Annotated in this window: 56 protein-coding genes and 1 tRNA gene (2 of these 57 only partly in view); 25 read left to right on the plus strand and 32 right to left on the minus strand. The window is 65.5% G+C overall.

Going from position 1 to position 55313, the window contains the following annotated elements:
- The 3 genes in view from CSQ99_RS15260 to CSQ99_RS15270 are tightly spaced (at most 45 nt apart) and all read left to right on the plus strand, a layout consistent with a single transcriptional unit that may run on beyond the window.
- Positions 1-132 carry the 3' portion of a PhnD/SsuA/transferrin family substrate-binding protein gene (locus CSQ99_RS15260; RefSeq protein ID WP_099039885.1) on the plus strand. The gene continues 933 nt to the left of window position 1, outside the view, so the window shows 132 of its 1065 coding nt (coding positions 934-1065); its start codon lies off the left edge, out of view; the stop codon is at positions 130-132.
- A gap of 43 nt (positions 133-175) precedes the next feature.
- Positions 176-1102 (plus strand): TauD/TfdA dioxygenase family protein, encoded by a 927-nt coding sequence (locus CSQ99_RS15265; RefSeq protein ID WP_099039886.1) that lies wholly within the window; start codon positions 176-178, stop codon positions 1100-1102.
- Between the two features lie 45 nt (positions 1103-1147).
- A complete protein-coding gene (locus CSQ99_RS15270) occupies positions 1148-2212 on the plus strand; it encodes an alpha/beta hydrolase fold domain-containing protein (RefSeq protein ID WP_099039887.1) in 1065 nt (354 codons plus the stop codon).
- Here CSQ99_RS15270 and CSQ99_RS15275 read toward each other — a convergent pair.
- Both CSQ99_RS15275 and CSQ99_RS15280 read right to left on the minus strand, forming a co-directional pair.
- The gene (locus tag CSQ99_RS15275) at positions 2209-2439 is read right to left on the minus strand and encodes a hypothetical protein (RefSeq protein WP_099039888.1); all 231 of its coding nucleotides are present in this window, start codon (positions 2437-2439) and stop codon (positions 2209-2211) included. The two genes, CSQ99_RS15270 and CSQ99_RS15275, sit on opposite strands and share 4 nt — an antisense overlap.
- 136 nt (positions 2440-2575) lie before the next feature.
- Positions 2576-3019, minus strand: coding sequence for a GAF domain-containing protein (locus tag CSQ99_RS15280; protein WP_099039889.1), 444 nt, complete (start codon positions 3017-3019; stop codon positions 2576-2578).
- 21 nt (positions 3020-3040) lie between these two features.
- Here CSQ99_RS15280 and CSQ99_RS15285 point away from each other — a divergent pair, with 21 nt between their 5' ends.
- Entirely contained in the window at positions 3041-3310 is a 270-nt protein-coding gene (locus tag CSQ99_RS15285; RefSeq protein WP_099039890.1) for a hypothetical protein, read from the plus strand.
- Here the strand turns inward: CSQ99_RS15285 and menJ are convergent.
- Positions 3307-4527, minus strand: coding sequence for a menaquinone reductase (gene menJ, locus CSQ99_RS15290; RefSeq protein WP_099039891.1), 1221 nt, complete (start codon positions 4525-4527; stop codon positions 3307-3309). The genes CSQ99_RS15285 and menJ overlap by 4 nt on opposite strands.
- Before the next feature lie 21 nt (positions 4528-4548).
- Between menJ and grcC1 the strand changes: the two genes are divergently transcribed.
- The 3 genes from grcC1 (at position 4549) to CSQ99_RS15305 (ending at position 7151) form a co-directional block, all read left to right on the plus strand.
- Positions 4549-5556 carry a nonaprenyl/(2E,6E)-farnesyl/geranylgeranyl diphosphat synthase gene (gene grcC1, locus CSQ99_RS15295; protein ID WP_176561037.1) on the plus strand — a complete coding sequence of 336 codons (1008 nt, stop codon included), beginning with the start codon at positions 4549-4551 and terminating at the stop codon, positions 5554-5556.
- A gap of 41 nt (positions 5557-5597) precedes the next feature.
- Complete coding sequence (gene htpX / locus CSQ99_RS15300; protein ID WP_099039893.1) at positions 5598-6476, plus strand: zinc metalloprotease HtpX; 879 nt, start codon at positions 5598-5600, stop codon at positions 6474-6476.
- A 150-nt stretch (positions 6477-6626) separates the two neighbouring features.
- Complete coding sequence (locus CSQ99_RS15305; protein WP_176561041.1) at positions 6627-7151, plus strand: hypothetical protein; 525 nt, start codon at positions 6627-6629, stop codon at positions 7149-7151.
- A gap of 10 nt (positions 7152-7161) precedes the next feature.
- Here the strand turns inward: CSQ99_RS15305 and CSQ99_RS15310 are convergent, their stop codons facing one another.
- Positions 7162-8187: an NAD(P)H-dependent glycerol-3-phosphate dehydrogenase gene (locus CSQ99_RS15310; protein WP_099039945.1), complete on the minus strand. Its 1026-nt coding sequence runs from the start codon at positions 8185-8187 to the stop codon at positions 7162-7164.
- Between the two features lie 175 nt (positions 8188-8362).
- Here CSQ99_RS15310 and CSQ99_RS15315 point away from each other — a divergent pair, with 175 nt between their 5' ends.
- The gene (locus tag CSQ99_RS15315; protein ID WP_099039895.1) at positions 8363-9166 is read left to right on the plus strand and encodes a transglutaminase-like domain-containing protein; all 804 of its coding nucleotides are present in this window, start codon (positions 8363-8365) and stop codon (positions 9164-9166) included.
- 1 nt (position 9167) lies between these two features.
- On the opposite strand, the gene CSQ99_RS15320 is transcribed toward CSQ99_RS15315, so the two are convergent.
- Positions 9168-9659 carry a YajQ family cyclic di-GMP-binding protein gene (locus CSQ99_RS15320; protein WP_099039896.1) on the minus strand — a complete coding sequence of 164 codons (492 nt, stop codon included), beginning with the start codon at positions 9657-9659 and terminating at the stop codon, positions 9168-9170.
- Between the two features lie 103 nt (positions 9660-9762).
- Between CSQ99_RS15320 and CSQ99_RS15325 the strand changes: the two genes are divergently transcribed.
- Positions 9763-9845: transfer RNA gene (locus CSQ99_RS15325), tRNA-Tyr, on the plus strand.
- Positions 9846-9989: 144 nt separating this feature from the next.
- Here CSQ99_RS15325 and CSQ99_RS15330 read toward each other — a convergent pair.
- Both CSQ99_RS15330 and CSQ99_RS15335 read right to left on the minus strand, forming a co-directional pair.
- The gene (locus tag CSQ99_RS15330; protein ID WP_099039897.1) at positions 9990-10775 is read right to left on the minus strand and encodes a bestrophin-like domain; all 786 of its coding nucleotides are present in this window, start codon (positions 10773-10775) and stop codon (positions 9990-9992) included.
- 149 nt (positions 10776-10924) lie between these two features.
- On the minus strand, positions 10925-11284 hold the full coding sequence (locus CSQ99_RS15335) for an Rv2640c family ArsR-like transcriptional regulator (RefSeq protein WP_099039898.1): 360 nt from the start codon (positions 11282-11284) through the stop codon (positions 10925-10927).
- Positions 11285-11386: 102 nt separating this feature from the next.
- Here CSQ99_RS15335 and CSQ99_RS15340 point away from each other — a divergent pair, with 102 nt between their 5' ends.
- A complete protein-coding gene (locus tag CSQ99_RS15340) occupies positions 11387-11857 on the plus strand; it encodes an ArsI/CadI family heavy metal resistance metalloenzyme (protein ID WP_099039899.1) in 471 nt (156 codons plus the stop codon).
- A 124-nt stretch (positions 11858-11981) separates the two neighbouring features.
- Here the strand turns inward: CSQ99_RS15340 and CSQ99_RS15345 are convergent, their stop codons facing one another.
- Entirely contained in the window at positions 11982-12416 is a 435-nt protein-coding gene (locus CSQ99_RS15345; RefSeq protein ID WP_099039900.1) for a hypothetical protein, read from the minus strand.
- Positions 12417-12768: 352 nt separating this feature from the next.
- Between CSQ99_RS15345 and CSQ99_RS15350 the strand changes: the two genes are divergently transcribed.
- A complete protein-coding gene (locus CSQ99_RS15350) occupies positions 12769-13911 on the plus strand; it encodes a serine hydrolase domain-containing protein (protein ID WP_425437827.1) in 1143 nt (380 codons plus the stop codon).
- 49 nt (positions 13912-13960) lie between these two features.
- Here the strand turns inward: CSQ99_RS15350 and CSQ99_RS15355 are convergent, their stop codons facing one another.
- From CSQ99_RS15355 to CSQ99_RS15385, 7 genes are all read right to left on the minus strand, one after another.
- Positions 13961-14884: a DUF4436 domain-containing protein gene (locus CSQ99_RS15355; protein ID WP_099039902.1), complete on the minus strand. Its 924-nt coding sequence runs from the start codon at positions 14882-14884 to the stop codon at positions 13961-13963.
- 165 nt (positions 14885-15049) lie between these two features.
- Positions 15050-15928, minus strand: coding sequence for a DUF4344 domain-containing metallopeptidase (locus CSQ99_RS15360; RefSeq protein ID WP_099039903.1), 879 nt, complete (start codon positions 15926-15928; stop codon positions 15050-15052).
- Positions 15929-16025: 97 nt separating this feature from the next.
- Positions 16026-17273 (minus strand): hypothetical protein, encoded by a 1248-nt coding sequence (locus tag CSQ99_RS15365; protein ID WP_099039904.1) that lies wholly within the window; start codon positions 17271-17273, stop codon positions 16026-16028.
- Positions 17274-17333: 60 nt separating this feature from the next.
- Complete coding sequence (locus CSQ99_RS15370) at positions 17334-17816, minus strand: hypothetical protein (protein WP_099039905.1); 483 nt, start codon at positions 17814-17816, stop codon at positions 17334-17336.
- A 46-nt stretch (positions 17817-17862) separates the two neighbouring features.
- Positions 17863-18249: a DUF2237 family protein gene (locus CSQ99_RS15375; RefSeq protein ID WP_099039906.1), complete on the minus strand. Its 387-nt coding sequence runs from the start codon at positions 18247-18249 to the stop codon at positions 17863-17865.
- A 105-nt stretch (positions 18250-18354) separates the two neighbouring features.
- Positions 18355-19215: a type IV toxin-antitoxin system AbiEi family antitoxin domain-containing protein gene (locus CSQ99_RS15380; protein WP_099039907.1), complete on the minus strand. Its 861-nt coding sequence runs from the start codon at positions 19213-19215 to the stop codon at positions 18355-18357.
- A 97-nt stretch (positions 19216-19312) separates the two neighbouring features.
- The gene (locus tag CSQ99_RS15385) at positions 19313-21685 is read right to left on the minus strand and encodes a lysylphosphatidylglycerol synthase transmembrane domain-containing protein (RefSeq protein ID WP_099039908.1); all 2373 of its coding nucleotides are present in this window, start codon (positions 21683-21685) and stop codon (positions 19313-19315) included.
- A 151-nt stretch (positions 21686-21836) separates the two neighbouring features.
- Here CSQ99_RS15385 and CSQ99_RS15390 point away from each other — a divergent pair, with 151 nt between their 5' ends.
- From CSQ99_RS15390 to CSQ99_RS15400, 3 genes are all read left to right on the plus strand, one after another.
- Positions 21837-23192, plus strand: a complete 1356-nt coding sequence (locus tag CSQ99_RS15390; RefSeq protein ID WP_099039909.1) for a cytochrome P450 — start codon at positions 21837-21839, stop codon at positions 23190-23192.
- 294 nt (positions 23193-23486) lie between these two features.
- Positions 23487-25289, plus strand: a complete 1803-nt coding sequence (gene stpK7 / locus CSQ99_RS15395) for a serine/threonine protein kinase StpK7 (protein WP_099039946.1) — start codon at positions 23487-23489, stop codon at positions 25287-25289.
- Positions 25290-25479: 190 nt separating this feature from the next.
- A complete protein-coding gene (locus tag CSQ99_RS15400; protein WP_245908923.1) occupies positions 25480-26364 on the plus strand; it encodes a serine hydrolase in 885 nt (294 codons plus the stop codon).
- Here the strand turns inward: CSQ99_RS15400 and CSQ99_RS15405 are convergent.
- Positions 26361-27929 carry a serine/threonine-protein kinase gene (locus CSQ99_RS15405; protein ID WP_245908926.1) on the minus strand — a complete coding sequence of 523 codons (1569 nt, stop codon included), beginning with the start codon at positions 27927-27929 and terminating at the stop codon, positions 26361-26363. The genes CSQ99_RS15400 and CSQ99_RS15405 overlap by 4 nt on opposite strands.
- A 201-nt stretch (positions 27930-28130) precedes the next feature.
- On the opposite strand from CSQ99_RS15405, the gene CSQ99_RS15410 reads away from it, so the two are divergent.
- Together CSQ99_RS15410 and CSQ99_RS31370 are read left to right on the plus strand one after the other, a co-directional pair.
- Positions 28131-29546, plus strand: a complete 1416-nt coding sequence (locus CSQ99_RS15410; protein ID WP_099039911.1) for a neutral zinc metallopeptidase — start codon at positions 28131-28133, stop codon at positions 29544-29546.
- Positions 29543-30166, plus strand: coding sequence for a DUF4333 domain-containing protein (locus CSQ99_RS31370; RefSeq protein WP_245908924.1), 624 nt, complete (start codon positions 29543-29545; stop codon positions 30164-30166). The genes CSQ99_RS15410 and CSQ99_RS31370 overlap by 4 nt, the downstream gene beginning before the upstream one ends.
- 3 nt (positions 30167-30169) lie before the next feature.
- Here the strand turns inward: CSQ99_RS31370 and CSQ99_RS15425 are convergent, their stop codons facing one another.
- Both CSQ99_RS15425 and CSQ99_RS15430 read right to left on the minus strand, forming a co-directional pair.
- Entirely contained in the window at positions 30170-30862 is a 693-nt protein-coding gene (locus CSQ99_RS15425) for a peptidoglycan recognition protein family protein (protein WP_099039948.1), read from the minus strand.
- Between the two features lie 80 nt (positions 30863-30942).
- Positions 30943-32298 carry a glycoside hydrolase family 183 protein gene (locus CSQ99_RS15430; protein ID WP_099039914.1) on the minus strand — a complete coding sequence of 452 codons (1356 nt, stop codon included), beginning with the start codon at positions 32296-32298 and terminating at the stop codon, positions 30943-30945.
- A 334-nt stretch (positions 32299-32632) separates the two neighbouring features.
- On the opposite strand from CSQ99_RS15430, the gene CSQ99_RS15435 reads away from it, so the two are divergent.
- From CSQ99_RS15435 to CSQ99_RS15445, 3 genes are all read left to right on the plus strand, one after another.
- Positions 32633-32836, plus strand: a complete 204-nt coding sequence (locus tag CSQ99_RS15435; RefSeq protein ID WP_006244426.1) for a cold-shock protein — start codon at positions 32633-32635, stop codon at positions 32834-32836.
- Positions 32837-33242: 406 nt separating this feature from the next.
- Positions 33243-33725, plus strand: coding sequence for a DUF5994 family protein (locus tag CSQ99_RS15440; protein WP_099039915.1), 483 nt, complete (start codon positions 33243-33245; stop codon positions 33723-33725).
- Between the two features lie 95 nt (positions 33726-33820).
- On the plus strand, positions 33821-35071 hold the full coding sequence (locus CSQ99_RS15445) for a KasA/KasB family beta-ketoacyl-ACP synthase (RefSeq protein ID WP_099039916.1): 1251 nt from the start codon (positions 33821-33823) through the stop codon (positions 35069-35071).
- 7 nt (positions 35072-35078) lie between these two features.
- On the opposite strand, the gene CSQ99_RS15450 is transcribed toward CSQ99_RS15445, so the two are convergent.
- The gene (locus tag CSQ99_RS15450; RefSeq protein ID WP_099039917.1) at positions 35079-35963 is read right to left on the minus strand and encodes a cyclopropane mycolic acid synthase family methyltransferase; all 885 of its coding nucleotides are present in this window, start codon (positions 35961-35963) and stop codon (positions 35079-35081) included.
- 43 nt (positions 35964-36006) lie between these two features.
- A complete protein-coding gene (locus tag CSQ99_RS15455; RefSeq protein WP_099039949.1) occupies positions 36007-36945 on the minus strand; it encodes a cyclopropane mycolic acid synthase family methyltransferase in 939 nt (312 codons plus the stop codon).
- A gap of 351 nt (positions 36946-37296) precedes the next feature.
- Here CSQ99_RS15455 and CSQ99_RS15460 point away from each other — a divergent pair, with 351 nt between their 5' ends.
- The gene (locus CSQ99_RS15460) at positions 37297-38868 is read left to right on the plus strand and encodes a serine/threonine-protein kinase (protein ID WP_099039918.1); all 1572 of its coding nucleotides are present in this window, start codon (positions 37297-37299) and stop codon (positions 38866-38868) included.
- An 83-nt stretch (positions 38869-38951) separates the two neighbouring features.
- Positions 38952-39410, plus strand: coding sequence for a cyclic nucleotide-binding domain-containing protein (locus CSQ99_RS15465; protein WP_099039950.1), 459 nt, complete (start codon positions 38952-38954; stop codon positions 39408-39410).
- Positions 39411-39493: 83 nt separating this feature from the next.
- Here the strand turns inward: CSQ99_RS15465 and CSQ99_RS15470 are convergent, their stop codons facing one another.
- The 9 genes from CSQ99_RS15470 to CSQ99_RS15510 are packed head-to-tail and all read right to left on the minus strand — an operon-like array spanning position 39494 to position 48915.
- Complete coding sequence (locus CSQ99_RS15470) at positions 39494-40462, minus strand: 2-hydroxyacid dehydrogenase (RefSeq protein WP_099039919.1); 969 nt, start codon at positions 40460-40462, stop codon at positions 39494-39496.
- Positions 40459-41793: an enolase C-terminal domain-like protein gene (locus CSQ99_RS15475; RefSeq protein WP_099039920.1), complete on the minus strand. Its 1335-nt coding sequence runs from the start codon at positions 41791-41793 to the stop codon at positions 40459-40461. The genes CSQ99_RS15470 and CSQ99_RS15475 overlap by 4 nt, the downstream gene beginning before the upstream one ends.
- Complete coding sequence (locus tag CSQ99_RS15480) at positions 41790-42635, minus strand: IclR family transcriptional regulator (RefSeq protein WP_099039921.1); 846 nt, start codon at positions 42633-42635, stop codon at positions 41790-41792. The genes CSQ99_RS15475 and CSQ99_RS15480 overlap by 4 nt, the downstream gene beginning before the upstream one ends.
- A gap of 1 nt (position 42636) precedes the next feature.
- A complete protein-coding gene (locus CSQ99_RS15485; protein WP_099039922.1) occupies positions 42637-43365 on the minus strand; it encodes a sulfite exporter TauE/SafE family protein in 729 nt (242 codons plus the stop codon).
- Positions 43362-44357, minus strand: coding sequence for an ABC transporter ATP-binding protein (locus tag CSQ99_RS15490; protein WP_099039923.1), 996 nt, complete (start codon positions 44355-44357; stop codon positions 43362-43364). The genes CSQ99_RS15485 and CSQ99_RS15490 overlap by 4 nt, the downstream gene beginning before the upstream one ends.
- Entirely contained in the window at positions 44350-45372 is a 1023-nt protein-coding gene (locus tag CSQ99_RS15495) for an ABC transporter ATP-binding protein (protein WP_099039924.1), read from the minus strand. Before CSQ99_RS15495 ends, CSQ99_RS15490 begins: the two co-directional genes overlap by 8 nt.
- Before the next feature lie 11 nt (positions 45373-45383).
- Positions 45384-46373 carry an ABC transporter permease gene (locus CSQ99_RS15500; protein WP_099039925.1) on the minus strand — a complete coding sequence of 330 codons (990 nt, stop codon included), beginning with the start codon at positions 46371-46373 and terminating at the stop codon, positions 45384-45386.
- 22 nt (positions 46374-46395) lie between these two features.
- Positions 46396-47325, minus strand: coding sequence for an ABC transporter permease (locus CSQ99_RS15505; protein WP_099039926.1), 930 nt, complete (start codon positions 47323-47325; stop codon positions 46396-46398).
- 18 nt (positions 47326-47343) lie between these two features.
- Positions 47344-48915 carry an ABC transporter substrate-binding protein gene (locus CSQ99_RS15510; protein WP_176561039.1) on the minus strand — a complete coding sequence of 524 codons (1572 nt, stop codon included), beginning with the start codon at positions 48913-48915 and terminating at the stop codon, positions 47344-47346.
- A gap of 316 nt (positions 48916-49231) precedes the next feature.
- On the opposite strand from CSQ99_RS15510, the gene CSQ99_RS15515 reads away from it, so the two are divergent.
- On the plus strand, positions 49232-50191 hold the full coding sequence (locus CSQ99_RS15515) for a 2-hydroxyacid dehydrogenase (RefSeq protein ID WP_099039927.1): 960 nt from the start codon (positions 49232-49234) through the stop codon (positions 50189-50191).
- Between the two features lie 108 nt (positions 50192-50299).
- Positions 50300-51664 carry a serine/threonine-protein kinase gene (locus tag CSQ99_RS15520; RefSeq protein WP_099039928.1) on the plus strand — a complete coding sequence of 455 codons (1365 nt, stop codon included), beginning with the start codon at positions 50300-50302 and terminating at the stop codon, positions 51662-51664.
- Here the strand turns inward: CSQ99_RS15520 and CSQ99_RS15525 are convergent.
- Positions 51661-51990 carry a hemophore-related protein gene (locus tag CSQ99_RS15525; protein ID WP_099039929.1) on the minus strand — a complete coding sequence of 110 codons (330 nt, stop codon included), beginning with the start codon at positions 51988-51990 and terminating at the stop codon, positions 51661-51663. The two genes, CSQ99_RS15520 and CSQ99_RS15525, sit on opposite strands and share 4 nt — an antisense overlap.
- 122 nt (positions 51991-52112) lie before the next feature.
- On the minus strand, positions 52113-52736 hold the full coding sequence (locus CSQ99_RS15530) for a TetR/AcrR family transcriptional regulator (protein ID WP_099039930.1): 624 nt from the start codon (positions 52734-52736) through the stop codon (positions 52113-52115).
- 57 nt (positions 52737-52793) lie between these two features.
- On the opposite strand from CSQ99_RS15530, the gene CSQ99_RS15535 reads away from it, so the two are divergent.
- Positions 52794-53729, plus strand: a complete 936-nt coding sequence (locus tag CSQ99_RS15535; RefSeq protein WP_245908925.1) for a hypothetical protein — start codon at positions 52794-52796, stop codon at positions 53727-53729.
- A 128-nt stretch (positions 53730-53857) separates the two neighbouring features.
- Entirely contained in the window at positions 53858-55093 is a 1236-nt protein-coding gene (locus tag CSQ99_RS15540) for a serine hydrolase domain-containing protein (RefSeq protein WP_099039931.1), read from the plus strand.
- Positions 55094-55096: 3 nt separating this feature from the next.
- Here the strand turns inward: CSQ99_RS15540 and CSQ99_RS15545 are convergent, their stop codons facing one another.
- Positions 55097-55313, minus strand: the end of a protein-coding gene (locus CSQ99_RS15545) for a LysR substrate-binding domain-containing protein (protein ID WP_099039932.1). 710 nt of this gene lie beyond the right edge of the window; only the last 217 of its 927 coding nucleotides appear in the window; its start codon lies off the right edge, out of view — the gene reads right to left on this strand; its stop codon occupies positions 55097-55099.

Raw genomic sequence — 55313 nt, forward strand, 5'->3', positions numbered from 1 at the left:
GACGGGCTGTTCGACTCCGGGGTTACCAAGACGCACGTCGACCTGGCGCCCTATATCGACGGTCGCTACAACGCGATCGTCGCCGCGCAGAACGCGCTTGACGGCGTAGAGCTCAAACCGATCGACTACTAGAACGCAGTCCTAGAAACCGTTGTAAGAGAAAGGAATCACGACGATGACACTGGCGACCACAGCACTGGACGTCCGTCCGCAATCCGGTTGGACCGGAGCCGAGATCAGCGGGGTAGACCTCACCGAGCCATTGCACGACGACCACGTCGCAGAGATCCGCGCCGCGCTGCTGAAGTGGAAGGTGGTGTTCTTCCGCGACCAGTTCATCTCGCACGACGACCATCTGAGGTTCGCCCGTGCCTTCGGAGCACCGACGCCCGCGCATCCGTTGTTCGATGCGATTCCCGATCCGGAATACCCCACGATCTACCCGATCTTTCGCGATCGGTTCAAGGCTCGTTTTCGCGGTATCGGAGGCAATAGCTTCGACAAGCCGAATTGGCACGCCGACGTCACCGCGGCGGTGAACCCGCCCGCCGCATCGATCCTGCGCGCCGAGGTCATTCCGCCTTATGGGGGAGACACCCAGTGGTCCAACACCGTCGCCGCCTACGAGGGGCTGTCGGAGCCGCTGCGCGGGCTCGCCGATGGGCTGCGCGCGGTGCACCGCTTCTCACCGCCGGACGGCGCGACCGCCACCGAGGACTACCAGCGCCGCGTCAACAGCCGCCCACTGCTGACCGAACACCCCGTGGTGCGGGTGCATCCCGAGACGGGGGAGAAGGCGCTCTACGTCAATCCGGGATTCACCAGCCATATCGTCGACGTGTCGCCGCACGAAAGCCGCCGCCTCCTCGGCCTGTTCTACGACGAGCTGGCCCGCCCCGAGTACACCGTCCGCTTCAAGTGGGCACCCGGCAGCATTGCGTTCTGGGACAACCGCTCCACGGTGCACCTGGCGCCGTCGGACCTGACGACCGATCACGACCGACGGCTCTACCGGGTGACTCTGGTCGGCGACGTGCCGGTCGGCTCCGACGGGCGCGCGTCGGTGGCGCTGGACGGAGACCCGTTCAACGCGGCGAGCTGACCGGAATCGGGGCCGCGACGCGCGACCGAGTTGTACGGTCGCGCCATGGCCGCCTACGGACGTCACGCCGACCCAGAATCCACTCTCGCCACCGACCCGCGCGCTGACCCGCGAATGGTCAAGGCGCTCGCCGAGTTCGGGCTGGACGGCAGAATGCCGCCGGTTCCGCTGGCCGTCGATGCCCCGTTGGAGGAGCGGCTGGCCTTCGCCACGATGAGCGAAGAGGGCATGGGCGCCATCTTCGACGTGTTCGCACAAGCGGCGCCCGCAGCCACCGGGGTCACCACGACGACGACCACCATCACCGGCGACGACGGCAACGACATCACGCTGTTCATCACCCGCCCCGACGACGCCGACGGATCGGTTCCCGGTGTCGTCCATCTGCACGGCGGTGGCATGGCGATCGGCAGTGCCGGCGACACCGGATACATGAGGCTGCGTGAACACCTCGCTGCGACAGGCGTTGTCGTCGTCGGTGTGGAGTTCCGCAACTCCGGCGGCAAGCTTGGCCCGCACGCGTTCCCGGCGGGTCTGAACGACTGCGCGGCCGCTGTCCGATGGGCCGCAGCCAACAGCACCGAACTCGGTATCACGCACCTGATCGTGGCCGGTGAATCCGGCGGCGGGAACCTCACGCTCACCGTCGCGCACAAGGCGAAGCGGGAAGGCTGGCTGGACGAGATCGCGGGCCTCTACGCCCAATGCCCGTACATCTCGAATCGTTGGCTCGAAGAGTGCGAGGACTTACCGTCGCTCACCGAGAACGACGAGTACTTCGTCACATGCCATCAGTTGGCGCTGCTCGGTTCGCTCTACGACCCCACCAACAGCCATGCCGATGACGCGACCTGTTGGGCGGCGGTGGCCACCGACGACGAGTTGGCGGGCATGCCGCCGCACGTCATCTCGGTCAACGAACTGGACCCGCTGCGCGACGAAGGCTTGCAGTACTACCGCCGCCTGCTGCAAGCCGGGGTGCCTGCGGTGGGCCGAATGGTCGCGGGCACCTGCCACGGCGGCGACCTGCTACTGCCGCATGTGATGCCGGAGGTGTTCGACGCCAGTATCCGCGACGTCAGTGGGTTCGCGAAGTCGCTCGGGAGCTAGCCGACGACCACGGGGTTGTTGCCGATGCCGGGCACGATCACTTCACCCATGCCCTGCTGCGACGGGGACCGCGTCTGCGGCTGCTGATGGAACGGCTGGCACACACCGACGTACGTGACTTCTTCACACGGGCCGGAAGGTGCTGCGCCCGCAATGCCGGCCGTGCCCAACGCGGCGGCCGCAACGGCCATCGCCGCGAGTGCTGATCGAACTGTCAGCCTGTGCATCGTGGATTCCTTCCGCCGATGCTCATGGGAACGCCGTTGCAGTCCAGAGTAATCCCGCAAAGTGTTTCGGGATAGGTCGTCTAGCAGGGCTTACAGTTAGTCTGGCTGTGCAAATCCCCGGCGCTGGCAACGGTTTTCACGAGCCACCGGCAGGCGCTGGGCGCCGCCTGCGCCAAATCGCCGCCGTCTGCGCGCCGACGTCTGGGCCGTGCGTCTGCTGGAAATTGCGGCCGCCCCTTGCGAATGTGGCGAGCACCGCGGCGGGCACTTCGGGTTCGAGCACCGGATCGGTGATCCATCGACACGGCCGGACGTGGACGAGGTCGACGGCGGCACCCGCGTCGTCGTAGAAGAGCGGGCCGTCGATGCGGCCGAGCCAGTAGAGGCCGTCGGTGTCGCGGGTCCACACGAACGACCCGTCGGCTACGTCGCCGAACCGGGTGATCCGACGCGCAAGCCGCTCGTCGGCGCCGGCCTCACCGAAGCCGACCAGTCCCGCGGCGAGCGCGCGATCAATCGTCGGTTGAAGGTCGACGTCGTCACGGCGGGACCGCATCGGAGCGCGGTAGACATCGGGCACCCGCGATATTCTGCACGCGAGATGGAAACGTTCAAGCGGTATCTGATGTTTCAGGCCATGATGTTCGTCTTCGGAATCGTCGGCCCGATCTTCCTGATCATGTTCTTCGCTTCCCAGCCCGACCCCGCTCTCCGCTGGGCGTACTGGTGGGGTCTGATCATCACCGTCGGCGACATCCTGATTGCCTTGTGGCTCACCGCGACAACCGGGGACGGCAAGACACCCAGGGATGTCAATATCGCGCTGGCACTGCAGAAGTTCAAGCAGGGTGGCAGCGCGGACGACGGCTAGCGGAACGGCGGTCGTTCGTCGATCCGACGCGATGCCGCACCCGCTCGCCGCCAGAGCCGCGCAACCCAGTCGGCATCCTCGTCGGTGACGAAGTTGCCCATCACGCGGACCGCGATCGTCATGAGGAACGTCGACCGCATCGCCAGCGGCCCCGTCGCGGGCAGGAACCGCGGGATCGTCAGGAGCAGGCCCAGCCGTCGCGCCACGGAGAAGCCCTGCGCGTAATGCGCCGACAAGACCGCGGGCCACGCCGAGGTGAAGTCGCCGGTGCCCAGCAGCGCGGCCGCCAGCCTGCCGGTCTCCAGGCCGTAGTCGATGCCCTCGCCGTTGAGCGGGTTGACGCACGCTGCGGCGTCCCCGATCAGCATCCAGTTCGGCCCGGCCACCCCGGATACGGCCCCACCCATCGGCAACAACGCCGACAAACCCGCGCGAGGCTCACCGTCGAAGCCCCATTCCTCGCGGCGCAGGTCGGTGTAATACGACATCAGCGGCCGCAGCGCGGCGTCCGCCGGCCGTTTGGCGGTCGCGAGCGCGCCGACGCCGATGTTCACCTCGCCGTTGCCCAGCGGGAAGATCCAGCCGTAGCCCGGCAGGACCTCACGCTCCGGTGAGCGCAGCTCGAGATGCGACGTGATCCACGGCTCGTTCGCGCGCGGCGTGGCGATATACCCGCGGATAGCCACGCCGTAGACCGTCCGCTTGTGCCATTCCCGACCGAGCACCCGCCCGAGAGTCGATCGCGCACCGTCGGCGACGATCAGCTCGCCGCACCCGATCTCGGCGCCGTCGTCCAATATCAACGACGACACCCGGCCCGACGAATCATGGCGAACGTCAACGGCTTTGGCGCCGAGCATCATCTTGGCGCCCTCGTCGACGGCCACCATGCGAATGCGGTCGTCGAGTTCGGTGCGCGGGACCGCGCTTGAGGTGGCGGGGAACGACGGGCCCGGCCACTCGATCTCGACGTCGGCGCCGAAGCCCGACATCCGCAGCCCGCGGTGCCGGACGTGGCCGTCGAGCCACGAACCGAGCCCGAGTAGCTCCATCTCCTGGACCGCGCGGGGAGTCAGCCCGTCGCCGCACGCCTTGTCGCGCGGGAACTGCGCGGAGTCGATCACGAGCACGTCGCGCCCGGCGCGGCACGCCCACGCCGCTGCGGCCGAACCGGCGGGTCCGGCCCCGACGACCACCACGTCGGCTCGTGTGTTCATAGCTCCCAGTATGTTGGCAGGGTGAGGACACCGGCGAGTGTGGTGGCAGGCGTCGACTTCGGAGACGCCGCTTTTGCGCAGGACGTTCGCGAGGCGGTGGCCCGCATCGAGGATTTAATGGCCACTGAACTGGGCAAAGCCGACGTGCTGATGTCCGAGGCCGTTCAGCACCTGTTTCAGGCCGGCGGTAAGCGGTTCCGCCCGCTGTTCACCGTGTTGTCGGCGCGGCTCGGGCCCGAACCCGATGCTTGGCAGGTCGATGTCGCCGGCGCCGTCATCGAGTTGGTCCACCTCGCGACGCTGTACCACGACGACGTGATGGACGAGGCGCAGGTCCGGCGTGGTGCGCCCAGCGCGAACGCACGGTGGAGCAACAACATCGCGATCCTGGCTGGTGACTACCTGTTCGCGACAGCTTCCCGGCTGGTCTCCCGGCTGGGCCCCGAAGCGGTGCGCATCATCGCCGACACGTTCGCCCAGCTGGTCACGGGCCAGATGCGCGAAACTCGCGGCGCGGCGGAGCATGTCGACTCCGTCGAGCACTACCTCAAGGTGGTGTACGAGAAGACCGCGTGCCTGATCGCGGCGTCCGGCCGGTTCGGCGCGACGTTCTCCGGCGCCGACGAGGAGCAGATCGAGCGGCTGAGCCGCCTCGGCGGCATCGTCGGCACAGCGTTCCAGATCTCCGACGACATCATCGACATCGACAGCGATCCAGACGAATCTGGAAAGTTGCCCGGGACGGATCTGCGCGAGGGCGTGCACACGCTGCCGGTGCTGTACGCGCTGCGGGAGACGGGTGCCGACGCCGACCGGCTGCGTCAGCTGCTGGCCGGTCCGGTGGCGGACGACGACGATCTCGCGGAGGCACTCCGCCTGCTGCGCGCCTCGCAGGGCATGGTGCGGGCCAAAGAGACGGTCGCGCAGTATGCCGCGCAGGCCCGTGAGGAGTTGGCGAATCTGCCCGAGGGTCCAGGCCGTCAGGCGTTGGCGACGCTGGCGGATTACACGGCGAATCGCCACGGCTGACGGCGCGGAACTTGCGCAGCCGGGCTAAGCGTTAGAACAGCATGACCTGGCATCCGCACGCGAACACGGCTAAGACGTTCTTGCTGCTCGCGGGCTTTTCGGCGCTCATCGTCTTCATCGGCGCGCTGTTCGGGCGGAACATCATGTTTCTGGCCGTGCTGTTCGCGGTCGGCATGAACGTCTACGTGTACTTCAACAGCGACAAGCTGGCGTTGAAAGCGATGCATGCGCAGCCGGTGAACGAGATGCAGGCGCCGGCGATGTACAAGATCGTGCGCGAACTGGCGACCACGGCCCGCCAGCCCATGCCGCGACTGTACGTGAGCGACACCGCAGCGCCGAATGCGTTCGCAACGGGACGCAACCCGCGCAACGCGGCGGTGTGCTGCACGACGGGGATCCTCGGCATCCTCAACGAGCGGGAACTGCGGGCGGTGCTCGGCCACGAGCTCAGTCACGTGTACAACCGCGACATACTCATCTCATGTGTGGCCGGTGCGATGGCCGCGGTGATCACCGCGCTTGCGAACCTGGCCTTCTTTGCGAGCATGTTCGGTGGTAACCGCGATGGCGGCACCAATCCCTTTGCGATTCTTCTGGTTTCGCTCCTCGGCCCGATCGCCGCGACGGTGATCAAGCTGGCCGTGTCGCGGTCGCGTGAGTATCAGGCCGATCAATCGGGCGCAGAGTTGACCGGTGACCCGCTGGCGTTGGCGAGCGCGCTGCGCAAGATCAGCTCGGGTGTGCAGCAGGCACCGCTGCCGCCGGAGCCGCAGCTGGCCGACCAGGCGCACCTGATGATCGCCAACCCGTTCCGGGCGGGTGAGAAGATCGGCAAGCTCTTCGCGACGCATCCGCCGATGGAAGACCGGATCGCGCGGCTGGAGGCGATGGCCGGCCGCGGGCCGGACCGCTACTGAGCGATTTGTGTGCGTTCCCGTGCGGTCACCGCACGCAAACGCGCACAAACCACGTGGTCGACCGGGTAACACCCGCAGGCCAGCGGCCGATGTGAAGGGCATGCTGCGAGTCACATGCGCGCCACTTAGGGTGTGGACGTGCTGAACCGAATGCTGATCGGCGTCGTTGGATCTGCGGGGGCGGCCCTCATCGGGCTGCCGGGCATCGCCATGGCCCAGCCGCCGGCACCGCCATCTCCTCCGCCACCGCCCGACGTGAACGCGTACGCACCGGCGAACCTGTCCGAGTATCAGGTGATGGACAACGATTGGTACGCCTTCAAGACGCCCGACGGATTGACGTGTGTGTTGCAGCGCAATGGTGGCTACGGCTGCAGTGGTCCGATCCCCGGGGCTCCGCAGGGCGAGAACCTCGTCAGCGGCGGGCCCGGCGTGCCGGCGTTCTCCAGTGCGGCCGGCGATGTCTTTGCGAACCTCAATGCCAAGCCGCTGCCCGCGGGTTCGCGGGTCAGCTATCAGACGGTCAGCTGCGGCAGCGACGGGTCGGTGACGACCTGTTCGGACAGCCGCATACAGTCCGGATTCGTTCTCAGCCCCGCGGGGAGCTTCATCATCAACGGTGGTCGCAATCCGCTGGTGGATCGTCCCGAGGGCACCAACCCGTTCATGAACTGATCGGCTGGGCTCAGAATCCCGACCCGTGCACCTCATGGCCGGGCTTCTCGGCGGCCAGGCCGCGGTATGCCTGTTCGACGGTGGAACCGTGGTTGACGACGGCATCGACCTCGCGGGCAATAGGCATTGAGATGCCGTACTTTTCGGCGAATTCCATGATCACGCTCGCGGCCTTCACGCCCTCGGCGACCTGATTCATCGAGGAGATGATCTCCTCGATCGACTTGCCGGAACCGAGTTGCTCGCCGACGTGGCGGTTGCGACTGCGTTGGCTGGTGCATGTGACGATGAGGTCGCCCATACCGGCCAGGCCCGCGAAAGTGTCGCGGTGACCGCCCATCGCTTCGCCGAGCTTCGACATCTCACGCAAGGCGCGGGCGATCACCATCGCGCGGGTATTTTCGCCGATGCCAAGGGAATAGCCCATCCCGACCGCGATCGCGTACACATTCTTGAGTGCGCCCGCCATCTCCACCCCGACGACGTCATCGGTGGTGTAGGTCCGAAATCGCTTCGTGCGGAACAGATTTCCGAGGTTCGCCGCGAGACTCTGGTCGGGCATCGCGAGCACCGCGGCGGCGGCGTAACCTTCGGCCACCTCTCGCGCGATGTTCGGTCCGGCCAGGATGCCCGCCGGGTGACCGGGCAGCACCTCGTTGACGATCTGGCTCATCCGGGAGTTTGTGCCCTGCTCGAGGCCCTTCACCAGGGACACCACCGGCACCCACGGCCGTAGTTCCTTGGCCAGGTGCTCGAGTACGCCGCGGAACCCATGCGACGGCACACCCATCACGACGACGTCCGCGCACTCGGCGGCCTCGGAGAAGTCGGTAGTGGCCTCCAGCGTCGGCGACAGCTCGACCTCGTTGCCGAGGTACTTGGTGTTGCGGTGCTTCTCGTTGATGTCGTTGGCGGTCTCCTCGGACCGCACCCACTGCAGCGTTGGCCCGCGTCGGGCGCAGATGGACGCCACTGTGGTGCCCCAGGAGCCTCCACCGAGGACGACGACTTTGGGTTCGCGTTGCGAGGGTGCCATGCAGCCCAGCGTATGACTGTGGGCGAGCTGCGCGGACCGGTTTGTAGCGAACGCATGTGGGTAAATGTCGTGCCAGAGGTGAGACGTCGACACTTTCGGCGCCATTACCCCCATCACCGGGCCGGCACTGTCGCACGGCTCGCAAATTCTGATCGAGAGGCGCATCATCAGCACCATGAAGCGAGACGTGAGCGCAGAGCTCGAAGTCGCGATCACCGCGCCCACCGAACTGGAGTTCCAGATCGCCGTCGCGCCGCACCCCAATGCCAAAGTGTCGGAGTCGTTGTCCTTCGTTCTGGATGGAAAACCAGTGCAGCCCTTGGAGATAAGCGGAACGCATGGGAACCGCATCCATAAGTTGCAGGTGCCGGGCGGGGTGCTGAAGGTCGACTACGCGGCCACCGTCACCGGACGCACCGAGCCGGCGCCAGTGACCGAGTACGACCAGTCCATGTACCTCCGCCCGAGTCGGTACGCGGAGTCCGATAAGTTCTTCGGCTTCGCGGCAACGGAATTCGGCAAGTATGTCGATTCGGAGACTCTGCTGGAGAGGGTGTCCTCATGGGTGGGGACGCGGCTGAGCTACGTGCCGGGATCCAGTGACCCGATCGATGGGGCGGCCGATACCTTGCTCGCAGGCACCGGTGTCTGCCGTGACTACGCCCACCTGGTGGTGGCGCTACTGAGGGCCGTCTTCGTACCGGCCCGCCTCGTTTCGGTGTATGCGCCGGGGTTGTACCCGATGGACTTTCACGCCGTGGCCGAGGCGTTCGTCGACGGACAGTGGCGGGTCGTCGACGCGACACTGCTGGCGCCGCGGCAGAGTCTGGTTCGCATCGCCACCGGCCGCGATGCCGCCGACACCGCCTTCTTGGACAACCACAAGGGTGGAATCAACCTCAACTGGATGACGGTGACCGCCGTCGTGGACGGCGACCTGCCCTCGGATCACATCGACGAGTTGGTGTCGATCTGCTAGATCAGCGGTAGTTGACGAACTGCAGCGCAACCTCGAGGTCGGCGCCCTTGAGCAACGCCTGAACCGTCTGCAGATCATCACGCTTCTTCGAAGAGACCCGGATCTCCTCGCCCTGGATCTGGGCCTTGACGCCCTTGGGGCCCTCGTCGCGGATGATCTTGGTGATCTTCTTGGCGTCCTCGCTGCTGATGCCCTGTTTGATCTGGCCGCTGACCTTGTAGGTCTTGCCCGAGGCCTGCGGCTCGCCCGCGTCGAAGGCCTTCATCGAGATATCGCGGCGGATCAGCTTCTCCTTGAAGACGTCGATCGCCGCCTTGACCCGCTCCTCGGTCGAGGACGTGATCACGACGGTCTCCTCGCCCTGCCAGGCGATGGACGTGTCGGTGCCGCGGAAGTCGTAGCGGGTGGACAGCTCCTTGGCTGCCTGGTTCAGTGCGTTGTCGGCCTCTTGACGGTCGACCTTGCTCACGATGTCGAATGATGAATCCGCCATTGGACTCGGTCCTCCTCGATATCTAGTGCGTTTTCGTCTTAGCACCATCCTCGTTGTACCCTGCTATTCGCACCAAACCGGTACCCGGGGGGTGCAGCACCCAGGCAGGTTGCCCGAGCGGCCAATGGGAGCGGACTGTAAATCCGTCGGCTAACGCCTACACAGGTTCGAATCCTGTACCTGCCACCCTGTGGTGTCGCAAGACAGCGCAAGAGCCGCGGACCTGATGCGGGTCCGCGGCTGTTGCGTTTGAGGCCCGGAACGGTCGCGACTTCCTGCCGACCACAGCCTTCGAGTTTCCGTGCGGCCGGCGACGGCGTCACGGGCCGCCTACGACAAGTGCCGGATGACTTGCTTCAGCGGTTCTGAGGACGTCCCGATGTCACCGAGAAATGGATGTGAGAGCTCCAAAACGAGAAACAAGTTCACAGCCACCAGCACACCCAGGATTGCCACCATCGAGTAGTGGGTGGAGGGTTTCTCGACGTCGTAAATGATGGCGCAGGCCAGCAGCAGGCCACTGGTCAGCCAAATGACCGCCCAGAGGGACCAAGGCGGGCCGACATCCGTGCGCGCCTGCAGTACGCGCTGCGTGCGCGCCTGGCTGAGGCTGTCGAGATTACTGAAGGAGGTTGCGAGCAAAGTCTTCTGTGCGTCGGTGCGCGCTTGCACGTGCTCAAAGGCGGAATAGAGCCGCATCAACGCCTCGTCAGCGGCGGGGTGCGAGCCGCCCTTTGCATTTTCGCTCCACTCGACTAGTGCTGCCTGCTCGTATTCGAGCAGGGCCTTCTGAATCTCGTCGCGGGCAGGCTGGTCGAATACCGCGGCATTCATGGCCAGCTGCACGCCCGCCGCTCCCTCGGCCCGCGCTCTTCCGTCCGCATCGCCGATCTGTCCCCACATTGCGGAGACGACGAAGCCAAGGAAGAACGCGAACACGAAGCCGATCACGCCGAAGGCGAACTTGATGACATCGTTGTGCTCTTCACCCTTGAGGCTGGGGAACTTGCGGCGTACGAATGTTTGAACGAGCACTGCTCCGCCTGCGACGACAACGGTGATTCCCAGCAATAGCAACCACGACGGAATGTTGATAACAAGCCATTGACTAATCATTCGGCCCCCTAAGACGACACGCGCCCGGCTACTCGGGCGCGCGGTTGCCTGCTCACGTAGATGGCGGGCGTCTCGACTGTAGGAGTCCCTCGCGATTGTGGCCGTGCGAATGGGAATGACGACCCCGGGGAGAGGAGCGTTGGGCCGTTCTAGGTACAGCAGTTGGGGTCAAGCACGACGCACAACGCACCGACCGCATCGCGGTGCGGCCGATGGTAGACGTTCATCCCTCGGCGGTCGGATTCGACGAGGCCGGCACGCCGAAGCTGACTGAGGTGGTGACTGACGGTTGATTCGCTCAAGCCCAACGCTTTCGACAAGTCGCCGCTGTTCTCTTCGCCGGTAGAAGAACTGAACAGGTAGGACATGATCTTCACGCGCGCAGGATCGCCAAGGGCCTTGAGGCGTAGGGCGACATGCAGCGCGTCTTCGTCACTCATCGGGCCGGCGGCAACAGGTGCACAGCAGACCGGCGCAGACATGTCGATCGTCGGCAGCGTCTTGGGCATCACACCATGGTGCCACGGATCTTGACATATATCAAAAAGGTGGCATGCTCAGGTCAGCGCGCAACTTCGATATATGTCTCACAGGTAGAGAGGATCAAAACCATGTCCCGGATGCAGTTAGCACTAAACGTCGACGATCTCGACGAGGCGGTCAGCTTTTACTCCAAGCTCTTCAACACCGAACCGGCGAAGCTCAAAGAGGGCTACGCCAACTTTGCGGTCACCGAGCCGCCGCTCAAGCTCGTGTTGCTCGAAAACCCCGGCAAGGGAGGCACCATCAATCACCTCGGCGTCGAGGTCGGTTCCAGCGAGCAGGTGCACGCCGAAATTGCCCGGCTGAGCGGCGAAGGACTGTTCACCGACGAAGAAATCGGCACGACGTGCTGCTTCGCCACCCAGGACAAGGTCTGGGTAACGGGCCCGGCTGGCGAGAAGTGGGAGGTCTACACGGTGTTGGCCGACTCGGAGACGTTCGGGTCCAGTCCGCAACATCTGGATCCAAACCAGGACGGCGGGACATGTTGTGGAGGACAGGTCGCCGACCGGGCAGACGCCGACGCGTCCTGCTGCTGATCACCACGCGTTCGAGACCGGCGGGCACCCCTCCTCGCCGGCCTCGGCGTGCGCAGATCCTTTGCGCCGCAGCTATGTTGGCAACGCCCGGCATGCCACGGCCCTACTGGTAGAGAGGGCAGAATCAGGCGACGCGGCGATCCGAGAGGGTGTGGCCAGGCGCGGCGGCGGTCGAGCGGCGGTAGCCACTGAGCAAGTTGAACTTGATCGCGAATGCCTGCGCGGCTCCGCTGGCACCGTACGTATACGGCCGCGAGCGATGGATGTCTTGGCCCGCGTTCTCGATGGTGAGGTGGACCTCGTCGTCAGTCACCTGGCCCGACGAGCTGGTGACGTCGACCTTGGCATGGAGCCCGTTAAGCGGGAGTCGTTGGGCATTGTGGCGGGACCCGACGATGAGTGCAGAGTCGGTCAACCGCAGGTCGTCCCAGGACATCAGGACGCCGTCTGCGTGATCCCGTCGGCGCTGAATGCGCTCGACGACGACCGCGATGGCCATGATTATCAGCAGCGGCGCAACGATCGCCATGATCAATGCCGGACTCAATTTCGGGTCCATCCCATTCCCCCCTCAAGTGGATCTCCCGGTCCAGATGAATTCAACCTTTCGGTGATATCCATCACACCATCCACCAGTGGCGGTGTTCCCCGAATCGGCAAACTTCAATCAGAAATCTGAAAAAAAGTTGGGAGATTCCTGCGAAGGCCGGATCCAGGCGCGGGGGTTCGGACCCAATGTGCCGCAACATGATTAACACGCGTCACATTGCTAACAACTGTCCCGCTGCTCACTTTGCGTGGAATGTGGCAGCGCATTCCACCCCGGGGTGGCCTACAGCGGATCGGCGCGCCCTCCGAACCGTTCTGCTGACACTCAATTCGGAGCCCAGGACTATATCCTCGGCGAAATGGTGACTAGTCGCGGTGCGGCAACGGTCAGAAGGTGGCCGACACTGCTCGCGGTTGTGCTGTTGGTCGGAGCGTGCGCTGACGGGCGCGATGCCGCACAAACACACCCACCACCAAGGCAAGAGACCACGGTGGGAGCCACCGGCGCGGCGGAGGTGGACCCCGATCTCGCCGCCCGCAGCCAAAGCGCGCTCGACGGCGCTATCAAGGCCGACGAGCCTGGATGCTCCGCCGCGGTCGGGTTCGAAGGAGACGTGGTGTGGGCGGGAGCTCGCGGCCTCGCCGATCTCACAACGGGCGCGGAAATCACGACAGACACCACCTTCGACATCGCTTCGGTGTCAAAACAATTCACCGCTGCCGCGATCCTGCTGCTGGCCCAGAACGGAAAACTGTCGCTCGACGACTCGCTGGCCACCTACGTGCCCGGGCTACCCGCGTGGGCCGAAACCGTGACTGTCGCACAGGTGATGAACCAAACCAGCGGCATCCCCGACTACATCGGCCTGCTGGAGGACGAGGGATACGAGTACAGCGATCGGACGACGCAGGAGCAGGCGTTGCAGGCATTGGCGAGTGCGCCGGAGTTGCAATTCGAGCCCGGTGAACGCTTCGACTATTCGAACTCCAACTACTTCTTGCTCGGCGAGATCGTGCAGCGGGTATCCGGACAACCGTTGCCCGCATTCCTGAGCGCCGAGATCTTCAAACCGCTTGATCTGGCGATGGTCATGGATTTCAGGGCGATTCCAGGCAGCGCCTTGCCGTATGAATATGACGAGGACACCCGCGAGTACAGCGTGGCGGTCACCGCCTGGGAACAGGTCGGCGACGGCGGCGTACAAACCACACCCAGTCAACTGGTCCGGTGGGCAGACAACTACCGCACCGGCAAGGTGGGCGGCCAAGATCTTCTCGAGGCACAACTCGCAGGAGCGGCGGACACCGGAGGCGATGGTGACCGCTACGGCGCTGGAATCTTCATCCTGTCCGACGGCAGTCTCGACCACGACGGTTCCTGGGCCGGCTTCGTCACCGCATTCCACGTCAGCGCGGACCGGACCACGGCCGTCGCCGTCAGCTGCAATACCGACACCCAGGACCCGGGGGCCATCGCCGAAGAACTCGAAGGCATCTGGATATAGCACCGAGGCGTACCGACATTCGGTACACCCCGGGACTACCTACTCGGGTCTAGTCGACCTGTTTCCACCACGAGATGACTGCCATCAGCATGGCCGTGACCAAGGCGACGAGAACCCACAACACGAGGCCTACGTCGATCCATGCCCCCGGCGGTGGTGCGCCCGGCAGGATATTTCGGAGTGGGACGACCGCGAACAGCATCGCGGCATACCACGTCAGGAATGGCATCTGGAACGCCTTGCGCCTCGTGATCACTTGCAGCGCAGTGGTGATCGCCAGCGTCGGCAAAGTAATCAGCACAATGCAGATACCGAGGTCGAATGCGAGCGGCCCGAGTGACCGTCGCATCGTCAGCTCGGTCGCGGCTTCCGTGCCGGAGTCATTGGGCCCCGGGGGGACGTCTTCGGCATAGATGTCCCAGCCCTGCAATGCCCCTTCGAGTTCCACGCGGGCGGGCATGAACTCCCGCTCGTCGCCAGTGCCGACGAGCAGGGTGGCACTGATCGGCTCGCTCGTATACGAATCGAACGGCCAGTTGTTCACGTCACCGTCGAGGTCGAGCGTCGTGGTCTTCTCGGCGGGGGACTCGCCCGCCGGAAAGCTCAAGTCGCCCAGCGTGTTCCACGGGAACAGGCGCACCGAGATGTCGGTGTTGAGCACCTCGAGACGTTCATCGATGAGGTCGGTCTGCGGGATGACGAGCACCTTGACATCGGCTTGGTAGTCCACGGTGCGCAACGCCTTCACCGTCACCAGGACCACCGTTTCGGATCCGTCGCCGACGTCGGCGGGACCCAACTCCGTGGACGAGCCGGACAGGTACCAATAGGCGAAGAGCGTCCCGGCGTAGGCCAACAGGACGACCAGGACGACGCCGATGATGGTTCCGACGCGTCGGCCCGATTTCGGCTCGGGGGCGCCGTGACGCGAATTTCCTTGGCGCTCTGGCGCCTGCGGATTCTGGGGTTGCACGGACGGAATGTTATGGGCGGGCGTCGGTTCTGTCAGTGCTTTAGCAATTGCCGTCGACGCGAATGTCAATAATCTTCGCCGTCGCGCCTGTAGACGGACTACCTGCGAGTTATCAAGATCACACCCAGGGGTCGGGCCGACCGGAAACGATGCCGACGCAACGGCTTACTTCCAGTGCGGCTCGAGCAACGTCGACCAGGCTTCGTCGAGCTGCTGCCACTCCGCCGGGCAGCCCGCCGCGCGGTCCTCGGGCAGCTGACCGTTGGCGACCATATCGCCGTTGGCGTCCGGATTCGACCCATAGATCCAGCAATCCATGTTGTACACACGCTGCAGGTTCAGTGAGTGTTCGTCGGCCATGTCTTCCGCGGTGAACTCGGTCTGTACTTCTGCGAGTGCGGCGAAGGCGCGCGCGAAGTCCTTTACGGACTGCACCGACTCCGGATCGACCGTGCCGTCCTCGCCGGGCGTCAGAAGTAAGTAGGCGGCGGCCTGATCGGCGACGTCCTCCTCGCGTCCGGTGACCGGCAGGTCATAGATGCTGATCGCCATGTGGCCGGTCTCGTGATAGAAGGTCGTGTACTCGGAGCCAAGCGCTGACTGGAGGGGATCGGCGTCACCCGCCTTTGTGAAAACGCCCATGGACCAGTCGGTGTCCTCGTAGCACATGGTGATGGCGTTATCGGCTTCGCTCCAATATGCGTTCGGCACACCGCATTGCGCCCCGCGCAGCGTGATGTCGTTGGGCAGCACGAGCGTCTGGTTGATGTCGTCGGCGAGGTCTTCGAGCATGCGATTGTCCTGCTGGATCTGGCGGCCGTTCAACGCTTCTGGGGTATCGGCGTCTTCGTAGGTGACGATCATCGTCCCGCCGGGGCCGTCGGCGGGAGCCTCTGGCGCACCGTTCTCCGCGTCGACTTTGCCCTTCACCGAGCTCTCCGCGGCCGCCGAAGTCTCAGGCGCCTCGGCCTCCTCCGCGGGGGTACTACTGCACCCGACCACGATCAACCCAGCTGCCAACACCGGCAGAATTCGAGTGCGCATGGCATTACCCCTTAGCTGTGACCCCTGAAATTGACACAGTCGCAGATTTTGAGCGCGAAGTAAATGGTGACCAGGCCATTTGGTGCCTGCCGGTGCGCTACTGCGAATCGGGGTAGGTGACCGCGTCGACGACGCCGCCGCCCTTGACGTCACCGCCGAGCAGGACCGTCGAGGTACCCAACGCCGGGTCGTAGCCGAGGAGCGACTCGCCGGTGCCGCACGACAGTGAGGCCTGCAGCTGGAGCTGACCGTCGGCGACGCCGAGCACTCGGACGCTGCGTTGGTCGTCGATGTCCGGTACGGACACCGGCGTGGTCGTTCCGTCGGCCTCGTTGAGCTTGGCGAGGTACACGAACCCGCACCCGCCCGCCGCCTGCACGAAGGTGCCTTCCGGCAGCCGCCAGGCGTTGAGGTCGGCGAGGTCTTGTCCCTGCGTGCCATCGTTCTTGAAAGTCAGCGGGGTCGGCGACCCACCGTCGAGGGGCACGAGCCACAGCCGCGAGTAGCTGAAATCCGTTCCGTTGCAACGCGCCAGCGCGACATCGGTGTCCCACCACCGCAGCGGAGAGCAGCTGGCGGCATCTGGAACCGGCAGCCCCGCGCCCGGCGTTCCGTCGTTGCCCATCAACGAAAGACCGGCGTCGGTGCCCAGCACCAGTCGAGTGCCGTCGGGCGTGGAGAGAAGCTCAGCGTTGAACTCGCCCCCGAGCTTGTCCACCGGGTACGTCAGCTGCTGCTTGCCGGTGAGGTCTACGCGTGTCAGCGATGCCCCGCTGTCGACGTCGTTGGACTTCAGCAGGAGCACCGCCTTGCCTTCGGGTTTCGAGTAACGGGGGGAGACGGAGAAGCCGTCTTTGACAGGGAACGAGGTCCGCTCGCCGCGGCGCAGATCGACCTCGATCACGGTCAAGTCGTCGCCGCGCCGAGTGAAAAGCGCCCGAGTCCCGTCGCCCGACCAGTCGACCAATGAGGGCAGCGAGCCATTCTCGCCGGGGGCTTCGAACGTCGTGATGGCGTATCGGCCGCCCTCGGGGTTGACGAGGTACAACGTCGTCGCCGCGTTGTAGGGCGTCGGCTCGCCAGGCTCGAACTCGTCGCCGGAATTCGAGGGTGTGGCTTCGTTCCACATCGCGAGCATCCAGCCGGGGCCCACCTCCGACCAGGGCACGTCCTGGATCGGCGCCTCATTGCTGTGAGCCACCATCTCTGCGGAGGGTGTTGCGGACTGGGTCGACGCCGGCGTGGGCGTGCCGCGGTGCGCGGCGGGTTCCGTTGACGACGAGCATCCGACCAGCACGACAGCTGTCGCCGCGAAGACCGCGGCTCGACTCAAGATCTCTGACATGGGCGTTCCTTTCCAGTGTGGAATGGTGCGCCGGACGCCTTGGAAGATTCTTGATGCCCGTCAGCGCGGGGTGAACTTGACCGCGATGATCTTCTCGCGGGCGAACGCCTCGGCGAACTCGTCTACGGTCGGGATCCGGTCGTCGCGGAACTTCAGCCCCATCATCGTCTGCGCCTTCTTGACGCCGTAGTTCTGGGCGCACCGGTGCGCGAGGTCAGCGACGACGGCCGGGTCCGAGATGAGCTCGCCGCGCATCTTCGCCGGCTTCCCGTCGTGGAGCACCTCGGCGTCGGCGCCACCGCTGAAGTTGTGCTTCCACCCCGCGGCCGCAATGGCGTACAGGGCACCGTCGATCTCATGGGCGCTGACCGGAATCGAGAACTGGCGGCCCGACTTTCGTCCCTTGAAGTTCAGCACCATCAGCTGACGGCGCAGCGGCCCCGCCAGCGGAGTGCCCAGCAGGAAGCGCAACATCGGATTGACGGCTTTCAGAAGCTTCTCCGGCGGATGCCCTGCGGCGACCGCGGGTACCTGATCTGTCATAGCGGACACGCTATGCCCGATCGATGACGTGCTGACGGGTATTGCGTTAAAGGTTGCCCAGGTCGTCGGGTACGTCGACGGCGTTCTCGCGCAGCGCTTCGATCGGCACTATTTCGAGGGTGCGCGCGTGGGTGCAGGCCAGCACAACGGGTGCCGCGCAGCCGTCCTGATATGCCCTCTGCCAGTTCACCGCGGTGACGCACCAGCGGTCGCCGGGCTCCAAACCGGGAAAACGGTACTGCGGCATCGGCGTCGACAGATCGTTGCCGATCGAGCGTTGATGCTCGAGGAACTCGGCGGTCACGACCGCGCAGATGGTGTGCCTGCCGATGTCCTGAGGTCCGGTCGAGCAGCAGCCGTCGCGGAAGAAGCCCGTCATCGGGTCGGTGCCACACGGCTCCAGCGGGCCGCCCAACACGTTGAGTTCAGCCATCGGCTCAGTATGGACCTCGTGTTTGCGAATGGTCCGACTGTCGGGAGACGCCGGACGTCTGCCTTCTGTAGTGATTTCGGTGCGCTAACGACCGCTCACCGAACGTCAGCGCACCGAGATCGCATGTCGAATCGTGGCGAGCACGCGCTGCGGATGCTCGGTCAAGTCCAGCCAGGTGAACCTCAAGATCTGCCAACCCGCCAGAGCGATGGCGTTCTGCCGCTTCCGGTCGATCTGAAACGCCTTCGCATCCGAGTGAAACGCCCAGCCGTCCGTCTCCACAGCGACCCGGGCCGCGAGAAATCCGACATCGACCTTGTAGCCCGCAACCGGGTAGTTCGTCCGCCAGCCAGTAATACCCGCTTCACGTAAGAGTTTCACGAGTAGACGCTCGGCGGCGGACCTAGCTCCGTCATCGGCGGCCTGCAGTAAGCGCCGGGCCGCGGGTGAGCCGTGTCGACCCTTGTTACGGAGATGCGCTCGCCACAGCTGTCGCAGATCAACATCACGTTGGAGAGCTCTATCCATCAGTTCGGCACCGCCAGGACGAATGATCGCTGTCTCGAGAATTGTTAGCACTCTGGCTGTTACACGTACCCCGCGAATGACAATTATGTCGGAGGGATCTAGATCGCGCCGGCGCAGTCGGGTTCCATCATGGCAACGTCCGTGCCCGGTACGCGGCATGGTCACGTCAACGACATCCGGAGCGAACAGCGTCAGTTTGTGCAAGCACGCGGCCGCAAGTCCGCTGGCAGTCGCGCGATCCCCGTAGCCCCATACGGCGGCGCGGATACGCGCTCGATCGCCGAACTCACGGTCGTCGACGAAATAAACCCCGCGGCCGCACCTCCGCCACTCGCCGGCCTGCACTCGGCGCTGGACGGACTGCAAGCTGAGTCCGACGCTGCGGGCCTGAGCGAGGGTAATGACTCCGTCTTGGTCACGAAGCATGTCGTTCAGCACAAACGAATGGACGCTTGTAAGCGTCGTTGGGTTCCACGACGTAGTGATTTCGGTGCGCTAACGACCGCTCACCGAACGCCAGCGCACCGAAATCGCATTAGATGCGGGAGTTCTGGGTCATCCACCGCATGACCTGCCAACCGACGAACACCGGCAACCAGGTCGTCAGCACGCGATAGAGCAGCACCGACGGAACGGCGACGGCCGCGGCCATCCCGAAAGCCGCGAGGCCACCGATCAGCGCGGCCTCCACAGCGCCGACGCCGCCGGGTGTCGGCGCCGCCGAAGCGAGGGTGCCACCGATCATCGTCACGACGGTGACGGTGATGAACGACGTGTCGCCGCCGAACGCCTCGATGGCCGCCCACAGTGCGAAGGCATTGCCGAGAGTGGTTGCCGCGCAACCGAGCACGATCACCGCCAGGCGCTGGGGTTCGCGGCCGAGTTCGATGAGGTGGCCGATCACCTCCTGCAGCCGCGGACGCACCGACGTCGCCAGCCATCGTCGCAGCCTGGGCACGAGCAGGAACGTGCCGATCAAACCCAGCAGCAGGCCGGCCACCAGGTACAGAACGTTGACGCTGGGAACGAACCGAGAAAGGTTGGCGGACACGCCTGCTGCGGTGCTGAAGAAGATCAGCAGCAAAATGTGGGTGATCACCTGGACCGACTGTTGCAGCGCGACTGCTGTGGTCGCGCGCATCGGGGTGAGACCGCCCTTTTGCAGATACCTTGCGCTGAGCGCCAAACCGCCCACTCCCGCCGGTGTCGTGGTGGCGGCGAACTTGTTGGCCACCTGCATGACGATCAGGCCCCAGAGCTTGACCACACCGTCGGCCGCGGCCCACAGCGCCGCCGCGGCGCCCAGATACGTCAGCATCGACGCCGCCAACCCGAGAAGCGCGAACCACCAGTTCGCGGTGCGCAATTCGGTGAGGAACGTCGGCACCGAGCTGATGAACGGATACGCGACATAGACCAGCGCGATCAGCAGCACGAGCTGGATCAACTGGCCGCGGGTGAACCGCGTGACGGTCTCGGTGCGGATCTCATCGACCCGCGTCTGGCTCTTCACCTCGTCGCGCGCGGCGGAGATGATCGCCTTCGGTTCCTGCACGGATTGCCGGATGCGTGACGGCACAGCCGCTTTCGTGAGCCGTCGCGAGGCGGACAGCACGGTGTCCTTGCCGAACACGTCGATGGCAGCCCGCACCGCTGACGGTGCGTCGTACAGATGGGTCGTCGTCACCAAGAGCTGCGCGATATCGGACCGCAGCTGCGCCTCCGTTGCGCCGTACTCCGCGCTTTCGAAGCCGCCGAACAACACGCCCTCGTCGACGGTGATCTCGCTGGCGCGCAGATCTCCGTGCGAGATCTGGCAGTCGTGAAGTTCGCGCAACGACTCCCAGACCCGGCTGACGGGAATGGCCGCCGTGCAGTCGCCGATCGGCGTTCCGCGCTCGGGGGTGTGGGCGTACAACGTCCAGCTGCGTTCGAGCGCGGCGACGGCGATCGTGGAGATGTTGGCGATCTTGAGTTGACCGATCGCGATGGCCATCAACGCCCGGTGTTCGACAGCGCGGCGCATGGATGCGTGCAGCGGCGCAGTCTCGCGGTCACGCAACCGCACCTTGCGCCACAGCTGCAGAAGCACGCCGCCGCCGCGTTGATGGGGTCCGTACATCTCCATCACGGCCGTCGTCTGCTGGTGCTCGCACACCGCCTGCAGGATCAGCGGCCCGGCCCCCGATGGCCGCACCACCTTGAGTTCGGACACGACGCATCCGCGACGGGCCATCGCGCGCACTGCCCCCTCCAGGGGCACGTCGAGCCCGGGGGTTCCGACGACGAGCACCACCAAGGCGCCGATGAACCAGCCGACGGCGAGGCCGAACAGGGAGCGCGCGGGAACCACGGCGCTGATGACGAGATGGATCGGCACGAACGCCAGCAGCAGCCCCCACCACCAGCGCCGCCACCGCGCGGGCAGCCAGGGCCCCGAGACGGTGAGCACCGCGGCCAGCATCGCGATCCAGCGCGGGTCGTCGACGAATTGGGAGGGCAGTGTGTCGAGCCGCTCCGAGAGGTCGAAGTGCCACTTCGGCGCCGCGATGCCTGCGTTGGTGATCGACAGCGCCAGACCGGCGATCGCCGCCGCGGCCGCGTACGCACCGAGCAGTTTCCACTGGCGGGCGACGACGAGGCTGACCAGGATGACGAACGGCAATGCCAGGATCGCGACGCCGTAGATCAGATAGACCAGGTTGGCCTGGGTAGGCGTCAGGACCGCGACGATCTCGGACACGGACCGCTCGAGGGCGACCCACTCGTTGCGGGTGATCAGCGAGCTGGTGATGACGACAGCCAGGAACACCGCGGACAGGGCCACTCGGACGATGTCGTTGGTGCGACGGGTCAACGGCTGCAGCAGGCTGCCCGTGACGGTGATATCCCGCCCGTCAACTCGCATGTATCAAGGATCTTTCCGATGCGGCGCGCGGATGCGCGACTCGCCGACACATTAGCCGCCGATCTCTTTTTACGTCGTTCCCATCCCGACCTGACCGGTACCCGCAAACTGAAGGTTGCCCGAGCTGACTCCCGCACGTAGCGTATTAGGCATGAGTCCAACAGCGCGGAATGGCCTGCCGGCCGGGCCCAAGTTGCCCGCGGTGCTGCAGCTGGTCCTGATGATGCGGTGGTGGCCGCAGTTCGTCGCGGCGTGCCGGCGTCGGCACGGCAAGATCTTCACGCTGCGCAACACCATGATGGGCGAGATGGTCTACCTGGCCGATCCGGATGCCATCAAGACGGTGTTCGCCGGTGACCCGCGGATTTTCCATGCGGGCGAAGCCAATTCGATGTTGGGCGGCCTGTTGGGCGACAGCTCGGTCCTGGTGATCGACGACGACGTCCATCGTGAGCGCCGCCGGTTGATGATGGCTCCTTTCCATCGCGACGCCGTCGCGCGCCAGGCCGAGTTGATGGCCGAGATCGCGGCGGAGAACATCGCGAGCTGGCCGGTCGGCGAATCGTTCCCGGTGGCACCGAAGACCTCGGAGATCACGCTGGAGGTGATACTGCGGACGGTGATCGGGGCCAGCGACCCGGCACGTCTGGCGGCGTTGCGTGACGTGATGCCGCGGCTGTTGAGAGTCGGCGCGTGGGAGTCGCTGGCCATCGCGAAGCCGAGCCTGCAGAGCCGTCTGCCGTGGCGTCGGCTCGCGCGCAACATGGAGGAATCCGACCGGCTGTTGTACGCCGAGATCGCCGAACGCCGCGCCGATCCGGACATCGCCGAGCGCACCGACGCTCTGGCGATGCTGGTCCAGGCGGGCGGCATGAGCGACAAGGAATTGCGCGATCAGCTGATTACCTTGCTGGTCGCCGGCCACGACACCACCGCCACCGGGTTGGCATGGGCGTTGGAGCGGTTGACCCGCCATCCGGCGATCCTGGCGAAGGCGGTCGCCGCGGCCGAAGCCGGTGATGCCGCCGGCGACGAGTACCTCGATGCGATCGCCAAGGAGACGCTGCGGATCCGCCCGGTCGTGCCGGATGTCGGTCGGATCCTGAAGGAACCCGTCGAGGTCGCGGGATATCGGCTACCGGCCGGGGTGATGGTCGTCCCCAGCATCACGTCGGTGCACGCCGATCCGAACGTCTACCCGGATCCGGACACATTCGATCCGGACCGGATGGTGGGCGCGACGCTGAGCCCGACGACGTGGTTCCCGTTCGGTGGCGGCAATCGGCGTTGTCTCGGTGCAGGTTTCGCGATGGTGGAGATGCGCATCGTGCTGCGCGAGATTCTTCGTCGCGTCGACCTCGCCACCACCGCCGAGGCTGGCGAGAAGACGCGGCTCAAGCACGTGATCATGACGCCGGCGCGCGGCGGGCGGGTCACCGTCCGCGCCGTCAAGCAGGTCGCATCGGTAGCAGCCGGCGCACCGGAGGTGCCGTCGGCCAGCCTGTGAGCGACAGGCGCTACCTCACGTTGCAGCCGCTGCCCATGTTGTGGCAGTGACCGTTGCCCTTGCACGTGCCGCAACTGCACCCGCACGAGATGTGCGACTGCGGTTTGGGCCGCGGTGCAGGCGGCGGGAAGATGTCGTCGCGGTTGGATTCTCGTGACATGTCGTTGCCTCGTTTCGGGTTCTCCGACACACTCGACGGTAGGCCTGACCGCGACACATTTAAGACTTTCTGGCAAACGTGATGTAGTTTCGATCGACACGCGACGCGGGGGGCCCGCTGCCGAGGAGTTGACGGTGGATGCGACACCATTCGGGCACTATCAGCTGCAGGAGCTGATAGGTCGAGGCGGAATGGGCGAGGTCTACCGGGCCTACGACACCAAAACCGACCGAATAGTCGCGCTCAAGGTGCTGCCGCCGAATATGGCGGCCGACGAGACGTTCCAGGCGCGTTTCCGTCGGGAATCGCAGGCGGCCGCCGGACTCAACGATCCACATGTGGTGCCGATCCACAGTTTCGGTGAGATCGACGGCCGGCTCTATCTGGATATGCGGCTGATCGAAGGCCGCAACCTCGGGACCATGCTCACCGAGACGAATGGAGCACTGGCTACGGAGTTCTCGGTCAAGGTGGCCGAGCAGGTCGCGACGGCGTTGGACGCCGCGCATGCCGCCGGGCTGATCCACCGCGACGTCAAACCGTCCAACATCCTGATCACCAACCGCGACTTCGTGTATCTGATCGACTTCGGCCTGGCGCGCAGTGCCGGGGAAGTGGGGCTGACGACGGCGGGCAGCACGCTGGGCACGATGGCGTACATGGCGCCCGAGCGGTTCGAGGGCAAGCCGGTTGACGCGACGTCGGATATCTACGCGCTGGCGTGCGTGCTCTACGAATGCCTCACCGGTGACCGGCCCTATCCGGCGAAGAGTCTCGAGCAGCAGATCGCCGGGCACATGACCCAGCCGATACCGCGCCCGTCGGCGATAGATCCGAAGTTGGCGGCGTTCGACGCGGTCATCGCCAAGGGCATGGCCAAGTCGCCGGGGAAGCGGTATCAGACGGCCGCCGAATTGGCCGCTGCCGCACGCCGTGCGTTGAATGCGCCGGTGCGAATGGCAGGCAGCGGGCGGCATTCGGCGCGACGGTCGGCCCCGACCGGTCGGCGTGTGTCCGGGCGCCTGATCGTCGTTGCCGTCGCGGTGGCTTTGGTGGTGGTCGCCGGGGGCCTCGGGGTCTGGCAGTGGCGGGGCGGGTCCGGCGGCGCCGAACCCGCGAGAGTGGCGGAGACTTCGTCGACGATGACTCCGGAGCCGCGGCCGGGCGCGGTGGCGGCGATCGCAGCCACGGTGCCAGAAGACATCAGGTCGACGGGTCGGCTGATCATCGGGGTGAATGTGCCCTATGCCCCAAACGAATTCAAGGATGCCAGCGGGACGATCGTCGGCTTCGACGTCGACCTGATGAATGCAATCACCCGAACGCTGGGTCTGGTGCCCGAGTATCGGGAGACGGCATTCGAGGCGATCATTCCCTCGGTGCGCGGCGGCGACTTCAACGTCGGGATGTCGTCGTTCACCGACACCAAGGAGCGTGAGGAGTCGGCCGACTTCGTCACCTACTTCGAGGCGGGCACGCTGTGGGCGCAACGACCAGGCGCGGGAGTGGATCCGAACAGTGCGTGCGGGTTGTCCGTCGGTGTCGCATACCCGTCTTTGCAAGAGGCCGAAGAGATTCCGGCCAAGAGCGACGCGTGCGTCGCTGCCGGGCAGCCACCGATCGACAAGAAGGTGTTCGTCAGCCAGGACGATCTGACCGCGGCGCTGATCAACGGAGAAGTCGAGGCAATGTCGGCGGATTCACCGGTGACGTTGTTCGCGATCAAGACGTCGGGCGGCGAGCTGGAAACGGCGGGCGAGGTGTTCGACTCGGCACCCTACGGGTGGCCCGTGCCCAAGGGTTCAGGGCTGGCGCAATCGCTGCTGAAGGCACTCGAACACCTGATTCAGACCGGCGAGTACAAGACCATCGCGACCATGTGGGGTGTCGAGAAGGGCATGATTCTCACCCCGACGATCAACGGCGCGGCGAAGTGATCCGCACCCTCTGAAAATCTGACCGGCGGCACCGCAGTGATGACATTGTTATCCACAGGTGCCGCCTTGCTGCGCGAACTCCGCTCTAACAGCCGCGATACTGGGGGAGATGGCCACGACGACCAACAGCCGACCGACCCCGGGTTCCAGACACGCCCGCTCGAAAGGGAATCGCCCCCGCCGATCTCGTGTGTTGGTTGTGATTATCTGCGTCCTTGCGGCCGTCGGAATCGTCGGCGGCGGCTACGTCATCGGCCGCGACATCGGGTCGGCGCCGACGTCCACCGAGAGCAGCGCGGTGGCGCCACAGCCATCGGCATCACCTCCGCTGACGGCAACACTCACACCCGCACCCGCCGACAGCGGAGCGTTCGCCACCGAGTTCGCTGCACTTGCCGCCGAACTGAACGCGCAAGTGGGCATTGTCGTGCGCCCCGTCGGTGCCGGGCCCGAACCGGTGACGGCGGGCGAGTGGAGCACCGGAACCGCGTGGTCGACCATCAAGGTGCCGCTGGCGATCGCCAGGCTCCGCGAGACCGACCCGCCCGAGGTCACCGAGGCGATGCGCGCCGCCATCACGCAATCGGATAACGATGCGGCCGAATCGATTTGGGCGAGCCTGGGCGACCCGGCCACCGCGGCGGCGAAAGTCGAAGCAGTGCTCTCCGAGGCCGGCGCACCGACCACCGTCGAATCGCAAAAGGTCAGGCCGGAGTTCACCGCGTTCGGGCAGACGATATGGTCCCTCACCGACCAGGCGACCTTTCTCTCCTCGGCGGCGTGCAACAACGGGGACCAGCCGATCATGGATCTGATGGGACAGATTGCGCCCGATCAGCTTTGGGGTCTCGGCCAGATTCCTGGCGCGAAATTCAAAGGCGGCTGGGGCCCGTCGCCAGAAGGCAACTACCTCGTCCGCCAGTTCGGAGTGATCCCGGTGAACGACGGGCTGGCGGTCGTCGCAGTGGCGTTGGAGCCGAATTCCGGTGCATTCGACGACGGCACACAGGCTTTGACGCGAATCGCGACGTGGCTCCAGGAGCGCACCGACCTGCTCCCGGTCGGCAACTGCTAGTACAGGTAAACGACGGCGTCGCGGCCGCCGGTGCAGGTGATGAACGCGTCGCCGGGGCGTGCGACGCACTCCATTACGAAATTCGGCCCATTACAACCGGTTCCGTCGCCGAGCACGCTGCGACAATCGACGGCTCCGGGGGCCAGCACCTGGCGGCGATCACGGCTGGCGTCGCTGAATGTCGACCAGTACGCGCGCAGAACACTCTCGGTGAAAAGGCACGACGTGTCGGCTGAACCCCTGCGCGCATGCGTACCGACGTCGTTGCGGCCCGGGAGTGAGAAGTCCCCCGTGCAGCTTGTCGGATTGGCGCTGGTGTCCCTGCCGACCAGCGGTGGCGGCGGTGGCGACCCCACCGACAGCGGATTCTCGGTGGGACCCGGGCTAGGGCCTGGCCCTTTCGAATCCGTATCCGTACCGGGTCGCCGCACCGGCGGATCGGGGAGATCGGGCGACTCGGCGACTGGCTGCTCCTCGCTGGTGACCATTCCGATCGCGATCCCGATGCCGCCCAACACCACCGCCGCGACGGCCGCGATGACGACCGGCATCAGCCACTTGCGCGACGGAGCGGCCGGCGCCGTCGGCGGTGCTGTTGTGGGCGGTGGTACGCGGTACGGCGGCTGAGGTGGCACGACGTCAGTCGGTCGCTGCGTCGTCGGATTACTGAACCCCGCAGCGGGTCCCCCGTAGTTCGGGGCGTAATGCTGGGCGTGTTGGGCTGGCGCCTGCACCGTCGGACCCGGGGTCATCCCGACGACGGTGTCGGATTCCTGCGCGCGCTGTGCCGCTCGGCCCAACGCCCCACAGCTTCCGTAGCGGTCATCGGGCTCTTTCGCCATGCCGCGGGCGATGACGTCGTCGAACGCCGTTGACAGGGCCCCGTTGACGAGGCTGGGCCGCGGTGGCGGCATGAACAGATGCGCCGTGGTGATCTGCTCGATGCTTCCCGATGGGAACGGAGCTTCGCCGGTGAGGCATTCGTACAGAACGCACGCGAGCGCGTAGACGTCGACCGCTGGAGTCGCTTCTCGGTCGCGGAATCGTTCCGGAGCCATATAGGCGAAGGTGCCGATGTGCATTCCGGTCATCGTCAGACCGCTCTCACCCTTGGCCGAGGCGATGCCGAAGTCGACGAGGTAGGGGAAATCCGAAGGTGTGACGATGATGTTCTGGGGCTTGACGTCCCGATGCACCAGGCCTGCGGCATGGGCCGCATCCAGCGCGGCGGCGACCCCGCCGATGATGAACGACGCCCGCGCGGGGCGCAGCGGCCCGGCGATCAGCAAGTCCTCCAACGTCTGTCCATCGACGAGTCGCATGTCGATGTACGGGTGCCCGTCGATCTCGCCCCAGTCGTGGATCGGAATCACGTGTGGTTCTTGAAGAACGGCGGCCGCCCGCGATTCACGCTGGAAACGGGTCCGGAACTTCTCGTCCTGCCAGAACTGCTCCGCGAGGATCTTCAGCGCGACCGTGCGGCCCTTATTGGTGTCCTCCGCCCGGTACACCTCGCCCATACCGCCACGGCCCAGCAGTCCGGTGAGTCGGTAATGGCCGAACATCTGGCCCACCCGTGAGTTACCTGAAGCCAACTCGGTCCCACCTCCTCACCAGCAGTATCCGTCGCGCGTAGGGCCTGCGCCCGGTGTTCGGGCCATGCAGTCCTGCCGACGCCGGGGTAAATCGCCTAATCTTCCTGCTGAAGCCCGGTGGAAGCGGCAAAGTTGGGCAAACGGTTCGGCACTGACAAGGGGTAAAGGCAAGTGAAGGCTCGGTTCGCGCTGACGATCGCGTGTGCGGCGTTGCTGCTGACGGCGTGCACACCGACCGTGGTCAACGGTCGCGCGACGTCCATGCTCTTCAACCCCGACCGGGTCGGCGGCCTGCCCGTCACCGAGGGGCCGAGCGGTCCCCGACCGAATGCGCCGCCGCCCGAGGGCACCGTCGAGTACACCGACGACGGCCCGATGGATCGCTTGGCGCTGTTGTCGGTCAACGATATTCAGGAATTCTGGGCGAAGAATTACGCGAATTATCTTCCCGGCGAGTTCGAGCCGGTGGACACCCTCGCGTCCTACGACTCGGAAGATCCGATGAGTCCGGAATTGTGCGGGTCGGACATGTACCAGAGCCCCAATGCTGCGTTCTGCTTTCGGCTCAACACGATGATCTGGGACCGCGGAGTCTTTTTGCCGGTCGCGCAGGAGTACTTCGGTGACATGGGCGTCGTCGGGGTGATCGCCCACGAGTACGGACACGCGCTGCAGTGGATGGCCGGGATTGCCGACCTGGACACTCCCGGTCTGGTCAGAGAACAGCAGGCTGACTGCTTTGCCGGCGTGTACCTGCATTGGGTGGCCGCCGGAGATTCATCGCGATTCACATTGAGCACCGGCGACGGTCTCAACCATGTGCTCGCCGGGGTGATCTACATCCGCGACCGTTTGGAGGGTGGCCCCTCGGACGATCCACACGGTTCTGCCCTCGACCGGGTCAGCGCCTTTCAACTGGGCTTCACAGGAGGCGCCGATCAGTGCGCCGCAATCGACATGGACGAGATCACCAGGCGGCAGGGCGATCTGCCCGAACACGTGACCTTCGGATCCGATACCCAGTCACTGGACAGTCCCATCAACGACGACACCCTCTCGCAGTTGATGGAGGTGCTCGGCACGACCTTCCAGCCGTCCGAGCCTCCGACGCTGACCAGCGACCGGTCCGAATGCACCGGGGCCACGGTCACCGAACCGACGGCGTATTGCCCCGAGTCCAACAAGATCTTCGTCGACATGCCCGCTCTGGAAGCGGCAGGCGCACCCCGCAACGAGGAAGACGATGAGGTTCTGGTTCAAGGTGATAACACGGCGTTGTCGATAGTGACGTCCCGCTACGCGCTGGCGGTGCAGAAAGAGCGCGGCGTGAAGATCGACACACCGGTGGCGGCACTGCGCACGGCGTGTCTGACCGGGGTGGCGCAAGGGCAGATGACCGAAGGCGACGGCGCCGATTTCATCTTGTCGCCGGGCGACACCGATGAGGCGGTCGCGGGGCTGCTGGCCAACGGCCTGGCCGCCAGCGACGTCAACGGCGTCCCGGCGCCCGCGGGATTCTCCCGGATACTTGCCTACCGGCTCGGATTGTCCAGTGATCTCGACGAGTGTTTCGAGCGGTTCTCATGACCCGCCCACCAGATCAGGGCCAGGGCGGCGAACCGTGGTGGGCGCGCCCCGGCGGCGCGCACCAGCCCGGGAGACCCGCGTATCCGCCACCGTCGCAGCCGCGTCCGTCTTACCCGCCTCGGCAGCAGCCGCGTCCGCCTTACCCGCCGCCACCGCCGCAACCGCAACCGCCGCGGCCGTACTACCCGCCGCCGCAGCAGCCCGGGTGGCAGCCGTCGCCACAGCAGTACGGCCAGCAGCCTGCGCCGTCACCGCCCCCTGCGCCGCCGCCACCCGCCAAACCGTCGCGCCTGCCGATGTTGGCCGGTGCCGCCGTCGCGATCGTCGTGATCGGGGCGGTGGCGTTGGTGGGCGGGCTCTGGGTGACCGGGTTCTTCGGCAGCGGCACTGTTCTCGATGTCGGCCAGGCTGAGGCTGGTGTGACGCAGATTCTCAGCGATCCGATCAACGGCTATGGCGCCAACGATGTTTCGGCGGTCAAGTGCAACGGCGGGAAGAACCCGGAGGTCGAAGTGGGCCAGGGCTTCTCGTGTGACGTGACCATCAACGGTGCGAAACGCACAGTGCAGGTGGTCTTCCGAGACGATGTCGGTACCTACGAGGTCGACGGTCCGCGGTAGTAGTTAGCGGAGCCCCGCTTCGATGGCGGCGACGGTTTCTGCCCCCTCGGGCCCGCAGCTCAACGGGAGGTCCACGGTGCCGGCTGCCAACAGCGTTTCCACACGGTAGCGGAGATCCCCGGAGGTGATGTGTCGGTAGAGGTCGGCGCCAGGACAAGTCGTACTCGGGCTGAAGTCACGGTGACCGGCGAGGGTCTCAGTTTGGATACCGAATTGCTGTGCGGCCGAAGCTAATACAAGAGCTGTGCCATTCAGCTGTTCTTCCGACACTTCTTCTTGGTCGAAGTCTCCCTCACAGACGACGAGGAAGTGACCGGTCGGGTCGTAGCTCGTCGCGGTGTCTCCCACCAAGTCGGGACTGCGAAGCTGGTAGATGTTCCCGTGGCGGTCGACGCTGAAGTGATAGGCGATGTCGATCCACCCTTGAGTGGCCTGGTGGTAGCGCTGGTGTTGGCGCAGGCGAGCGGGGGCGTTCGCGTTGTCGCCGAGGACCACTTCGGTGTGGTGGACCGTCATGCGTTCGAGTGTGTGCGCCCTGCCCCCGGGGCGGGCAGCGGCAGCGCCCCACGCGGTCCGACACAAAATCTCATGCGCGGGCGCGGCGGAGCTCGTCAGTGGTGAGGCGATCGGCGCGACGGTCGCCGCCAGTCCGGCGCCGCCGAGCCAGAGCAGCCGGCGACGGCTCAGATGGTCCATGACGGTCAGGATAAGCAGGTGTCCACTGGGCGGCGTCATCAATTGATGACGCGCTGCAGAAGGGTTGTGCCTCCAGCCCGCTAGGGCAGAACGGTTCGCATCAACATCACGTTGTACTCGGACCACAGGGACACGTTGTAGTAGAGCTCCTTGCCCGTCGACCACGGATGTAGGAACGGCGCGTAGATACCGCCGGGGAACTGCATCGACGGCACCAGCAGCCGCTCCGGACTCCACGGCCCCTGGGGCGCGGACGCGGTTCTCATGACCATGTCGTTGGCGCCGTTGCCGTACATCACCAGGTACTGGTTCAGATGCTTGTTGAACTGCCCCGACATCTCGCTGACCGGTCCGGGGATCACCGGCGTCGCGGCGCCGGGATTGCCAGGCACCCACGAGTTCGAAGCCGAACTCCAGTACTCGTATCGGCGAAGATCCGGCACACCTGCGGGCAGGACCCGCGAAATGTAGGCCGCGCCGCCGCGCCCCGACGGGGTGCCGAACGAGTAGATGTAGGGATCACCGGGCCCCGGCTTCATGAACGCGCCCTGCTGGAAGTTCTCGTTGCCCGCGACGTACTGAACCCGGTCGACGCTGTTCGGCGAGGACGGACGGATCGAGTCCGGATAGACACCCCAGTGCTCACCGTTGTCCGGCGACACCGCGATGCCCGAGAAGTTCGTCGTCCACCGGCCGTCACTGTCCCAACTCTTGATCGACATGAAGTTGAGGTACTGGGTGTTGCCGACCGCGATGCCGGCGGTGGGGATGATGCCCTTCTCCGTCGGTGAGTACTTGATGCTGTTGATGATCTGCTTCGAGAGTCCCTGCGACCACAGGGGCGAACTCGTGGCGGAGACGGTGTTGGACAGCGCGCCGTCGCGGCTGCGGAACAGCACGTTGTAGCGCCATTGCTGGCCTCGCACACCGCAATAGCCGTAGGTGTCGCCGAAGGCCATCAGCACCTCGCCGCTGCCGTTGTCCCACATGATGCCGAGGTCGGTGCCGGTGACGGCGAACCGGTTGACGGTGTCGTTCGGGCTCTGTGGCCCGGTCACCCAGCCGACGAGCGACGTGCCGGGCGGTGCGGGCGGCGGCGCAGGCGGGTCCACGGGGTTCGCATCCGGAACCGCGGGTCGGGCGGGGTCGACGACAGCGGCTCGTTGTTCGATCTGCGCGGACCGTGCGGTGCCGGGGATCTGCCCAAGGCTGGGCAGCGCGGCACCGTCCTCCGCACCGGTCGGTCGTTGCCCTCTCGGTGGCCCACCTCCCGGCAGATCCGGAGTCTCGCCGGTGTTGGACGCCGCAGGCGGTTGGATGGCTGCCGCGGCACCGCTGCAGGGCTGGGCGAAAGCGGCTGGTGCGACGCCGATGGCGACGGTCAGTGCGGTCGCCGATACCACCGATAGCGATGCGATGAGATGACGCGGCGGCATGTCACACCTTTCGTGGCACGACGTCGTCTAGACGTCATAGCTGGCTGATGTGACGATAGTGATCAGTGGGATAATTGTGACTACTGATACCCGGATGGGTACGCTTCCGTTACCGTGTCGCAACGGTGGGTCTTGTTTCGCGCAGCGGCCTTTCAGAAGTATTGCCGCGAAGGGGAAGTCAATCGAGTCGTTCACAGGGTGGGCGCCACCGCGGTCGGCCAATGCACCAAAGTGACTGAGGCACAGCCGAATACGTTTAATCCCCTGACCGTGTTACCCTTATCTCGGGTGTCTGTTTCGGCATCCGTTTGCAGAATGAGAGTGGTAGAAAAGTATGACGCAGGGAACTGTGAAGTGGTTCAACAGCGATAAGGGCTTCGGCTTCATCGCTCCGGATGGCGGAGCGGACGATGTTTTCGTTCACTTCAGCGAAATCCAGGGAAACGGTTACAAGTCGCTCGAGGAGAACCAGCGCGTTGAGTTCACCGTCGAGCAGGGGGCCAAGGGCCCGCAGGCTGTCGGTGTGACAGCCGTATAAGTAAATCTTCGTCGTGTGGGCTGGTGGGTGCTTCCCGCCAGCCCACATCGCGTTTTAGCGGGGCTTTGGCGGATCAGGCGACGAGCCGCTTCACCGCGAATGCCTTCGGTCGGGTAAATTGGGTGTCAGGCCGTTTCGCCAGCATTCCTATTTGTCGCTCCTGCGATCAGCCTGCGGACAGATCTGAGTTCGCCCACATCGTATGTATGGGCTGTTACCCGTACGTTTTAAGGACGTGTTCTATGGAATCGTCGGACCTGTTTTCACACCCCTACGAGCCGCACGTCGCCGACAAGCGCGGGGCCTCCACGGAGCCGACCGAGAACCCCACTTTCTCGGATCAAGACCAAAAGAAGTCAGCTTCTTCTAAGCCTTCGTCGTGAACGGCCTATCGGGGACACGCCGAATGGCCCGCCCTGTGCGCCTGGTGCTCGCCAGCCAGCTGGGCTCCGACATCGACGGGGCGTGGTGGCCGCATACCGCTTCTGTTGCCTCGGAGCTGCCTGAACTCATCGGCGTCCTGCACGCCTCGCTCGGCGAGATCGTCGATATCGGCATCAATTGGTCGCCCACCGAAGGGCCGGTCGACCTCGATTCGATCGTCACCGGCGCTCGGACGATCGACCGGCCGGGTCCGCGACGTCCTCGTCTGATGAAGGTCGAGGGAAAGAGTGCCTGCGCGAAACTGCTCGTGGTGCCCTACATGACCTCGCCGAACCTCGGTGCGATGGTCATGCGGTGCGCGGCCGGCCTGCCCGCGGTCCATGCCGATCGCGGCACGACGTTGTGGGAGACCGCACACAACGTCATGGGTGTCGCGAAGGCCGAGAGTGCAATGTGGGCCGGACGCCTGCGCAAGGCCGCCGCCAAGAGCGCAGTCGAGGTCTGACCGGGTTCAGAAAGTCAGTGCGCCGACGAATATTCCGTCGTAAATTGGGGAATCTCGACCTGGTCAGCTAGCTGAGTGAAGGACTTTGGTGGCCCATGGCGAGCAAGACCACTGGGGACGGTCTCCCCGATGTCGTTGTTACTGCTCTCGCGTCGAGCAATGCGCTGGCAACCAATGCCGAAGACACCTGGCAGCAGTTGCTGGAGGGCCAGAGCGGGATCCGCAGACTCGATAAACCGTTCGTCGACGAGTACGACTTTCCCGTTCGCATCGGCGGCACACTCCGTGAGGATTTCGACCAGCACCTCAACCGCGTCGAGCTGCGCCGGCTGTCGTACATGCAGAAAATGTCGCGAGTGCTGGGCCGCCGGCTGTGGGACGCCGCCGGATCCCCCGAAGTCGACACCCGCCGCCTGCTCGTCTCGATCGGGCTCGCGCTCGCCAGCACCGAGGCCATGATCGACCTCTACTACGCCTTCAACGAACGCGGAATGCGGGCGGCCAACCCGCTGGCCGTGCAGATGCACATGCCGAACGCACCTGCCGCCTCAGTCGGACTGGATATCCAGGCCAAGGCGGGGATCACGTCGCCGGTGCTGGCGGACGCGTCGGGTGCCGCGGCCATCGTGGAGGCCTGGCAGGCGATCATTCTGGGCGAGGCCGACGTCGCCATCTGCGGCGGTGTCGACAACTGCATCGAGGCCGTACCCGTCGCGGCGTTCAACAACCTCGGATGGCTGTCCGCCAACAACGACGACCCGGCGGGCGCGTGCCGCCCGTTCGACACCGATCGGGACGGCATGGTGTTCGGCGAGGCCGGCGCGCTGATGCTCATCGAGACCGAGGAACACGCCAAGGCGCGCGGTGCCCCCATCCTGGCCAGGCTGATGGGCGCGGCCATCACGTCCGACGGCTACGACGTCGTGGAGCCGGACCCCAGCGGTGAGCGTGCCGGCGACGCCATCAACCGGGCGATCACGCTCGCCGGCATCAAGCCGACGGACATCGACCACATCAATGCGCACGCGACCGGCACCAAGTCCGGCGATCTGGCCGAGGCCCGTGCGATCCGGCGCGCACTGGGTGACCACGCGGCGGCGGTATATGCGCCCAAGGCGGCGCTGGGTCATTCGTTGGGTGCCGCCGGAGCGGTGGAGGCGGTGCTGACGGTGCAGGCCCTGCGCGACGGCGTCGTGCCGGCGACCCGCAACCTGAAGGTCCTGGACCCCGAGATCGATCTGGACGTGGTATCCGACCGGCCGCGTCGCGGCGAGTACCGGTACGCGGTGTCCAATTCGTTCGGCCTCGGCGGCAACAACGTCGCCTTGGCCTTCGGCGCGCCCTGACGCGCGGTCAGCCCTTGGTCAGCGTGAACTGGCCGAGTTCGCTGATGCCACGCTCGAAGAAGTCGGCGCATCCGATCAGATAGCGCATGTAGCGGTCGTAGACCTCGACCGATGTCGCTGCTACGGCGGCGTCCCGGGCTGCTTCGAGGTTCGTGGCCCAGGTCCGCAAGGTGCGGACGTAGTGCGGGTTCAACGTTTCGAGGTGCTCCACCGAGAACCCAGCGCGGCCGGAGTGGTCGACGATGTCCTCATCGCAGGGTATCGAGCCGCCCGGAAAGATCTCCTTGGCGATGAACCGCATGAACTTGAGGTCGCTCATCACGATGGGGATGCCCATCTCGGGCCACCTCTTCAGGGGATGCCCCATGATCGTCTGCAGCACCAAGCGGCCGTCGTCGGGCAGGATCCGCTGACACGTCTCGAAGAAGGCGCCGTAGCGCTCCTTCGGAAACGCTTCGAAGGCTTCGATGCTGACTATTCGGTCGACCGGCTCCTCGAACTCCTCCCAACCGCGCAGGAAGACCTGGCGGGAACGTGGGGTGTCGAGGTCGTCCAGCAGCCGCTTACAGAACGCGGCCTGGTTCTTGCTCAGCGTCAGACCGACAACGTTGACGTCGTAGCTCTCGACGGCGCGTTTCATCACCGAACCCCAGCCGCAGCCGACATCGAGCAAAGTCATGCCCGGCCGCAGATCCAGCTTGCCGAGTGCCAAATCGATTTTGGCTAACTGTGCCTCACCGAGCGTCATGTCGTCGCGCTCAAAGAATGCGCAGCTATAAGTCCGCGAGCAATCTTGGAAGAGGCCGAAGAACTCATCCGACAGGTCGTAATGGGCCTGTATCTCTTCGAAATGGGGCCGCATGTCTGTCGAGCCGGACTTCGTATCAGTCATCGTGACGAACCCTACTCAATGAAACCAAATGAATCTAAACGGATTACACCTTCTCGCAAGTGAACTGACACACATCGGTGTAGCCGTTGCGGAAAAGGTCGGCGCAGCCGGTCAGGTATTTCAAGAATCGCTCGTAGACCTCATCGGATGTGATGGCGATTGCCTCATCCTTCTTGGCTTCGAGGTTGGCCGCCCACGTGTCGAGCGTCCGCACGTAGTGGGGTTGCAGATGCTGCTCGCGGGTGACGTTGAAGCCGGCTTTGGTGGCATGCTGCGTGACCATCGAGGCCAGCGGCAGACGGCCGCCGGGATAGATCTCGTCCATGATGAACTTGATGAAGCGGACCCGGGACATGGTCAGCGGCAGTCCCTTGGCTTTGATCTCCTCGTCCTCGGGAATGATGATCGTGTGTAGCAGCATGACGCCGTCATCGGGCATGCAGTTGAACGTCTTCTTGAAATAGTCGTCGTACTTGTTGAAGCCGAAGTGCTCGAAGGCGCCGATGGACACGATGCGGTCGACGGGCTCGTCGAAGTCCTCCCACGGCTGCAGTCGAACTTCCATGTGCCGTTTGCTCGTGGAGTTGGCGAACCAATGGTCCTCGATGTGCTGCTTCTGGTTCTCCGAGAGCGTCAGACCGATGACGTTGACGTCGTATTTGTCGACGGCCCGCATGATGGTCGAGCCCCAGCCGCAGCCGATGTCGAGCAGCGTCATGCCCGGCTGCAGGCCCAGCTTGCCGAGCGAGAGGTCGACCTTGGCCATCTGCGCCTGCTCAAGGGACATGTCGTCGCGCTCGAAGTACGCGCAGCTGTAGGTCTGCGTCGGGTCCTGCCACAGCTTGAAGAACTCGTTGGAGATGTCGTAGTGGAACTGGACTTCGCCCTTGTCAGAGCCGCGGGTCTGGGCCGCCGACTCCGAGAGCCACTTGGACTGCGGAGTAGGCGCATTTGCCTGGGTTTTTGCACTTGAATCAGCCACGGCGGCTCCTGTCACACATCTGTTGCGGGTTCCGACTTGTCGTCGACAAGGGTGGGTTCCCCGTCCCTGCCAACGTTATGCCTGCGAATTTGTGACGGATCACTCAGGGGGTGGCGTCGCTGCAGGTCGGCAGTCGTCCGGGAAAACGCAAACTCGCAAAGCTCGGCGACCCTTTGTAGACTCGGCGACTGAAGCAAATCGATTGTGCTGCTTTGCTTTCAGTGGCCCCACTGACGGTGCCACAATCTGCCTGCTGTGGGGAGCGGGTTAAGGAAGAGCGCGTTGCGGGAACTCGGTTGAACGCGGCGGATCGACCTGAAAACACGCGATGGAAAGGACGGAAGGATTCATATGGGCTCCCCGAACGGCGGCACTCGCGTGGGTACGCAATTCGGACCGTATGAGCTTCAGTCGTTGATCGGTGCCGGCGGTATGGGCGAGGTATATCGCGCTTACGACACGGTCAGAGAGCGTCTGGTGGCCATCAAGGTGCTTCGCACCGAGGTGGCGGCGGACCAGAGCTTTCAGCAGCGGTTTCGCCGCGAGTCCCGCGTCGCCGCACGTTTGCAGGAACCCCACGTCATCCCGGTGCACGACTTCGGCGACATCGACGGTGTGCTCTACATCGATATGCGCCTGGTCGAGGGCGCCAGCCTGAAAGACGAGTTGCTGGCCAAGGGCGCGCTTCCGCCGACGCGCGCGGTGTCGATTGTGAGTCAGGTCGCCGCAGCGCTCGACGCGGCCCACGGCAACGGCCTGGTCCATCGCGATATCAAGCCGGAGAATGTGCTGCTCACACCCGACGACTTCGCCTACCTGGTCGACTTCGGCATCGCGCACGGCGGCGGCGAGGCGAGTGTGACGAGCACCGGACTGGTCATCGGCTCCTGCGCCTACATGGCTGCCGAACGGTTCAGTGGCGGGCGCGGTGGCCCGGCCGCAGACGTGTACTCCCTGACCTGCCTGCTCTACGAGTGCCTCACTGGCCGTGCTCCATTCGAGGCCGGCGATGTGCGGCAGATGATGGGCGCACATATGTTCTCTCCGCCGCCGCGACCCAGCATCATGCGTCGGGGAATCAACCGCGCGTTCGACGACGTCGTCGCCAAGGGCATGGCCAAGCAGCCCACCGACAGGTATACGACGGCCGGCGAACTGGCCAAGGCCGCCGCGTCGGCGATTTCGGATACGACGCCGGCCCCCGTGCCAATGCCGCCCCCCGTGCCGATGCCGCCGAGCAATACCAGGCAGTTCTCCGCGGTCGACCCGAATCCGGCGCGGACGGGCTACCAGCATCCGCACCCACCGCCCCCGTCCGTTCAGTCGCCTGCTCCGCCGCGCAAGAAGTCGCGGTTTTCAACGACACAGGTGGCGTTGGTGGCCGCGACGATCGTGATGTTCACCGCGGCGGTGGTGCTTGCCGCGGTGCTGGTTTTCGGCGACCGGGGTGGAGGCTCGGCACCGCAGACCAGGCTGGCCGTGCCGCCGTCGCCGGAGACGACGACGGTCACGACCACACCGTCCGAGGAGTCGCCGTCGACATCGACCAGCACCACTACGACGTCGCCGTCGGCGCGTTCCGAACCCATTTCGGGGGTGTCGGGAACAGACGCGCAAGGGTTCGTCGGCCACACGGCGCGCTGTGATGCGGGGAGCTCGCCCGCGGCAGCGATCAGAACCGCGAATTCTATTGCGGTCGTATGTGAGTCGGCGCCCGGTAGGTATTACTACCGCGGCGAACGGCTGCGCGACGGTGCCAATCTGCAACTTGCCGATGCCACCCCGTCGGGCAGCGGATTCACCGCGACCAACCCCGCCGACGGCGCCCGCTACGAGGTGCAGCCCGACATGCTGACCATCCTCAGCAGGGGCGGCGTCGATTCGGCGGAGCCGGCGCTGGAGTACGGCTCGGATCGGCGGTAACTCTGCGATTTCGATCTTGTTGGCGGTCCTCGATGGATAGGCTCCTCGAGATCAGGGCCACATCGCGGATCGGGGAATCCAGCATGGACAATCGCTCGTACGAGAAGGCCAGTGCCGCGGCCCGCCTGCAAGAACAGCAGGAGAGCGCCCGCCGGCTACGGGAATTCCCCACGTTCGAGAAATTCTCCGACGACGACCTGAAGCGTCTCGTCGAGGCGGCACATCGCACGTCGACATCCGGGCCCTGGCCACTGATTCGCGAACAGACCCCATCGGACGCCTGCTACATCCTGCTCAGTGGTGAGGCGGGGGTATACGTCGGCCATGAGCGCATCGCGTTGGTAGGGGCCGGCGAGATCATCGGCGAATCCGCGCTTCGCCGTGGCAAGCTGCGCAACGCCACCGTGACGACGACAGGCCGGGCCGAGGTGTTGCACATCGAGCGCGATGATCTCGAGCGCCTGCTCACCGAAGTACGTGCGCTGCGCGAAACCCTGGACGAGACGGTGGCGCGGCACGTACCGCAGGCGGCCACGGAGTGAACACTCCGTAGCACCCGGTGGCGGCTCACGCGGTGCCTCCGTAGCCTGCCACGTCGAAACACACGGTCCAACGAGGAGCCGGGTCACGTCCCGCCGGACACCACATTCATCAAAGCCTCGCCCCGGTCCAGCCGTCCGATGTTGGCGGCGATGTCGTCGGCGCGGCCTGCGAACGTGTCACTGGTGATGCCCGACGAGTGCGGCGTCATCAGAATGTTCGGCAGATCGGCGAACGGTAGGTTGCTCGGTGCCTTCACCCCGCCGGTGGTCGGGTAGCGGTACCAGACATCGATGGCGGCGGCTCGAATCACGTTGTCGGCCAGCGCGGTGTTCAGCGCCTGCTCCTGAACCAGCGGACCGCGGCCGACGTTGATCAACACCCCGTCCGCGCCGAGCAGGTGCAACTGCTCGTCGCCGATCATCCCTACCGTGTGCTCGTTCAGCGGTGCTGACACCACCACCACGTCGCATTCCCGCATGAGCCGGTTCAGCTGGGATGTGTCGCCCGCCCAGGACAGACCGCAGTCGGGCGCACGACCCGATCCGGTGACGGCCGCTCCGGTACATCCGAAGGCGCGGAACAGGTTCCACGTCTGCTGCCCGATGTGTCCGAATCCGACGAATCCGATGTGGGCGGTTCCGAGGGTCGGCGGTTGCGGTATCGCGGGGTAGTACACGGACGTCGCCCACGTGCCGCGGCGGAGCGCACGGTCCTGGTTCAGGAAGTCCCGCCGCAACATGACGGCCGCCGCGACGACATACTCGGCGATCGACCGTTCATGATGAAAGGTGTTGGCCACCAGTACGTCAGGCGGCACCGCGTCGAAGTCGACCTTGTCGGTGCCGGCTCCGGGGAGGTGGATCAGCCGAAGCTTCTCGGCCGCCGACGCCATCTCCGCGGTGAACCGGCTGCCGATGTGGACGTCGGCGTCCCCCAAGTCGTCCAGCGGCACACCACCGGGGTGCCACTGGACGACCGCGCCCGCGGGCATCGCGGCTTCGAACCGTTCTCGATGCGGTGTCAGGTTGACATCGGCGATAACGATCTTCATCGCTGCAGCGCCGGACACTTGCTGTCGAACGTCCAGCCGGGGATCAGGTACTGCATGGCGATCGCGTCGTCGCGGCTGCCGAGTCCTTCACGCTGGTACAGCTCGTGTGCGGCGGCGACCGCCTCATCGTCGAGTTCCACACCGAGGCCAGGCTTCTCGGGCACCGTGAGATAGCCGTCGACGATCTCGTATGGCTGCTTGGTGATGCGCTGGCCGTCCTGCCAGATCCAGTGCGTGTCGATGGCGGTGATGTCACCGGGAGCCGCCGCGGCGACGTGGGTGAACATCGCCAGCGAAACGTCGAAGTGGTTGTTGGAGTGTGAACCCCATGTCAACCCCCACGCATCGCACAGTTGAGCGACGCGCACCGATCCGGCCAACGTCCAGAAGTGGGGGTCGGCGAGCGGGATGTCGACGGCGTTGGCGCGGATCGCGTGGCCGAGTTCGCGCCAGTCGGTGCCGATCATGTTCGTCGCGGTGGGCAGCCCCGTAGCCCGCTTGAACTCGGCCATCACCTCGCGGCCGGAGAACCCGCCCTCCGGCCCGACCGGATCCTCGGCGTAGGCCAGCACATCGGAGAGCGCGCGGCAGGTCTTGACGGCATCGGCGAGCAGCCACCCGCCGTTGGGGTCCAGGGTGATTCGCGCGTCGGGAAAACGGTCCTTGAGCGCGATGACGGCCTTGGCCTCATCGGGCGCGGGCAGCACCCCACCCTTGAGCTTGAAGTCGCGGAAGCCGTACCGGGTGGCGGCCGCCTCGGCGAGGCGCACCACGGTGTCGGGGGTGAGCGCCTCTTCGTGGCGAATCTTCAGCCAGTCGTCGGCCCCTGCGGGCTCATCCGCGGGTGTCCGATACGCCAGGTCGGTCTTGGTGCGGTCGCCGACAAAGAACAGATACCCCAGCGCCTGTACGCGGTCGCGTTGTTGGCCGTCGCCCAGCAGTGCGGCGACCGGAACGTCGAGATGCTTGCCCAGCAGATCGAGAAGTGCGGACTCGACGGCGGTGACGGCGTGGATGGCGATGCGCAGATCGAACGTCTGGGCGCCGCGGCCACCGGCGTCGCGGTCGGCGAACGCGCGCCGGATGTCGTTGAGGATCGCGTGGTGGTCGCCGATGCTGCGGCCGGTGATGATCGTGCGGGCGTCTTCGAGGGTGCGCCGGATCGGCTCGCCGCCGGGGACCTCGCCGACTCCGGTGTTTCCGTCGGAGTCGGTGAGGATCAGCAGGTTTCGGGTGAAGAACGGGCCGTGGGCGCCGCTGAGGTTCAGCAGCATGCTGTCGCGTCCGGCGACCGGGATCACCGTGATGTCACGGACGATGGGGGTGTTCATTCTCGATCTCCTGATACTTGGGTCGCGAACCACTTGTCACCGTTGGCCAGGGGTCGCACGACGCGAGAGACCTTGTCTCCCATGATGCGCAGCGCGTCGACGATCTCGCGCTCACGTTGTGGGGTCAGCCGGTCCAGCGGCACGGACGCGCTGATCGCGTCCTGCGCGGGCTGGCAGTAGTGCAGGGCCACAGCGAAGCACCGCAGTCCGGGGGTGTTCTCCTCGTCGTCGGTGGCGTAGCCGCGGATCCGGACGTTGTCGAGATCGGCGTCCAGAGCGGCGCGGTCGACGATCGTCTTGTCGGTCAACGACTTGAGCGCGGGAGGGACGTGCTGGTCCCGTTCGGTGCCGAATCGTTCGGCGAGAAGCGACTTTCCGAGTGCGGTCGTGTAGGCGGGCAGCCTCCTGCCGACCCGGTTCGACGTGCGGGTGTACCCCTTGGACTCCCTCGTCGCGAGGTACACGATGTCGGTTCCGTCCAGCCGGCCGACGTGGAACGTCTCGTCCAGATCATCACGTAGGTCGTCGAGGAACGGTGTGATCAGTGGCAGGTACGGGTCGCTGTCCAGATAGCTGGTGCCGACCAGCAGCGCGCGGACCCCGATCGCGTACATGGTGCCCGTCGCGTCGGTGCGCACCCAGCCCTGCGCAACGAGCGTGCGAAGCAGGGCGTGGGCGCTGCTGCGGGGCATGGCGAGTGCGTGGCTGACCTCGCGCAGCCGCGCGGGTTCGTCGTGGCGGGCCGCAAGGAACTCGAGCAGCTCGACGGTCCGGACGGCCGACTTCACGCCCGCACGCGACGAGGAAGAACGGTCGGAGCGTACGACGAGTTCTTCTGACATCTCAGCCTCCCATCGCCAACAGTTCACGGCCGATCAACATGACGGCACCGAGAGCCGAGACGCCGATTGCCAAGACCCGCAACCGCTGCGGGTCCAGCACGCGGTTGAGGCCGTGGGACAGTACGTAGCCGACGAGCGCGGCGGGGAGCAGGATCGCGAACATCGCCATCGTGTGGCCGTTGACGGCACCGGTCGCCGCCAGCGCCGCGATCGACATGAGGGAGCCGACGAGGAAGAACCCGCTCATCGTGCCACGCAGTCCCGCGCCCTCCTTTCGCTGCCACACCAGCGCCATCGGGGGTCCGCCGATCGCCGTCGCGGTGCCGAGCACACCCGAGGCCGCACCGGCCAGGACGACGTTGCGCCGTCGCGCCACCGGAATCCAGCCGAGGCTGGTCAACCCGACACCGAGCAGGACGACGAGTGCGAGCATGATCGCCAGGCCACGCTCGGGCAGTATCGCCAGCAGCAGCGCGCCTGCGATGGTGCCCGGAACCCGGCCCACCAGTGCCCATTTGGTGCCGTGCAGGTCGATGTCTTCGCGTTCTCGCACCACGACGATCAAGGTGATGATGGTCGCGATCATGATGAGCGTGCCGGGAATGAGGGCGGGATCGACGAGCGCGATGATCGGCGCGGAGAGCAAACCGATACCGAAGCCGATCGACGCCTGCAGCGCAGATGCCAACATGATCGTCGCCGCCACTATGCAATATCCCCAGATGCTCATGCCGTCGCCAGCATGCCCTCCGACAGGAGCGGATGGTGGCACAGGGCGGCATGCCCACTTACCTCGGGATCCGCCGCGCTCGGCGGTGTGGTGGTCGCGCAGATCTCGGTGGCCTTCCAGCAGCGGGTGCGGAACCGGCAGCCCGACGGCGGGTCGATCGGCGAAGGAACCTCACCCTTGAGCAGGATCCGGTCCTTGCGCAGCGCGCTGTCGAGTTTCGGTGCGGCCGACATCAGCGCCGCGGTGTACGGGTGGTTCGGGCGGTCGAAAACCGCTTCGGTGGGGCCGTTCTCGATGATGCGGCCCAGGTACATCACCGAAACCCGGTCCGCGACGTGCCGGACCACCGACAGGTCGTGGCTGATGAAGATGTAGCTGATGCCCAGCTCGCCCTGGAGTTCGTTGAGCAGATTGAGCACCTGCGCCTGCACCGACAGGTCGAGCGCGGACACCGGCTCGTCACAGATGATGACGTCGGGATCGAGCGCGAGCGCGCGGGCGATGCCGATGCGCTGACGCTGGCCACCGGAGAACTCCTGCGGGTACTTGTCGACCGCCTTGGCGCCGAGGCCGACGAGGTCGAGCAGACCGCGCACCCGCATGTCGCGGTCCTTGCGCGTCGTGTACATATCCTTGTGGCTGCGCCACGGCTCGGCGATGATGTCGCCGGCCGTCATGCGGGAGTTCAGCGATGCGTACGGGTCCTGGAACACCATCTGCACCCGGCGGCGGAAGTTCAGCAGGTCCTTACCGCGCAGGCTGTACGGGTCGATGCCGTCGAAGCGCACGGTCCCGGAGTCCGGGCGCTCCAGCATCAGCAATGTCCTTGCCAGCGTGGACTTTCCGCAGCCGGATTCACCGACCAGGCCGAGCGTCTCGCCGCGCTTGAGGTTGAGCGTGATGCCGTCGAGCGCGCACAGTCGCTTCTTGCCGGCACGGAATGACTTGCGGAGGTCGCGGACCTCGAGCAGGCTCTCAGACGTTTCAGACATTCGAGACCTCTTCCGGGAAGTGGCAGGCGGCCTTGCGGTTGGCAGTCACGGTGTCGAGCGTCGGCCGCTTGTCTGCGCAGATCTCGCGAGCCAGCGGGCAGCGGGCCTGGTACACGCAACCCTCGGGGATGGCCTGCAGGTCCGGTGGCGTCCCGCCGATGGACTTGAGGTCGTCACCGCGGCGCGCGTTCACCGGCACCGAGTTCAGCAGGCCCTTGGTGTAGGGGTGTTTCGGGTTGGCGAAAACCTCGGCGACCGGGCCGGTTTCGACGATGTTGCCTGCGTACATCACCGCGACGCGATCGGCTTCCTCGGCGACCAGGGCCAGATCGTGGGTGATGAGGACGACGGCCATGTCGAACTCGGTGCGCAGATCGCGCAGCAGCGCCATGATCTGCGCCTGCACGGTGACGTCGAGTGCGGTGGTGGGCTCGTCGGCGATCAGCACGCTGGGGTTGAGCGCGACGGCCATCGCGATGAGCAGTCGTTGCCGCATACCGCCGGAGAACTGGTGCGGGTAGGAGTTCAGCCGCGACTCGGGCTGCGGGATGCCGACGCGGGTCATCAGGTCGACGGCTTTGCGCTTGGCTTCCTTGGCCGACAGGTTGTGGTGGATCCGGAACGGTTCGGCGAGTTGGGTTCCCACGGTGTAGAGCGGGTTGAGTGCGGTGAGCGCGTCCTGGAACACGATCGCGAGTTCGGTGCCCGCCATTTCGCGACGCTTCGCGGGACCGACCTGGAACAGGTCGACGCCGCCGAGGGTGGCCGATCCTTCGACCACGTCGGCGACGGGTTCGAGCAGGCCGACGAGCGCGGTGGCGGTCATCGACTTGCCGCAGCCGGATTCGCCGAGCAGAGCCAGGGTTTCGCCGCGACGCGCGGTGAAGCTGACGTCGTTGACGGCACGGACGGTGCCGCTGATGGTGCGAATCTCCACACTCATACCGTCGACGTCGAGCACGGGCGTCGCGTCGGTCTGGCCGACCGTGGGCTTGTGGTCTACTGCAGCGGTCATGACAGCCCCTCTCAGATGCGCTTGGTGGTTTTGGCGAAGCGGGACAGGCGCTTCTGCGGGACGGTGAGGCGCCAGCGCTGGCCCGGATCGGTGGCGATGCGGGCCCAGGCCGCCAGTATGGTGGCCGACACGGTGGTGATGACGATGGCCAGGCCGGGGAAGAACGACAGCCACCACGCGGTGTGCAGGTAGGTGCGGCCCTGCGAGACCATCAGGCCCCAGCTGACGTCGGGCGGCTGGATGCCGATGCCCAAGAAACTCAGTGAGCTCTCCGCCAGCATCACGTAGCAGAAGTCCAGTGTTGCGACGGTGAGCAGTGTCGGCAGCACGATCGGCAGCACGTGGCGGAAGATGATGGAGCGGGCGGGCGCGCCGAATGTGCGGGCGGCGTCGACGAACAGCCGGCTCTGCAGTTCCGCGGATTCGGCGCGGGCGGTGCGCAGGTAGACGGGGATGCGGGTGATCGCAAGCACCAGAACAATGTTCGCGGCGCTGGGGGAGAACACGTAGAGAACGACGACCGCGAGCAGCAGCGAAGGGAAGCTCATGATCACGTCGGCGATCCGCATGGCGACGGTCTCGCGCCAGCCGCGGTAGAAGCCGGCCCACATGCCGATGGCCGAGCCGATGACCGCCGAGATCACGACGGCGGGGATCGCGACGGACAGCGTCGTCTGGCACGCGACGATCAGCCGGGCCAGCATGCTGCGGCCCAGCGGGTCGGTGCCGAGGAAGTTGGCCCAGCCGTGTGCGAGGGTGAACGGCGCCTGGTTGGAGTTGTCGAGGTCGATCTTTGTGGCGAGGTCGCCGACGAGCATCGGGCCGAAGATCGCGGTGAGGAAGACGAAGCCGAGGATCACTGCCGCGACGGCGGCGACGCGGTCGTTGAGCAGCATGCTCAACCACTTCGATGCAATGCTCTTTTTGGCGCCGTCTTGCCCAGGCTCGCCGACGATCGCAGTGGTCGGCTTGACGGGAACGAGGTCGATTCCAGAACTCATGTCGTTAGTTCTCCTAATGCCGTTAAGCCATTGCCGGTTCGCGGACGCGGGCGTCGAGTAGCGCGTAGCAGGCGTCGATGAAGATGTTGAGCAGGAAGATGCTCACCGCGGTCAGCAGGACGGCGGCCTGCAGCACGGCGAAGTCACGTTGCAGGATCGCGTCGATCATCAGCTTGCCGATACCGGGCCAGCCGAAGATGGCCTCGACGACGACCGCGCCGTTGATCAGGCCGACGGCCAGGTCGCCCGCGACGGTCAGCGGGGGGGCCGCGGCGTTGCGCAGCGCGTGGTGGCTGACGACGCGGAAGTCGCTGGCCCCCTTGCTACGGGCCAGCCGCACGTACGGCGCGGAGAGTGCGGAAACCATTGCGCCGCGCACGACTTGGGTGAGTACGCCGAGTGGCCGGATCATCAGCGTGGCGATCGGCAGGATCCAGGACAGGATGCCACTGTCGACGCCGGAGGTGGGCAGCACGCCGAGAAGCACAGCGAAGAGCCAGACGCCGGTGATGGCGAACCAGAAGTCGGGGATGGACGCGGCGGTCATGGACAGCAGGCTGGAGAAGCGGTCGGCCAGCGAGTTGGGCCGGTAGGCGGCCCAGCAGCCGATGACGATGGCGCCGACGACGGCGAGAAGCATTGTGGTGAAGGCCAACTGCAGCGTGGCGGGGAACGCCCGGAACGCCATCTCGGAGGCGGACTCACCGGTGCGCAGCGAGGTGCCGAAGTCGAAATGCAGGACACCCTTGAAGTACTCGACGAGCTGCGTCCACACCGGTTGGTCGAAGCCGTTGGCCTGGGCGAAGGCCTCGCGCTGTTCGGGTGTCGCCGACTCGGGCAGATACAGGTTGGTGGGGTCGCCGGTGAGGCGGGCGAGCAGGAACACGCCGAGCAGCACGATGATCAAAGGCAGTGCGCTGGTGTATGTCCGGCGCCGGATGAAGGAGAACATGAGGGCGTGGCCTTCCTACTACTGGGCGACCGTGGGGGAGGTGGAGCCGGCGGGCGTCATCTCGGCCAGCCGCATCTCGTCACCGGTGGCGGAGTTGGGGGTGTAATCGACGCGGGGCGATTTGCCGAGGATGCCCTTCATGTGCGCGAGGTAGGCCATGCTCATGATCTCCTGCGGCTCTTCGGCGAACAGCTTCGCGAAGGCATCCTGGCGCTGCTGCCCGGTGAGCTCCTCGGCCGCGCGGATCTTCGTGTCGAATTCCGGCGTGCCGTAGGAAGCCTGCGCACCGTCGGACAGCATGTACTGATCCATGGTGAACGCGGCGTCACCGGCCTGATTGCCGTGCATGATCATCAGCAGGTAGGGCCCGGCGCCCTCGGGGAACGGCCGCAGCTGATACAGCAGCTGGTTGGACGTGTCCATCATCTCGATCTTCACGTTCAGGCCGATCTCGGAGAACTCGCTCTGCAGCACCTCGATGGTCTCGCTGATCTTCGGGAACTGCGCGGTGCGGCCGATGAGTCGGATCTCGGTGTCGACGGGCACGCCGTCGGCCCTGGCCTCGTCGATGAGCTGCTTGGCCTTGGTCCGATCGTGTGGCCACAGCTGCAGATCGCCGTTGTATCCGACGACCCCGGAGGGGATCAGCTGCGAGGCGGGATCCCCGAGTCCGCGGAACAGCGCCTTGACGATGCCTTCACGGTTGACGGCGTAGTTGATGGCCTGGCGCACGCGCATGTCGTTGAGCGGCGCCTCGGTGGCCTGCATGCGCAGCGCGGTGGTCTCGTTGTTCTGGAACGGGACACCGAGATCTTCGGCGCCGTCCTCGGGTCCGAGTGACACCGCGATGTCGGTCTCGTCGTTCGTGATCATCGCCGCGCGGACGCTGCCCTCGCTGCGCCACTGGTATTCGGCCCTGGCGAACGGGGGCTTCTCGCCCCAGTAGGTGTCGTTGCGCTCGAGGAAGAGCTTCTGCCCGTACTCCCAGCCGTCGATCGCGTAGGGACCGGTGCCGATCGGCTCGCGCACCTTCTCCGTCATGGAGGTGCCGGTCGGCACGATCTCGACGAACGAGATACGCAGCGGGAGAATCGGATCCGGCGTCTTGGTGCCCACAACCAGGGTGTTGTCGTCGGGAGTGGCGACCTCCAATGGGTCGTCGCCGAACACGTAGCCGTCGACGTTGCAGTTCAACTCTGAGTTCACGGCTCGGTCGATCGAGTAGGCGGCGTCTTTGGCGGTCATCGGCGCCCCGTTGGAAAAGGTGACGCCGTCGCGGATTTTGAAGGTCCACTGGTTCGGTGAGGTCTGGCTCCACTCGGTGGCCAGCAGCGGCTGCAGGTCGCCGGAGTTGGGGTCGCGCTCGATGAGCGGCTCGGTGATGTTGGAGCGCACGACGATGCCGGTCGAGGTCAGTGAGCTCTCACAGGGCTCCAGGGTCGGCGGCTCCTGGGCCAGGACGATGCGCAGGGTGTTGGGGTCGTAGCCGCCGTGGCGGGAGTTGGCGACGGTACAGCCGGAAGCGGCCACGGTGACCGCCGTCAACGCGACGGCCAACACCTGGCGTCGGAGCGTGGTGCGTGTGCTCATGAAATTCTCGATCCTCCCGGGCTGCTGGAGTGACGTCCACGTATGTGGATGAGACTTGTGATCGCAACCACACGTTAAGGAGGTCATTTCGGCAGCGTCAACCCCCGCCAAATGGCGATATCGGGCAGTTTTGGGACGTTCGTACGACTCTTTGGAGGGCCCGGAAATGCGTCGTGAACTGTGGTTCTAGCGTCACCGGTAACTCACCGATACCCCGTGATGGCTGACGATCCGCCAGTGATGCGCTTTCGATATAAGTCCATGCGAATTGAATGTTGGACGGGTATCCGCAGGTCGTCGTAGCGTGGGCAGCACTATGAGCAATCGATCGGTATTGCAGGTGGGTCCTTTAAAGCCGTCGCTGGCGCAGACGCTGCAGGACGACTACGCGGCGTACGTACTGCCCGATGAGCCCACGGAGTTCCTCGCCGAGCACGGCGCCGAGATTCGCGCCGCGGTCACCTCGGGGCGCACGGGTGTGAACGCGGAGTTGATGGCGGCGCTGCCGAACCTCGGCGCGGTCGTGAACTTCGGCGTCGGCTACGACACCACGGACGTCGACGCCGCCGCTGCCCGTGGGATCGGCGTGAGCAACACGCCGGATGTGCTGACCGACTGCGTCGCAGATACGGCGGTGGGCCTGATGCTCGACACGCTGCGCCAGTTCTCGGCGTCGGATCGCTACGTGCGGGCGGGCCGGTGGACGGCCGAAGGGAATTACCCGTTGACGCGCCAGGTGAGCAACACCCGCGTCGGGATCATCGGGCTGGGCCGCATCGGGAGTGCAATCGCCAAGCGCCTCAGCGCTTTCGGGTGCACGATTTCCTACCACAATCGGCATGCGAAGGATGATTCGCCGTACACGTATGTGGGTTCGCCGGTGGAGTTGGCGGCCGGGGTCGACGTGCTGGTCGTGGCGGCCGCCGGTGGTGCGGGCACGCAGAAGCTGGTGAGCAGCGAGGTCATTGACGCGCTCGGAACGCGCGGATACCTGATCAACATCGCGCGCGGCAGCGTCGTCGACGAGGAGGCATTGGTTGCGGCCCTGGTCGACGGCCGGTTGGCCGGCGCCGGCCTGGACGTCTTCGCGGACGAACCGAACGTCCCGGAGGCGCTGCTGTCGATGGACAACGTCGTCGTGCTGCCCCACGTCGCCAGCGGCACCGTAGAAACCCGCGCGGCAATGGAGGAGCTCACGCTGCGCAACCTGAACAGCTTCCTTGAGTCCGGACAGCTCGTCACGCCGGTTCAGGTGCCGGTCACAGCCTCGGGCTAGCACCCGGCGCGCCGATTGGCATCCCCACGGCAAGGTCCGCGCATCCGCGTGGCAAGGTTTCGAGATGCCACAAAACGGCGATAGCGCCATCATGACGGGCGTGGTGCCATGTCGTTAGCCGAAGGCGATGTCTTCGCTGGGTACACCGTCGTGCGCAAGTTGGGCGCCGGCGGTATGGGCGAGGTGTACCTCGTCCAGCATCCCCGGTTGCCGCGGTATGACGCGCTGAAGATCCTGCCGGTCGAGCTGACAACCGACCGCGAATACCTCGAACGCTTCAACCGCGAGGCCGACGTCGTTGCGCGGCTATGGCATCCGCACATCGTCGGAGTGCACGATCGCGGCGAGTACAACGGCCTGTTCTGGATCACGATGGACTTCGTCGAGGGCACCGACGCCGCGAGGCTCCTCGCCGAACATCAGGGCGGCGGGCTTCCGCCCGACGATGTCGTACGAATCGTGACGGCCGTGGCCGACGCGCTGGATTACGCACACCAGCAGCACCTGCTCCATCGCGACGTCAAACCGTCGAATATCCTGCTGGCACAGTCGGACTCCAAATTCAGTCGCGCGCTGCTCGCGGACTTCGGCATCGCACGCTCGGTCGCGGACAGCTCAGATCTGACGGCGACGAACATGACCGTCGGCACCGTGGCCTACGCCGCGCCCGAACAGCTCATGGGTCAGGCGCTCGATGGTCGCGCCGATCAATACGCGCTGGCGGCGACCGCGTTTCACCTCCTTACCGGCCAGCAGTTGTTCCAGCACGACAATCCCGCGGTGGTCATCAGTAACCACCTCACGGCCAGCCCGCCCGCCATCGGTGAGCGCATCCCCGAACTTTCGGGTTTGGGTCCCGCGTTCGAACGGGCGTTGTCCAAATCGCCAGCCGACCGTTTTGACACCTGCGGTGATTTCGCCGAAGCGATGGCCCACGGCCTGTCGGCGGCGGCACTCGATCTGGGCGCCACCGACAGGACGGTGGCCGCCCCCGCGTCGGGAAAGCAACGCAAGCACACGAAAGTCGACAACGGGGGATCGCGCCGGTTGCGGCTGGGGCTGTTGGCGGCGGGGGCTGCCGCGGTGCTCGTCGGCGGGGCGATCGCCGTCGGGGTGGCCATCGCGAACCGCGAGGAGCCGGCTGCTCAGCGTGCGCCGGCGCCGCCGGCTGCCAGTACTCCGGCCGTGCCGGTGGTCCGGATCGGTGCGGACTGCGATCCGCTCGGTTCAGCCGGCGTCGCGACAAGCGGGCAGCAGGCCTACTGCTCGCGATCGGCCTCCAATATTCAACTTTGGTCGGTTTATCAGGGCTCCGTGCCGAATCCGCATCCGACGGCCGTGCCCGCTGCTACCGACGAGGTGTATCCGCCGGGCATCGAGGAACAGGTGCAGGTCTGCGTGAGTCAAACGGAAAAGACCCGAGCCGAATGTCGCGAGGACATCCGCGACGGCAACCTGACCGGTCCGGCCTAGAAGTTGTTGCAGGTACCCGCGACGAGCAGCATCGTGTCGAGGTACTGCTGGGCGGCAGGCACGGCTGAAAGCCGCTGAGCCGTCACCTGGCGCTGGGGCACAGGCGAAGCAAGGAAGTCCTGCACGACGCCGTTGGCCATGGGTGAGCTGGTCAACTCGGCCGCGGCGGCGGGGTCTTGGGCGTTGAGCGCGCCAAGCACTTGTGGATACGTGCACGTGGTGTTGATGATCGGGGAGAGGTCCTGTGCAGACGCCAGGCCCGCGCCGGCGGTCAACGACACCACAAGACCGCCGGAGGCGATGAGAACTTTCGCAATAGACCGCATACGGCGAAGTTAGCACGCATCGACTTTTCTCACCACTAAATGAGCAGGTGACAGCGGTCTATTGCGCTTGTGGCAGAACATCTCTGAGCAAAGTCTAAGAAATCGGTGCCGCTCTTAAGAATTCAGAACAACAGTTTGCGCAGCGAACGTTCTATCAGCGCCTCGGGGTCCTCGCGAATGCCGACATGGGTGAGATCGCTGCCGATTGTCAGCATCGAAACACCGTGCAGCAGTGACCAAATCGGCCCCGCGATCGTGCGGGGATCTCCGGTGGGAAGCAGTCCCGACTCCTGGCATCGCACGATCGTGTCCAGCAGGTCGTCGAACGCGCGCACGCCGGCGGCAAGCACCTCGGGGCTCTCGGTCTTGTCGAGTTCTGAGCCGAACATCACCTGGTAGTAGTCCGGATGGGTGACCGCCCACCGGACATACGCCCGTCCCATCGCGAGCACCTGTTCGGAGAGATCGGTCGTGGCCGTTGCGGTGGCATCCAACGTCTCGTGGAGCTGGACGAACCCCTGGGTGGCTGCGGCGGCGAGCAGCTGCCCTTTGTCGGCGAAGTGCCGATACGGCGCGGCGGCGCTGACCCCCGCCCGGCGGGCGACCTCCCGCAGCGTGAACCCTTTGGGCCCCTTCTCCTGCACCAATTGCAGGGCAGCGTCCGTCAGCGCGCGCTTCAGATCGCCGTGGTGATACGTGTCGCGCTTGGTATCCGACGGGACGGGAATTTCGGCTGGACAAGGCATGTTGACAACGCTAACATCAACTGATGTAAATGTCGTTCACATCGAAGGGAGTGGGATATGACCGCTGGCCTTCTCAGCGCCGCGCAGCACGCCGAGCGGAGGGTGGCGCAGGTGCGTGACGATCCCGCGGCCCGGATCCGCCTGGCAGCGGATACGTATGCGCTTCGCGGCGTCAGTCGGCCCTACCGACCGTACCGCCGCGCGGTCGTCGCCTTCATGCGATGGCAGCAGGCGCGGGGTGTGCTCAATGCACTCGATGCCAAGGCGCCGGGCAGTCCGTGGTGGCGTGCCGTCAATGAGGACCTGCTGCGCGACGCTCTCGAAGCGAAGCTTCTGGTGGAGCGTGAGGATGTGTCGGCGTCACGTCCGAGCGTGCGGCACTGGGTCGGCTTCTTCCGTGCCCCGTCGGCGCGGTCCTGGTACCTGGCCCACAATGCGAGCGTCGTCTCCGGATACCTGGCGCATACGGATCTGGCCGCGCGGGAAGCGCCTGCCGAGCGGTTCTTCATGAATGTGGTTCTGGTGCGGGTGCTTTATGCCCACGCGCTGGTGATCGACGCCAACCTGGCGTTGGGCCGGTTCGCGTTCGTCGCCAGGCTCGTCGGTCATCCGCGTGCCCGCGGGCCGCAGGCGCTGCTGTCAATGAAAGATGTTCTGCCCGTGAGCTATCCGATCGAGGCGGTGACGATCGACGAGGTCATCTCCAGCGAGAACAAACTCTTTCGGTTGGTCGACTTCGGACTGATCGCGACCCGCGCGGAGGCTCTTTATGCGGTATCGGCGCGCGCACTCGACGAGCCACGCCTGCTGGACCTGGTCTCCGATGGAGGGCTCGCTTACGTGTGGCCTGCTGATCAACGCCATGTGTGGACGCCGCGCCGGCGGTGGTTCACCGGGCTGGTGGAGGCGCTGACCCGTCCGCGACAGAGTCCGCGGTTTCAAGCGCTCGCAGTGGATCCTGCGTTGAGGAGCCTTCGGGGTGAATGTGTCTAGGTGCCAGCCTCATAGCGACTCTGTCGCTCAACTACTACCGCCACCACCAACGTCAGCGACATTGTCGCGCGGAGGTTGACAGCCCGGACGTATTGTCCGGAGCCCGGTTCAAGATCTAGGGTTCGGCCATGAAGCGAACGGTTCAGGTCGCGTTGGTCGCTTTGTGCGTCGCGCTCGGCATGGCGGGCTGCGCTTCGTCCTCGGAGACATCGGAGTCGACGACCTCCGCGCTGAATCCCATCGACCAGGCGGCATTCCAGGCGGTGGTGGAGAAGGCCGCCAAGGACCTCTACGTTCCCGGAGCGGTCGTCGTGCTGCGCACGCCACAGGGCGAGTTTCAGGCGACAGTGGGCACGACCGAACTCGGCACGCAGACGCCGCCGGCCGCCGACACGCATTTCCGCATCGCCTCGAACACCAAGACCTTCACCGCGGCACTGATCGTGCTGCTGGCCCAGGACGGCAAGCTGCAATTCAGCGATCCGATCTCTAACTACGTTTCTGGCGTGCCCGACGGCGAGGCGACGACGATCGCCGACCTGTTGACGATGCGTAGCGGGCTCGACAATTACACGGCCGCACCCGAACTCGCCGCCGCACTCGATGCCGATCCCGCGAAGGCGTGGACACCGCAGGAGGTTCTGGCCATCGCGTTCGCGCATCCGCGGGAATTCGCGCCCGGCGCGGAGTACGAGTACAACAACACCAACTACGCGCTGCTGGGCCTCGTCGCCGATAAGGTCGGCGGAAGCCCACTGACGCAACAGTTCCGGGACCGGATTTTCGGTCCGGTCGGCCTGAAGCGGACGTCACTGCCCGCGATCCAGGACACCTCGATTCCAGCACCGTATGCCCATGGCTATATGTACGGCGAGAGCAAGTACGCACTCGACGACATCGAGTATCCAGCCGAGATGGCGGCCGAGATGCGAGACGGAACTCTCACGCCGGTCGACTACACGAATCAGAACTCGTCGTACGCCACCGCGGCGGGCGGCGTCATTTCGACGGCCGACGACCTGGCGACGTGGATCAAGGCGCTGGTGTCGGGCCAGGTGTTCAACGGCGACTACCAGAAACAGTGGTTGGACAGCCTGCAGGTGGAGGATCCCGATGCGCCAGGCGGGCAGGAGTACGGATATGGGATCTCGTATCAGCGCTACAGTCCGACCGCCCAGATGTATTACCACGGGGGTGAGATGCCCGGATTCAACTCGTTCATGGGTCACGACCCGGATGCCGATGTGACGCTGGTGATTTGGACGAACCTCACGCTGTCACCCGATGGCAGGACCACGGCGAATGCGATGCTGCCGTATCTGCTCGACGAGATCTACTCCGGGTTGTCGGTGGCGCCCAATTAGGGTTTAGCTCAGTACGTCCTCGACCAGATTGTCGGTCGTCCATTCCCGTTGCGGGAGGACGTCTCTGAGCAGACGGTGCAGCGCGGGGTTGCTGCTGTCGCCGCGCCAGACGGCGTCGAGTTCGACGGGGCGCTCCCGGAAGGCGCCGATGGTGCGGAAGACGACGTTGTCGGGATGCAGTGTCGCGGCCGACGCCGGAACCAACGCGATGCCGATGCCC

It is taken from the genome of Mycobacterium neglectum, from assembly GCF_002591975.1.
Classification (GTDB): Bacteria; Actinomycetota; Actinomycetes; order Mycobacteriales; family Mycobacteriaceae; genus Mycobacterium; species Mycobacterium neglectum.

What these genes read in the sequence shown, in the direction of transcription:
- CSQ99_RS15470 (WP_099039919.1), bottom strand. Translation starts at nt 40,462, where the DNA reads ATGAAGATCGTTATCGCCGATGTCAACCTGACACCGCATCGAGAACGG.
- CSQ99_RS15270 (WP_099039887.1), top strand. Translation starts at nt 1,148, where the DNA reads ATGGCCGCCTACGGACGTCACGCCGACCCAGAATCCACTCTCGCCACC.
- CSQ99_RS15340 (WP_099039899.1), top strand. Translation starts at nt 11,387, where the DNA reads ATGTCCCGGATGCAGTTAGCACTAAACGTCGACGATCTCGACGAGGCG.
- CSQ99_RS15500 (WP_099039925.1), bottom strand. Translation starts at nt 46,373, where the DNA reads ATGAGTTCTGGAATCGACCTCGTTCCCGTCAAGCCGACCACTGCGATC.
- CSQ99_RS15435 (WP_006244426.1), top strand. Translation starts at nt 32,633, where the DNA reads ATGACGCAGGGAACTGTGAAGTGGTTCAACAGCGATAAGGGCTTCGGC.
- CSQ99_RS15530 (WP_099039930.1), bottom strand. Translation starts at nt 52,736, where the DNA reads ATGCCTTGTCCAGCCGAAATTCCCGTCCCGTCGGATACCAAGCGCGAC.
- CSQ99_RS31370 (WP_245908924.1), top strand. Translation starts at nt 29,543, where the DNA reads ATGACCCGCCCACCAGATCAGGGCCAGGGCGGCGAACCGTGGTGGGCG.
- CSQ99_RS15345 (WP_099039900.1), bottom strand. Translation starts at nt 12,416, where the DNA reads ATGGACCCGAAATTGAGTCCGGCATTGATCATGGCGATCGTTGCGCCG.
- CSQ99_RS15525 (WP_099039929.1), bottom strand. Translation starts at nt 51,990, where the DNA reads ATGCGGTCTATTGCGAAAGTTCTCATCGCCTCCGGCGGTCTTGTGGTG.
- menJ (WP_099039891.1), bottom strand. Translation starts at nt 4,527, where the DNA reads ATGAACACACGAGCCGACGTGGTGGTCGTCGGGGCCGGACCCGCCGGT.
- CSQ99_RS15490 (WP_099039923.1), bottom strand. Translation starts at nt 44,357, where the DNA reads ATGTCTGAAACGTCTGAGAGCCTGCTCGAGGTCCGCGACCTCCGCAAG.
- CSQ99_RS15390 (WP_099039909.1), top strand. Translation starts at nt 21,837, where the DNA reads ATGAGTCCAACAGCGCGGAATGGCCTGCCGGCCGGGCCCAAGTTGCCC.
- CSQ99_RS15445 (WP_099039916.1), top strand. Translation starts at nt 33,821, where the DNA reads ATGGCGAGCAAGACCACTGGGGACGGTCTCCCCGATGTCGTTGTTACT.
- CSQ99_RS15320 (WP_099039896.1), bottom strand. Translation starts at nt 9,659, where the DNA reads ATGGCGGATTCATCATTCGACATCGTGAGCAAGGTCGACCGTCAAGAG.
- CSQ99_RS15475 (WP_099039920.1), bottom strand. Translation starts at nt 41,793, where the DNA reads ATGAACACCCCCATCGTCCGTGACATCACGGTGATCCCGGTCGCCGGA.
- CSQ99_RS15460 (WP_099039918.1), top strand. Translation starts at nt 37,297, where the DNA reads ATGGGCTCCCCGAACGGCGGCACTCGCGTGGGTACGCAATTCGGACCG.
- CSQ99_RS15360 (WP_099039903.1), bottom strand. Translation starts at nt 15,928, where the DNA reads ATGCGCACTCGAATTCTGCCGGTGTTGGCAGCTGGGTTGATCGTGGTC.
- CSQ99_RS15510 (WP_176561039.1), bottom strand. Translation starts at nt 48,915, where the DNA reads ATGAGCACACGCACCACGCTCCGACGCCAGGTGTTGGCCGTCGCGTTG.
- CSQ99_RS15310 (WP_099039945.1), bottom strand. Translation starts at nt 8,187, where the DNA reads ATGGCACCCTCGCAACGCGAACCCAAAGTCGTCGTCCTCGGTGGAGGC.
- CSQ99_RS15515 (WP_099039927.1), top strand. Translation starts at nt 49,232, where the DNA reads ATGAGCAATCGATCGGTATTGCAGGTGGGTCCTTTAAAGCCGTCGCTG.
- CSQ99_RS15540 (WP_099039931.1), top strand. Translation starts at nt 53,858, where the DNA reads ATGAAGCGAACGGTTCAGGTCGCGTTGGTCGCTTTGTGCGTCGCGCTC.
- CSQ99_RS15385 (WP_099039908.1), bottom strand. Translation starts at nt 21,685, where the DNA reads ATGCGAGTTGACGGGCGGGATATCACCGTCACGGGCAGCCTGCTGCAG.
- CSQ99_RS15285 (WP_099039890.1), top strand. Translation starts at nt 3,041, where the DNA reads ATGGAAACGTTCAAGCGGTATCTGATGTTTCAGGCCATGATGTTCGTC.
- CSQ99_RS15370 (WP_099039905.1), bottom strand. Translation starts at nt 17,816, where the DNA reads ATGACAGATCAGGTACCCGCGGTCGCCGCAGGGCATCCGCCGGAGAAG.
- CSQ99_RS15495 (WP_099039924.1), bottom strand. Translation starts at nt 45,372, where the DNA reads ATGACCGCTGCAGTAGACCACAAGCCCACGGTCGGCCAGACCGACGCG.
- CSQ99_RS15330 (WP_099039897.1), bottom strand. Translation starts at nt 10,775, where the DNA reads ATGATTAGTCAATGGCTTGTTATCAACATTCCGTCGTGGTTGCTATTG.
- CSQ99_RS15375 (WP_099039906.1), bottom strand. Translation starts at nt 18,249, where the DNA reads ATGGCTGAACTCAACGTGTTGGGCGGCCCGCTGGAGCCGTGTGGCACC.
- CSQ99_RS15305 (WP_176561041.1), top strand. Translation starts at nt 6,627, where the DNA reads ATGCTGATCGGCGTCGTTGGATCTGCGGGGGCGGCCCTCATCGGGCTG.
- CSQ99_RS15430 (WP_099039914.1), bottom strand. Translation starts at nt 32,298, where the DNA reads ATGCCGCCGCGTCATCTCATCGCATCGCTATCGGTGGTATCGGCGACC.
- CSQ99_RS15365 (WP_099039904.1), bottom strand. Translation starts at nt 17,273, where the DNA reads ATGTCAGAGATCTTGAGTCGAGCCGCGGTCTTCGCGGCGACAGCTGTC.
- CSQ99_RS15450 (WP_099039917.1), bottom strand. Translation starts at nt 35,963, where the DNA reads ATGACTGATACGAAGTCCGGCTCGACAGACATGCGGCCCCATTTCGAA.
- htpX (WP_099039893.1), top strand. Translation starts at nt 5,598, where the DNA reads ATGACCTGGCATCCGCACGCGAACACGGCTAAGACGTTCTTGCTGCTC.
- CSQ99_RS15440 (WP_099039915.1), top strand. Translation starts at nt 33,243, where the DNA reads ATGGCCCGCCCTGTGCGCCTGGTGCTCGCCAGCCAGCTGGGCTCCGAC.
- CSQ99_RS15485 (WP_099039922.1), bottom strand. Translation starts at nt 43,365, where the DNA reads ATGAGCATCTGGGGATATTGCATAGTGGCGGCGACGATCATGTTGGCA.
- CSQ99_RS15535 (WP_245908925.1), top strand. Translation starts at nt 52,794, where the DNA reads ATGACCGCTGGCCTTCTCAGCGCCGCGCAGCACGCCGAGCGGAGGGTG.
- CSQ99_RS15425 (WP_099039948.1), bottom strand. Translation starts at nt 30,862, where the DNA reads ATGGACCATCTGAGCCGTCGCCGGCTGCTCTGGCTCGGCGGCGCCGGA.
- CSQ99_RS15315 (WP_099039895.1), top strand. Translation starts at nt 8,363, where the DNA reads ATGAAGCGAGACGTGAGCGCAGAGCTCGAAGTCGCGATCACCGCGCCC.
- CSQ99_RS15505 (WP_099039926.1), bottom strand. Translation starts at nt 47,325, where the DNA reads ATGTTCTCCTTCATCCGGCGCCGGACATACACCAGCGCACTGCCTTTG.
- CSQ99_RS15335 (WP_099039898.1), bottom strand. Translation starts at nt 11,284, where the DNA reads ATGCCCAAGACGCTGCCGACGATCGACATGTCTGCGCCGGTCTGCTGT.
- CSQ99_RS15520 (WP_099039928.1), top strand. Translation starts at nt 50,300, where the DNA reads ATGTCGTTAGCCGAAGGCGATGTCTTCGCTGGGTACACCGTCGTGCGC.
- CSQ99_RS15480 (WP_099039921.1), bottom strand. Translation starts at nt 42,635, where the DNA reads ATGTCAGAAGAACTCGTCGTACGCTCCGACCGTTCTTCCTCGTCGCGT.
- CSQ99_RS15405 (WP_245908926.1), bottom strand. Translation starts at nt 27,929, where the DNA reads ATGTTCGGCCATTACCGACTCACCGGACTGCTGGGCCGTGGCGGTATG.
- CSQ99_RS15275 (WP_099039888.1), bottom strand. Translation starts at nt 2,439, where the DNA reads ATGCACAGGCTGACAGTTCGATCAGCACTCGCGGCGATGGCCGTTGCG.
- CSQ99_RS15465 (WP_099039950.1), top strand. Translation starts at nt 38,952, where the DNA reads ATGGACAATCGCTCGTACGAGAAGGCCAGTGCCGCGGCCCGCCTGCAA.
- CSQ99_RS15265 (WP_099039886.1), top strand. Translation starts at nt 176, where the DNA reads ATGACACTGGCGACCACAGCACTGGACGTCCGTCCGCAATCCGGTTGG.